A 57671-nucleotide genomic window follows, 5' to 3' on the forward strand; every position below is an offset into this window, starting at 1 on the left:
TTTCTTAGCAGTAACAAAATACAGAAAAACCCCGAAAATTGCCAGTATTGACACTTCTTCGGGGTTATTTTATTGGCAATGTGTTGATTATTAAATATTTACAAGATTAAAGGGAAGCCAATCTGATTAGTCATAAAAAAAGCAAATGGGAATTTTTCCATTCGCTTTTTTTATGACTTCAATCTTGGATTAATATTCCCAAAGATTATGCTCCATTTCCATCAATTTATACTCTAATTGTTGAGATTGAATCAAACCTTGCTTTTCTCCACCATAAAATTCATCTAAACTTTTATCTTCTGGGTTACCTTTCTTTGTAAGTCTGGCATGGAATAGTCTTAAATCGAATGCATCTGCCATATTTTTATGCTGAGCTTCGTTCTGTGAATTATACCAAATACAATTTGGGTTACTTCTGAATAACTTGTCTAAATCTTTATATTTGAATGAAGCAACAGTCTTATCAAAACCTGCGGCTGTTTTGTTAGCAGGTATAATGATTGTAATAGACTGAATATCATAATACAAACGAGAACGTTGTTTATCAAAAATAGCATCTTCTCTGATTTCAATGATAGAAAGCTCTTTTGCAAAGTATAAATCTCCTGTACCACTTGTATTTTTAGCAGTTGAAGAAGCTTGAGCCGCATTACCTGTAGCAGGTTTAGTATCACCCCAACCATCGTCAGTACCAGCCGCTGCAGCACCTTCTGCTCCAAAACCTGCTGCTTTTTCAGCATCAGAAAGGGCGTTGTCACCAATAGAGTTTTCTACAATAAGGTTTTTTAAAAAATCTTCTTTAGAGATTTTAGTCTTTAAAGAATCGTTTCTGTAAGGCTGTAAAACCCCACTTTGAACCCATTCCATTAAATATTTAGTAATCTCGTTTCCTTTAGAGAAAAAAGGTTGATTTTGTTTTTCATTCAAATCCATTCTTCTCCACAAACGCATCTTCCACATGATGTTGGAATCGTCTATCGGACGAACAGAATCTGGGTTTTTACCTCTATTGTCTCTTTCTTGTGCTGTTGCCAACGAACAAGATGCTAGACTAAAAACGATTGCTCCGGTAATTTTGATTAAATTTTTCATAATGTTATTATCATTATAAGTTTTACGCTAAGCTTGATTATCAAAATACTTGTAAACTTATAGTTGCCATTTATACAAAATCAAAGATTAGTTTAATGGAATATTTTTTACCATCTGAAAAGGAATAGTTTCTACTGCACCTTTAAAGTTTCTTCGTTGAACTCCTTTAATTTCAATGTAGTAACGGTCACCAGCTTGAGCACTTTGTGCCAAAGAACTAATATTTCCACCTCCTGGTAATGTAACGTCCGCAACTTTCTTTGAACCCCTTGCTAATGCGATGTAAATTTCGGAAACACGATACTGTGCATCTTCAGGGTTGGTTGCTTTGAATGATTCATCTGCGATTGCACGGGCTTCTATACTTCTTAAACCACTTGCACTAGCACCACGTTTTTCATCTAATTCTCCTCCACCTCCAAAAACTTTTACTTCTGGTCTTGGTACTCTTCTTACTCTAAATTTCTCAGTTCCTAATAAGATACCACCATTATTGATATTCAATTCAACTGAAGCGGCACTTGGTACAACTGTGACTTTTCCACCACCTGCTGCAATCACTTCTGCACCATTTGCACTAAAACTTGGTTGCCATAAAGCTCCTAAGCCTGGGCTAACAATACTTAATTTATTAGCACAACCTAAATACAATGGAGGCAAACTTCCTGCTTCAATATTATAAGTTGGTTTTAAAACGAAATATTCACCATTAATTGTTCTTGTCTCAGCTCCATTTGGTCCATTAAATGAAATACTTGCTGAATAAGTTTTCTTTGAAAGTCCACGGCTATCATATTGTCCACCTTGAGCTTTAAACTTAATTTGCCCTTTACCATCTCTAACTGGAACGCCAGCACCATTGAAGCTCATTCTTGGCGTAATTCCACTTGAATAAGCTGCAATAAACATTTCTGCTTCGTAATCCATCCCAGCAACAACTGTATTAGATTTTGCAGAAACCATTGCTAAAATTTTGTCAAACTTAACGTCTTTAATCCCTACTTTTTCTGCTAGTTGACCTAAAACTGTACTTTCGTAACGACGAATTTCAGATTGTTTTTGACTTAGCGTTGCTAAAGCAGCAGGTACTGGTGTTTCAGCAAAGTTCAATTCAGCAAAATCTTTGTTTTTATTATTGGCATCTTTGGCTACGGCTGGATCTTCTTTTCCAGAAAGAGCGAGCGGTTCAAATTTGGTGTTTTTGTCACCATAACTTGCAATTTTAGTAACAAAATTATCAAGCTTCGTTTTTAAGCCATAAGCTAAGCCATCTTTTTTACCACCAATCATTACTTCATATACTTTTTCGGTTTCTTTCATTCCGACATAAGTACCTGTTTCAGGATCTATACCACCACTTTTCTCAATAATCGTATTTTTTAAATCATCTAGCTCTCCAACCATCGCATCCGAAAGTTTACGAACTTCCTGGGCTTGCTTGATGATATCAGCATATTGAGCAGGATTAGGCGAATCGTTTACTTTTGCCTTAATGCCTTCAACAGTTTGATTATTTTTTTGAACAGCAGAGCTGTTTGCTACTTCTAAGCTATTATTTAATAGTACAAATTTTTGTAAAAGTGCATCGCTTACTTGTAAAGCAAGTAGAGCTGTTAGCACCAAATACATCATCCCAATCATCTTCTGACGGGGCGTTTCTTTCATTCCAGCCATTTTCTTATCTACTTATAGGATTTTTGTTTAAGTTTTTTCAATATGCTTGTTATAATTAATTTTAAACTAATCATAACCGATATGTCTTAAATTAGTTTCCTTTCATGGCTGATAACATACTTCCATAAACTGTGTTTAATGAAGATAGGTTAGTAGTCAATTTTGCTAATTCTTGCTTAAACTGCTGAGTATCTTTACTTGCGTCAGCCATGTTTTCCATTGCTACAGTTAAATTACCATAGAAGGCATTCATTGCTTTCAAATGCTTGTTGGTATCTTGTAATTCTAATTCATAAACGGCATTCAAAGCACCCATGTTTTGAGTTACTTTTTGGAATTGAAGGCGATATTCTTTCGCATCTTGTGAAGCGTTTGCCATTTCACCCATCGCAGTCATCGTTACTCCGTAAGCCTTGTTCATTTCTGTCATTGTTCCTGCTGCAATTTTCACATTTTTAGCATAGTCGTTTGTTGCAACAGTTGCTTCAGTAATCGTTCCAATTTTAGAAACTGTTTCGGTTAAAGACTTCATGCCTTTTCCTAAGTTTTCAAAAACATCAGGAGTAATCTTAGCATTCGCTAACATCTCGTCCATTTTAGCAGTTAAGCCAATTCCAGCGTTTGATGTTGTAACACTTCTTTTAGGTAATTCTCCTTGGAAATCTTTTGCTAATTCAGGATATACTTTTTCCCAATCGTAACTTTTTTCAGGTCTTACAGAAAGATATAAAACTCCAAATAATATAAATATAAATGCTTCGGTAAACATTCCTACCATTAGCATTTCATTGGCGTAATTCCAATGTAAGATTTTAAATAAAGCACCAACGATAACTACTGCAGCACCAAAACTGGCGATAACGTTAATAATTCTTTCCATTTGTTTTTGTAATGATTTTGAGTGTAACGATTAATGAGAATGATTTTGATGTTTGGATGGATTATTAAAACGAAGCGAGAGAACGTTGTCGTAGATTACGACTGGATTCCCTCGCTTACGATTCAAAATCGTTTTTTCTTTTACCTGAATTCTTTTCCTGATGAACGTCCTAAATGATTCATCGCACAGCGGAAGCCGATATAAGAACGTTTCTTGTTTTCATACTCATACGAACGAGTACCTGTTTCAAGGTAATAAGCAACGTCTTTCCATGAGCCTCCACGAATTACTTTACGTGGTTCATCTTTATCGTCATTCATTGTATTTAAGTCCCAAGTAATAGCTACTGCATTATCAGCATAAGCATCTAAACACCATTCAGCTACATTTCCAGCCATGTTATATAAACCATAATCGTTTGCATTGAATTGGTTTGCAGGCGCTGTGTAGGCATAACCGTCAGCATCATAATTACCTCTATGAGGTTTGAAGTTTGCTAATAAACATCCTTTTACGTTGGCAACATAAGGATTACCCCAAGGATATTTTGCAGAAGCTTTTCCGCCACGTGCAGCCCATTCCCATTCTGCTTCAGAAGGTAAGCGGAATCTTGGAGAAATGTACATTCCTTCAGATGTTCTGTAGTCATTGTAAGCTTTTGTTCTCCAGTCGCAGAAATATCTTGCTGCAACCCAACTAACACCAACTACTGGATACATATCAAAAGCTGGGCTTGAGAAATAATATTCAGTCATTGGGTCACCATTGTGATAAGTAAAATCTTTACTCCATACTGTAGTATCAGGATAATATTCAGAAAGTACTTTTTCTTCGCCAAGGACAGAGATTGAGTCTGTCAACATTACATCTGTGAATTGGCGATATTCGTTATTAGTGATTTCAGTATCGTCCATATAAAACTGAACAACTGTTACACGTTTGTTGAAGCCAACTGATGTTGCAGCAATATCCTCATCTGCTTGTCCCATCATATATGAGCCAGCAGGAATCAAGACCATACCTAGTGGGGTAGTTTGTTTCCAACCTTTACGACTGGTTGCTGCAATTTCCCCATTGACCATCTTGATATCTTCTTTTTTGCTACTTCTGCTTCGTTTGCTATTCTTGCCTTTAGCAACCTGTTCTCCTCGTTTGCTACTTCTACCTTTGCTACTAGCTGTTTTGCTAGTACCAGAGCTACAGCTATCCAAAAACAAAACAGGAGTAACTACTAAGAGTAGTAAGGATATTTTCCTGAAAATTCCACTGTAATTCATAGTGTCTTAACTTTTTTAATTGATACCCGTAAGTAAAATAAGGTAATGATCTCTAAAATTTTGATAATGGTTTTCTAAATAATCGTGTTTTATATTATTGTAATAAAATTCAATTTTTAATGTTAAATCTTCTTAAAAACGACCTTATTTACTTGGTTAGTATAGTAACCCAAAAACAAAGTTAATATTTTTTTCTGTTGTAAGTACACCAATCGTTTATTTGTGATTTTTGTAAATTACTTCTGTTGGGTTTTATACAAAAAAATTATTGATGTCTGAATCTTGGTGTACGAACTGGGGTCTTTTTCCCACCAAATAATTTTGGTGCAGGTAAGGCATAACTGATCAGTATTTCATGCGATGTAGGAGATTTTGCTGTTTGCCCAACGGTTGTTAAATCAAGTGAATAGCCAAGACGTAAAGAGTTGTCTTTCAGCATGGATAGTCCTGCAATAATGATACCAGCATCGTTTAAACGATAAGAACCTCCGAGCCAATATTTTTCAGTGTAAGTAAAAATGGCACCGCCTTCTAAAGCTGAAGTTACGAAATCGCTTCTCCAAAGTGCTGTTGGAGTAACCTTTACTTCATCATTAAGATAATAATCATAGCTTGCTGTAATATTTAATACTTGCTTGATTCGATAATCGCTATCTCTTGTTACGCCAAAACTATAATTGGGTGTATTGACATGATTAAGACTTACGCCTAATTGATAATCTTGGGCTTTGTATAGAATGCCTAGTGCTAAATCTGCTTTGGTTTCATTGATATTTTTTGAGGCTGCATCTACAATTGGGTCACCTGTTTCGCCTGGTCTAAAGCGTGAGTCAAATGTTTTGGTATGAAATCCACCTTTTACCCCAATTGATAATATTGAACCGTTTCTTAAGCCAATTTGATAAGCGTAAGATAATAACATATTCTGATAGCCACTTCCAGAAGGCGTTTTATCATTTACAAACTGTATTCCTAAGCCACTATGTAACCCGTTCAATGGCATTGAGGCTGTAAATACTTGTGTACCTAATGAGCCTGAACCATCATAAGTAGTTTGATAGGCAGTCCATTGATTGCGATAATGTAATTGAAACCTCATTACACCATCGGTACCTGCCGTTGCTGGATTAATATATAGTGGATTAAACATATATTGACTTAACTGTGCATCTTGTTGTGCAAAAACGGAGCAGTTTGCCAATAGCAGTAGAATTAGAGTAAAATATTGTAAATTCTTTCGCATAGTCTTTCAAAAAAGTACAGATAAGTCAAAATACAGGCTTTAATTCCAAATCTAATAAACATTTGTATAATTTACGCTAAAATTTGTATCTCTCAGATACTCCTAACGCTAATTTATTGATATTTGTTGTAAAAGTCTGATAAAAAAAGAGACCCATGAGTTTTATTACTCACAGGTCTTGAATGATTTATTTTCAATAACCTTTAAAGGCTATTGGCTTTTTTGATATAAAGTTCCAAAGCACCAGTCATTGACGGAGCATTTGGAAGTGGAGCTTGAATATCTAAAATTAAACCAGCTTCAGTTACTGCCTTTGCTGTTGTAGGGCCGAAGGCTGCAATTCTCGTTTTATTTTGTTTAAATTCAGGGAAATTATGATACAAAGATTTAATGCCTGAAGGGCTAAAAAATGCGATGACATCATAAAAAACACTTTCTAAATCAGATAAATCAGAAGAAACTGTTTCATACATTACTGCTTCAGTAAGATGTAAATCGTTTGTTCCCATAAATTCAGGAATATCGCTACGGCGTTTGTCTGAACAAGGGAATAAAAACTTTTCAGTTTTGTGTTTTTTGATTAACTCAAGTAATTCTGCAGCAGTTTTTGTTCCTGTAAATATTTTACGTTTACGTATTACGATATATTTCTGCAAATAATTTGAAGTTTGTTCTGTAATACAGAAATACTTCATATCGGCTGGTACTTCGATACGTGCTTCTTTACAAATACGAAAAAAATGATCTACGGCATTACGGCTAGTAAAAATAATGGCTGTATGCTCAAGAATGTTGATTTTTTGCTTCCGGAAGTCCTTAAAAGCAACGCCTTGAATTTCGATAAATGGGCGAAAATCAACCTTGATATTGTATCTTCTCTCCAACTCAAAATATGGTGATTTCTCGTCGGTTGGGCGTGCTTGCGTAACTAAAATACTGGTTACTTTGGTTAATCTGTCTGGATGTGCGGTTAATGTTATTTCGCTCATGCTCAATGCAGTTAAACTTGATTGGATTATTGTTTGGGCTAATGATGTTCTTTTTTAGAACATTTTTTTGTTGAATTATCACATTATTTAGAGTGCAAAACGGATGCCAACAATAAGTGGGATTAATTCAACGATGCAAAGGTACGAAAATAAATATAGATTTTTTAATGAGGTCATCTTATTTATCGTAAAGTATAAGAGTGCCAACCGTCCAATAAAGAATATTGAAACGGGCAAGAACAAATACTTTTCTGCATTTTTTGTGATTTCTGGGATAGATATTGTACTGTATGTCAGTACAATTAATACAATCAGGAAAAAAATACTTGAAGCCTGAATAATTTTAAAAAAGTGAATATTTATAATTTTATCAAGTCTGTAAAGATTGGAAAGAATCATCAACGAAACATATTTGAAAATATATGCTCCGAATATAATAGAGGTTATTACCAAGAAATTACTAAATAATACACCAAGTGTTTCACCTTCTTGAAGAATGGTACTTGTCGAGAACAAATCGTTTTTCTCAATAATGATTAACATAAAAATAAAACCAATCGTAAAGCTGAGGTTTATTACAAACAATAAATTCCCTAAATCAAAAGGCTTGTTTACGACAAATGTATCATCTCGAAGACTTATCGTTAATAAGTCTTTCGGGTTAAAAAAACGTTCAAAAGATTTTGGTTGATAGTTATACAGAAAAGCGTAAGCACATACTAATAAAAAAATACCAATCACAAAAAAATTCTGGAAAGAAGAAATTTCTCTAGGAATAATTGTCAATAAAGATTCTGATAATTCAATTACTGCTTGACTTGTTGATTTCGGGTTGCCTACATACAACATTAATTCATCGACATTGGTATTGGTACCATAAATCGTAATGAATAATTTCGTTTTTTTATAAACTTTTTGAAGACTATCAACATCTAATACAAGCCACTGATTTACTGGTAGTTTTTGTTGTAAAGAAGCATTGATAAATAGATAATTTTCTTTGGATGAGTAATAGAGTATTTTGTAAGTCTTGTAGTTTTCAATATCACAAAATAAGCTGAACGAATTATAATCTTTATGAAGTTCACGAACATAAGGTACATAAGCCTTGTAGGGTTCGTCAAATACTTGCCAGTCGTCATGATAGTCATGAACTAAATAAAAGCTATTACTTGGGCCAACGGTGCCTTTAGCATAGCTATTATTAGGGAATGACAGAAGACTAGCGATAATCAAAAAAACTAGCGACTGGAAAAAGGAGTACTGTTTGTCTAAACACAAAATCCTGCATGATTTAGTAAATCGTACAGGATTTTGCAATTGAATATATTTCTGGTAAAAGTTCAAGTCTTGATAGTTTTCTGCAAAATTAGAAAAAAACTATCAATATTCATTGAAACCATTTACTACAATCCTAATGCTTTCAACATTGTAGCACCAATATCAGCAGGAGAATGTACTACGTGAATTCCACAAGCTTCCATGATTGCCATTTTAGCAGCAGCAGTATCGTCTGCACCACCGATGATAGCACCAGCATGACCCATTCTACGACCTTTCGGTGCAGTTTGTCCAGCGATAAAACCTACAACAGGTTTTCTGTTACCATCAGCTTTGATCCACTGTGCAGCTTCTGCTTCCATACCACCACCAATTTCACCAATCATTACGATACCCTCAGTTTCAGGGTCGTTCATTAATAATTCTACAGCTTCTTTAGTAGTTGTACCGATGATTGGGTCACCACCAATACCAATTGCAGTTGTTTGTCCTAAACCTGCTTTTGTCAATTGGTCAACAGCTTCGTAAGTTAAAGTTCCTGATTTTGATACGATACCAATTTTACCTTTAGTGAAAATAAAACCAGGCATAATTCCTACTTTACATTCACCAGCTGTCATTACTCCTGGACAGTTTGGTCCGATTAAACGACAATCTTTATTCTGAATGTATTCCTTAGCATAAATCATGTCTTTAGTTGGAATACCTTCTGTAATACAAATAATTACTTTGATACCAGCATCAGCAGATTCCATGATAGCATCAGCAGCGAATGCAGGCGGTACAAAGATGATTGAAGTATCAGCACCTGCTTTTTCTACAGCTTCAGCAACTGTATTAAATACTGGACGGTCAAGATGGGTTGAACCACCTTTTCCTGGTGTTACACCACCAACTACGTTAGTACCATATTCGATCATTTGCTGAGCGTGGAATGAACCTTCAGACCCAGTAAAGCCTTGTACGATTATTTTTGAGTTTTTGTTAACAAGTACACTCATTTCAGATAAATATTTGGTTTGTAAAAATCAGTTTTTTTGTGAAATTACTGTATTTAACCTTAACAGAGATTATAATTATACAGTGCCTACGTAAATTTATTGTAAAGGTATAGTTTGCAAGGCAAAGGACAAAAAGGAATTTGGATATTGAGTGATATACTTATTTTGAATTGTATTTAATTGATTGATTAATAGCTGTTTAAGGGTATTTCTATTTCTGGAAATATAGTATAGCTTAACATTTTTCGATAATTTAATTGCCTAATTCTATGTTAAGATTAATTTGATAGAAATTTACTGATGAATTACTCAGAAGTTTGGAATATTATTTTTGAGAAAAGATAGGAGGGAAGGCGCTACTTCTCTAAGAATAAACAATTGAAGTGTTTTAAAATGATAGGCAAAAAAAAGCAAATTCAGGTTCATCGCTGGATTTGCTTTTTGTAATCTAATTTTAACAATATACTTAAAGTGTTCTTTTCTTTCCTTTTGAATCGATTACTTCCATTGATTTTACATCTGGACTAACCAGTATACTTCTTGAAGATTGTGATAAAAACGAACTTCCATAAGTTACCTCCACTCTTCTCGTTTTGCCGTTTTTAAGTGTTTCTACAACAACCATATCGGTATTTTTCAATGGTTTGCTTTGTAAAATACTGTTTCTTAATTTGAAGGTTTTCAGTGAGCCACGGTTTTGTGTTGCCATCATCAAAGCTTTTCCTTGTGGATTATTTACTCTTACCAAGCCTTTTGCATCGCCTAAAACAATAAAAGCACTTTCAGGTAAAGTTGTAGGTTTGAAGTCGCCTTTACCATTTCCTTTTAACAATAACCCGTTGAAAGCATCATATCTTCCTACTGAAACTTCTGCCCCAAAATCGTTTCCAACCATCAGTACATCAAGGTTTCCGTCGTTATCAAAGTCTTCGGTTAGCATACCCAAAACTGGAGCGGTTTGTGCTTCCATTGGTAATGCTTTTACTTTAAAAGTATCATTGCCAAGGTTTTCGATATAACTTGTTTTGAGATAATTGGCTTTTAAAATAATGGCATCTTTCAAATCTTCTTCTGAAAGTACATCTTTTATTCCTGCATTTGCTAGATTATTATAACGAACAAACTTTTTACGCATCGTAATCATTTGTTTATTTAAATCATCTTTTCCGTTGAATGGCACTTCTTTTTTGAGTATTTCACCTTCTTTTGGTTTATAGAAAACCGTAGGAATGGCATCAAAATTACCATCGGTGTTGAAATCTTTACCATAAATACTAACAGGTTCGGTATCACTTGCTCTGAAAAGTGAATTTTTCCCGAAGTTTCCAACGATGTAGTCGATGTCGCCATCATCATCAAAATCACCAGTGGTGATACTGTTCCAGAAACCTACTTGTTTGTCTAAATCTGTAGCCGTTGCTAATTTTTCTAATTTCCCATGATTATTTTTAAGAATCGTGATAGGCATCCACTCGCCAGCAAGCATTAAATCTACCCAACCATCGTTATTATAATCTGTCCAAATAGCATCGCAAACTAAACCAATATTTACTAAGTTGTTAGCTACTTGTGCTGTTACGTCAGTGAATTTAGGTTGTCCAGCTTTTGAGTCATTTCTAAGAATATAACTTGAAACAGGTTTTGGATAACTTGCTACTTCTACTCTTCCTCCGATGAATAAATCTAAGTCGCCATCTTTATCATAATCGGCAGCTTTTACGCATGAACCACTTTTTAAGAATGCTGGAATTGCTTGATTTTTTTGTGTGAAATGCCCTTTTCCATCATTTTCATAAAATCTGTCTTGATAAACGGGAGTACCATTTGGATACTCGTAACCTCCGCTGACGATGTACAAATCAAGGTCATTGTCTGAATCTGCATCAAAAAGTAAGACGCCCATGTCTTCAGACGGTTTCGTTAGATTCGTCTCATTGGCAATTAAATCAGCTTGTGTGAATTTTCCAGCTTGATTTTGAAGTAAAAAAGTGCCTTTTTGGTCACTTGGCCCACCAATGAAAATATCTTCAAGTCCGTCTCCATTTACATCTCCAACAGAAATGGCTGGTCCAAACTGAGAAAATTTATGAGGCATTAATTTTTGAATATTAAAATCGATAGCATCTTTTTCTGTATGCGTAAAATTGATATTCAATGAATCGCTAATGTCTTCGAAAAGAGTAGGATTACTTGATTTTTTCTCAAGATTTACAACCGCATCTTTTTCATAAATATTCAACACTTGATTTGATTTGACATTTTTGAGTACTTGTACTTTGCCACTTTGCCAAATGATTTTTACTTCATCAACAATATGATTTTTACCTAAACCAAAATGCACGATATTCTCAATTGTTGAAAGATAACCACGGTAAGGCGAATTTTCATAAACTTGCGTCTGTCCATTTTGGTACTTGATTTCAACAAAAGCACCTAAGCCACCGATGTTTTTATCTGCACCATTTAGTTTTAATCGAAGATAATTACTTTCATCTGGTTTGGTTTCAATCAAATTGTTACGATAAACCGAAGCAGAATCGTTGATATTATTTGTAACATAATCTAAATCGCCGTCGTTATCCAAATCTCCATAAGCTGCGCCATTCGAGAAGCTCGGTTTGTTCAATCCCCATGACATTGATACGTCTTCAAAATTGAAATTACCTTTATTTCGGAAAGCATAATCGGTAATTTTTACTGAAGGAATAGAATCAAGTAACATCAATTTCGTCATCATATTACCCATTTCAGCACGATAAATCATGAAATCTTGATCTGTAATATCTCTTGGAAATCCGTTGGTAATAATAATATCTCTCAGTCCGTCATTATCAAAATCAGTTGCCATAGGTGTCCAACTCCAGTCTGTTTCAGCGACACCAGCCAATAAACCAATTTCACTAAAAACAGGTTTGCCCGTTTTAGGATTTACTCCTTGGTTCATTTGTAAAGTATTTCGTGCATATTGGTAGTCGTAACCAAACTTTTCATTGTTTTGATAAGTCAAGTAATTGTTGGGAGGCAGCATCATTTTCTTACGATAATTATCTGCGGGCATCATATCCACAGCCAAAATATCTACCAGACCATCGTTATTAAGGTCGGCAACATCATTTCCCATTGCCGAATATGAGGTATGTTTGAAATAGTCGTGAGCTTGGTCGTTAAAAGCACCATTATGATTATTGATGTAGAGTAAATCATTTGTCAAATAATCATTCGTTACATAAACATCTTTCCAGCCATCACGATTAATGTCCGTAATGTTTAGTCCCAAACCGTATCCTTCAATCAAAATTCCAGCTTGTTTTGAAATATCTGTAAAAACGGCATGATGGAGTTTTTCATCCCAATCATTACGAAATAGTTTATCCGTTCTTTTTGATGAACCATCCACAATTTTTTCATGATATTTATTTGGGAAACGGATGTCTTCCATTTCATTAATCAACACATATAAATCTAAATCGCCATCATTATCATAATCAAAAAAAGCAGCGTTAGTGGTATGAGAGTTATCGTCAATACCATACTCTTTTGCCATTTCCTTGAAAGTAGGAACGCCATCTTTACCTACTCCTTGGTTTACATAAAGCATATTGGCTCTTTCTGAAGCAACATCTTTTACAGTTGCACACACATAAATATCTAATAATTTATCATTATTAATATCAACTAAGGCAACACCCGAACACCATTTGCCGTCACCGGCAACTTTTGATTTATCGGTTACGTCCTCAAACTTTAGTTTGTTGGCTTCATCTACTCCTTTATTGAGGTACAATTTATTGGCAACTTGGTTACCTGTGAAGTAAATGTCTGTAAGGTTATCATTGTTGAAATCGCCTAAAGCAACACCGCCACCATTATAAACGTATTCAAACTCAAGTACATTCATGGTGTCATTTTCTGTAATCCTGTTAGAAAATGTAATACCTGTGTCTTCTGCGGATAATTGAGTAAAGAGAGTACTCTCTTTTTTACAAGAGGAAAGAGAGAAGATTATAAAGAATAATAGCAGTAATTTTTGATTCATAAAATTGGGTCTTTTTTTGGAATATAAAATTAACAAGATTTTATATGAATACTATTCGTGAATGACCTAATTTGAAGAATATGAACGTATATTTTTAATAATTTATATTTGAATAGTAAAATTTGATTTGAAATAGAGTATTTACAGCATTAAATACAAAAAAGCTCGAAGAAATCTCCGAGCTTTTTTTATAAAAACATTATTAACGAATTATAAAGTACGTTTCAACTCCTTCATTTCGTAACATTCGATGATGTCACCCACTTCAAGGTCATTGAAGTTTTTGATAGAAAGTCCACATTCGTATCCGAATTTAACTTCAGCTACATCGTCTTTGAAACGTTTCAATGCAGAAATTTCGCCTTCATGAATCACGACGAAGTCACGAATTACACGGATTTTATGAGCACGTTTCACTGTACCGTCTAATACATAAGAACCTGCAACAGTACCTACTTTAGAGATTTTGAATACATCACGTACTTCAATATTAGCAGTAACTACTTCTTCAAATTTCGGTGCTAATAAACCTTCCATCGCATCTCTTACATCATCAATTGCTTGGTAGATGATAGAGTATGTACGAATTTCGATTTGTTCGTTTTCTGCCAAACGACGAGCGTTTACACTTGGACGAACTTGGAAGGCTACAATTACTGCATCTGAAGCAGAAGCCAACAATACGTCTGATTCTGAAACCTGACCAACACCTTTGTGAATGATACGAACTTGTACTTCTTCGGTTGAAAGTTTCAATAATGAATCTGACAATGCTTCTACTGAACCATCCACGTCACCTTTTACAATTACGTTCAATTCTTTAAATGTACCGATTGCTTTACGACGACCGATTTCATCTAAAGTAATATGTTTACGAGTACGTAATGATTGTTCACGAATGATTTGTTCACGTTTGTTAGCAATTTCACGTGCATCACGTTCATTTTCCATTACGCTTAATTTATCACCCGCAGCAGGCGCACCGCCCAATCCTAATACTTGTACAGGAATTGATGGACCAGCTTCTTTTAATTTATTTCCACGGTAATCGAACATGGCTTTTACACGACCATAGTGCGCACCAGCAAGCATCATATCTCCAACTTTCAACGTTCCTGCTTGAACCATGATATTGGCAACATAACCACGACCTTTATCTAACGAAGCTTCGATAACAGCACCTACAGCACGTTTATTAGCATTGGCTTTCAATTCTAATAATTCAGCTTCTAATAATACTTTCTCTAATAATTCATTGATACCCATCCCTGATTTAGAAGAAATTTCTTGAGTTTGGTATTTACCACCCCATTCTTCAACAAGCATGTTTTTAATTGATAATTGCTCACGGATTTTTTCTGTGTTAGCACCTGGCTTATCTACTTTCGAGAAAGCAAAAACGATAGGTACTCCAGCAACCATTGCGTGGTTGATAGCTTCCTCAGTTTGTGGCATCACGGCATCATCCGCTGCAATTACGATAATAGCAACGTCAGTTAACTTAGCACCACGAGCACGCATCGCTGTAAAGGCTTCGTGACCAGGAGTATCTAGGAATGTAATTCTACGACCATCGTCATGTTTTACTGAGTATGCACCAATGTGCTGAGTAATACCACCAGCTTCACCAGCAGCAACTTTTGCACGACGGATATAATCAAGTAAAGAGGTTTTACCGTGGTCAACGTGACCCATGATGGTTACGATTGGCGCTCTCGGTAATAAATCTTCTGGAGCATCTTCTTCTTCTACAATAGCAGATTCAATTTCTTCTTCTGCTGATACGAATTGTACTTCAAAGCCAAATTCTTCAGTAATTAAAGCGATAACATCTGCTTCAAGACGTTGGTTGATTGAAACGAACATTCCTAAACTCATACAAGTAGAAATGATTTCATTTACAGAAACATCCATTAAAGAAGCTAATTCACTTGCTGAGATAAACTCAGTTACTTTCAAGATTTTTGCTTCTTCGTCTTCTGCTAATTGACGTTGTTCGTTTCTTTCAGCACGGAACTTACGTTTAACACGACGTTCTTTTGCACCAAAGTTCGACTTGTTGGTTTGTCCTTGCAGACGAGCCATCGTAGCCTTGATTTGGTCTTGAATTTGTTTTTCAGAAACTTCACCTTTAGGTTGTGGTTTTACGCCACCGCCAGCATTATTGTTGTTATTGTTATTTCCTGCTGGTTTTTTCTTAAAGTTGTTATTACTGTTATTATTGTTTTGATTGTTGTTGTTACCTTGATTATTGTTCGAGGTATTATTATTGTTACCAGCATTACCACCAGTATTGGCAGGTTTTCTAGCGTTAGGATCATTCGTAGTAGGAGTGCCAGGTACGCCGTCTTTTTTCGGACGAGGAGCTCCTCTTTCATTGCGAATTTCAGCTTCAGTAACTTTAGCTCCGCCCGGTTTATCGATGCGTTTACGCTTTTTCTTATTGTTATTATTATTGTTATTTCTAGAACCACCACGGGCAGGTTCAACAGGTAAAGAAATTTTACCTAAAACCGTCAAACCTTTTAGTTGTTCACCTTTAGCTTCGATTAATTCCACATTTGAGGTATCTTCTGGAATTTCATCATTACGCCCAAGTTTTTGTGCTGGCGCAGGACGTTGTTGCTGTGGTTGTGGTGTAGGGTTTGGTGTTGGAGAACTACTTCCCTGTTGTATTGGACGAGCTTGGTTTTGGTTTGGATTATTATTATTTCCTCCGCCTTGCTGTTTGTTCTGTTGTGGGTTTTGATTCGGATTTCCGCTACCTTGTTGCTTATTATGCTGTGGATTTTGGTTCGGATTTCCGCCACCTTGCGGTCTGTTTTGTTGGTTTGGATTATTATTCCCGCCGCCTTGTTGTGGCTTATTTTGTTGATTTTGGTTATTGTTCACCCCACCTTGTGGTCTATTGTGTTGGTTCTGATTACTCGGCTGTATTGCTGCTTCAGCAATTTTGGTTTCTGCTATTGGTGTTGCTACTGCTTCTATCACTACTGGTTTTTCTAATACTACCACTGGTTCAGGCTTTGTTGCTTCCTCAACCTTTTCAACTTTTGGAATCTCTACTACTCTAACCTCTTCGGTTACCACAGGTATAATCACTGGCTTTACCTCTTCAACTTTAACTTGAATTTCAGGTTTTGGCTCAGGTTTAACAGCTTCAATCTTCACTTCAGGCTCTTCAACTTTTGGCTCTGGCTTAGGTTCAGCTATTACAGGCTTTTGAGGAACTGGATTTCCTTTTGCATCCAATTCTATTTTGCCAAGTACTTTAAATTGTACTTCGGCTCTTCCCAAAATTACTTCTGGTTCTTTCTCAGCTTTTGCTGCTTCGGTTACTTTTGTTTGTTCAGATGTTTCAGCATTCTCTTTTCCACGGAAATAAAGAGGCATGTCATCATCTTGCTTTTTCTTAGGAACAAACTCTTCCTCTGTGAGTTTTGGTGACGCTACAGGTGCTGGGCTAACATCCTTTAATAAGGATTCTGCACCATATTCTTTTGCAACGAGCTTTAACTGCTCAAAATTTAGTTTGGCGTTGGGGTTGTTCTCAACCTTGTGACCTTTGACAGAGAGATATTGAACAATGGTTGAGGTTCCCACGTTAATCTGCTTTGCCACAAGGCTCAAACGCATCATTTTATCTTCTGCCATAATTTCTGTTGATACTTTTCTATAGTAATTTTTAATTTTAAGTAATGAATGATAGAATAGTTTTGATGAGTAAGTGAGAAAAAAACAATGACTATTCTATCATTCTATCACTTACTCATTCTAAATTACTCAAACTCCGAACGTAGAATTGATAATACTTCGTTTACGGTTTCTTCCTCAAGTTCAGTACGACGAATTAATTCATCGCTGTTCAATTTGAGTACTTGTTTCGCCGTATCCAAACCGATTTTGTGTAATTCTGCAATTACCCAATCTTCGATTTCGTCAGAAAATTCAGTTAAGTCAACATCTTCGTCATCAACTTCACTTTCTTTAATATCACGATAAACATCTAATTCGTAGCCAACTAGCTTTCCTGCTAACTTAATGTTTTGTCCGCCTTTACCAATTGCCAAGGATACTTGGTCTGGTTGTAAATACACCGCAATTCTTTTTCTTTCTTTATCAATTTTCATTGAACTTACTTTGGCAGGGCTTAAAGCACGACCTACAAGTAATTCAAGGTTTTCTGTATAATTGATAACGTCAATGTTTTCGTTCTGTAATTCACGCACAATTCCATGAATACGAGAACCCTTCATCCCCACACAAGCACCTACTGGATCGATACGGTCATCATAAGATTCTACCGCTACTTTTGCACGCTCACCTGGTTCACGAACAACTTTACGAATCATGATTTGCCCGTCGTAAATCTCAGGAATTTCTTGTTCGAATAAACGTTCCAAGAAAACAGGAGAAGTACGAGAAAGGATAATTTTTGGCGTACCATTATTCATATCTACTTTATGAATAACTGCTTTTACCGATTCACCTTTTTTGAAACGATCTTTTTGAATCATCTCTGATTTTGGTAAAGTCAATTCATTGCCTTCGCCATCAGTGATAATAAATTCTTTTCCAATAATTTGGTAAACATCTCCCGACACCATTTCTCCAACTAAGTCTTTGTATTTTTCGAAGAGTCCCTCTTTTTCTAAATCTTTAACTTTTTGAATCAATGTTTGACGAGCCGTTTGAACAATTCTACGACCGAAATCTTCTAGTTTGATTAATTCCGCTACTTCTTCGCCAATTTCAAAATCAGGTTCAATTAATTTTGCTTCTGCCAAAGGAATTTTGTCATAATCCCAAATATCTTCTGAATTGTCATCAACAATTTCACGTGTACGCCACATTTCTAAGTCGCCACTTTCAGGGTTGATAATTACATCAAAATTTTCATCCGTACCGTATCTTTTACGAATCATTGTGCGGAATACGTCTTCCAGCACTTTAATCATCGTCGGACGGTCGATATTTTTTTCTTTTGCAAAATCCGCAAACGATGAAATTAACTCTGCACTATTCATCTTTTCATAATTTTATTAATGTGAAAAGAAGCCAGCAAGTAGAATGATGAGGAATAAGATTTACTCTAATTTCAACAATTCAACCGTTCGGCAACTCGACCACTATTTAAACGATATTTGTACTTTTGCTTGTTGTATGCTCGAAAAAGGAATGGTGATTGCCTCTATTGGCTCTACTTTCTTACTTTTTGTTTTTTTAGGTTCTTCTTTGAAAATAATGCTTTCGTCGCTTACTTCTTCTAAAGTTCCTATTTTTTCTATTTTGTCGTTCAATACTAATTTCAAGTTACGACCAATATTTTTGACAAACTGACGCTTAAATGTAAGTGGATGATCGATGCCCGGAGAAGATACTTCTAAATTATAGGCTCCAGCGATTAATTCATTGGTTTCTATAAAATGAGCTAACCTTCTACTAACAGATGCACATTCTTCTATTTTAATGCCTTCGTCGGTATCTAATAGAATCGTAATGTTCTGTCTAGTTTTACCTTCACTTACTTGAACATCTACAATGAATAACCTTCCTTCTTCAAGATAGGGTTCAAGCAGTTCGATTATTTTTTCTTTTGTCATTTCTTTTCTCACGGTTACATCAACCGTGCTACAATCTAGTAAACAAAAAAGAGGGACTATCGACCCCTCTTCCTTTAAATTCTCTGCAAAAGTAATAAAAATTGTCTTAGAAAACAAGTTTCATGATTGGTTTACAGTGTTTTTCGCCATTAATAATGAAATTTTTACTGCAAATCTGCTCTAAAGCTAAATCCGTGTTTTTCGAAAGCTAAACTTTCATAAAAAGCATGTGCTTCAGTCCGTTTTAAATTACTTGAAAGTACTAATTTATAACAGCCCACTTCTTTGCATTTTTCCATAGCGAATATCATCATAGTTTTACCTATTCCTTTTCCTTGATAATTATCAGCAACCACAACATCCTCAACAACCGCTGAAGGAGTGCCAACATGAGCCAGATTATCCATTATTAATAAAGCAAAAGTGCCGATTACCTTGTTTTCTGTTTCAGCTACATACACTTTGTAGTTTGGATAAGTAGCCATTTTTAAGAAAAGCGTATTGGCTTGTTCCAGCGAAAGTACTGCTCCTTTGTCGAGAACCTCGGCATATAGATTTAGGATCTGAGGTAAATCTTCTTTTATCGCTTGTCGAATTTGAATATTCATGGTTTTAAGAAAAAAAATAGTACTTTTGGACAAATTTTAACCTTGATTTTAGCATACAACTAAAATACTTAATTATTTTAAAATGAAGCTCATATTATCATTAAGAAGCTTCGTTCAGGAATAATTTATTTTAAACTAAAATCAACAATCAGAAATCAAAAAAATGTCATACGGTTTATTAAAAGGAAAAAGAGGAATTATTTCTGGAGCATTAGATTCCAATTCTATCGCTTGGAAAGTGGCTCAACGTGCTAAAGAAGAAGGCGCAATTATCACACTTACGAATGCTCCTTTGGCCATGAGAATGGGAGAAATCAACAAATTAGCCGAAGAATGTGAGGCAAAGATTATTCCAGCGGATGCTACTTCTGTAGAAGATTTGGAAAAACTTTACGAAGGTTCGATGGATGCTTTGGGTGGAAAAATTGATTTCGTATTGCATTCAATTGGAATGAGTACGAACATTCGTAAAAACCGTCCTTATGGTGATTTGAACTACGAATGGTTTATGAAATCGTTAGATGTTTCTGCTTTATCATTCCACAAAATGTTGCAAGTTGCGGATAAAATGGATGCTATTTCTGATAATGGTTCAGTTGTAGCCTTGTCTTACATCGCAGCACAACGTTCTTTTCCTGACTATACCGATATGGCACAAGCAAAAGCGATGTTAGAATCGATTGCTCGTTCTTATGGTTATCATTATGGCAAGAAAAACGGAACAAGAGTAAACACTGTTTCGCAATCGCCAACTAAAACTACGGCTGGTACAGGTATTTCTGGTTTTAATGCTTTCTATGAATATGCCAATGAAATGTCGGCATTAGGAAATGCAACTGCGGATGAATGTGCTGATTATGTAATTACTTTATTCTCTGATTTAACGAAGAAAGTAACGATGCAAAATCTTTTTCATGATGGCGGTTTCAGTGCAGTAGGTATTTCAGAAGAAATCGTAGCAAGAATGAGCTAATATTCTTGTAGCACAAAATATATGAAAAGGCATTTGTAGCAAATACAAGTGCCTTTTTTGATGCACGATTATCTCTAGCAATTAAGGCGATAAATAACAAAAGCCTCTTCGAAATGAATCCGAAGAGGCTTTTGAAAATATTTTAAAAGTACTATAAACTTAAAGTACCTCTACGAGCAGCATCTACTAAAGAAGCTTCTAAGCCTTTTTTGTTGATAGTACGGATAGCTTTTGCTGAAACTTTCAACTGTACCCATACACCTTCTGATTCTAAGAAAAATTTCTTAGTGTGTAAGTTTGGAAAAAATTTACGCTTAGTTTTATTGTTAGCGTGAGAAACGTTATTTCCAACTTGTGTTTTTCTTCCTGTTAATTGACAAACCTTCGCCATGATAAAATTCTTTTATTTGTTATGTAAAATCGCTTTTTGAGCGATGTAATAGACTTGATTACCAGTGTTTTCCGAAATGGAATGCAAAATTAGGAAATAATTATTAATCTAACAATTAATTACAGAAATAAAATTGACACTTTTCTGTTAATCTTATAAAAATCGTGCAAACTAAAATATTCATTAGGCTTTATTTACCCAAGAGATTCTTAATTTGTACTTTTGTCTAAAGCTAACCGCCAAGATTACATCATGCTGAAAAAAATTGCAATTTCTCTTTTGTGGCTAACGAGTCTTCCTCTGTGTATATATACTCTTTTTACTTATTTATTAGCTTACACTTTGGTGATTGACCATTGGTTTGTTGGTTTTATGATGATGAGCCTACCTGTCGTGATGATTCTCTGTGCCATTATCGCTATAATGTGGTTGTTTATTAGACCTTCCCGAATGCTTCTTCCTCTTGTAGTCTTACTGATTGGTTATCCATTTATTAGAAGAACTTTTAGTTTTCATACTGCTAAGGAAGCTGATAAAAGTCTGTCGGTATTAGACTTCAATGTTTTTGGTTTTCACCATAGTAGTTATCCATTTGATAAAGATAAAACAAAGGTATCTGTTACTTATGTGACAGAAACTGAAGCAGATATTAAATGTTTTCAGGAATTTAATAGCATGAGTAATGAAAAAGATTTTAGAGTTTTTGAAGCCATTACTAAAGAAAACCCTTATTATGTTATCAATAGCATTTATGGTACTAGTAGAATATTTTCATTAGCGATTTTCTCTAAATACCCTATCATTCATGAAGAAAAGAGTTTGTTTGGTCAAGAACCTGGAAAAGATAATGGCAATGGCTATTTATTAGCTGATATTGCTTTGAAAAGCGATACGATAAGAGTAATAAATCTACAATTACAGTCGATGGGCATTAGAGTAAAAAAAGTTGTAGAAGAAGTGAAAGAGAAGGCTTATTCTCAGGCTAAGCATGAAACTAAATCAATTTTATCAAGTTTAAAAACAGGCTTCATAAATCATGCTGAAGAAATAGAACAAATCGAAAGATTGATTGATGAAAGTCCATATCCAGTAATTGTTTGTGGAGATTTTAATGAAACGCCTTACGGAAACGCTTACGGACACATTCGTGATAGACTGAAAAATGCTTTTGAGGAGGCAGGAAATGGTTTTGGTTTTACTCTCAATCGTAGTCCAAGATTTGTTAGAATTGATAACCAATTTTGTAGTGAATCAATAGAAGTATTAGATTTCCAAACGCACGACCACATTAAGTCTTCAGACCATTATCCTGTATTTGCAAAATATAAAATTCGCTGATTTTAAATATTTGATTGATACTTCCCCATTTTGTTTTGTTTGAAATCTCTTCTGGCTTCAACGACATATTTCAGGATTTCCCATGAATTACTGCCATAGAAAAATCCTTTTTTTAGAAAAGACATAGCATTTCGATTGATTTTTCGCATCGTTTGTTTATCAAAATCTTTATGCTTAGACTGTACATAAAGATTGTTACGGTACATATAATAGTATCTTAACGGAGAATGTAATTCTTTTTCTTTTTTTACAAGATAAAGTGTTTTGATAGATGCTTTCTTTTCAGTTTGTCCTAATTCATGTTGAATAAAGATATTCGTCAATTGAATCATTTTAAAATTTGCTTGCTGAACTCTCAAGCAATATTCAATATCAACAGCATCAATAAAGAGTGCTTCATCAAACTTTCCTATTTGTTGATAAACATTGAGATTTAGAAGTGTTCCAGAAGTAATCATTCCATCAATTTCTTGATAGCTTGATTCTGCTAAAGATGTTTGATTATTACGAGAGTATTGGGGACCAAATAAGCCTACATTTATATTATTTGGGTATTTACGAATGCCTTCCAAGTAATATTGAATTGAATTTCCTTCAAATTTTGAATCTTGATCCATCATTAAAAGCCAATCAAAACCTTCATTAATTGCCATTTGCGCAGCTGTATTCAGCCTTTTGGCAATACCAGCATTGTGTTTATCATGCAGATAAATGATGTTGGGAATCTCCATCAATTTTTTTTTAAGAAATGTCCCCTCTTCAGTATTATCAAAAATATATACTTTATCAATGGCTTTAGCATAGGTTTTGATATTGTCTAAAGCCTTTTCATTTGGTTGATACAGTATTACAGTTGCAGCAATTTTCATAATTATAAGGGTTTTGCTACTAGCTTTTTGACCAAAAACTCAAACTGAGGTTGAAACGAAAACTCAAATCCATTGGCTCCTTCAGGAATTACATTAGGGCATTTATAGTAGCTTTCTAGCATTCTTGGTGTTTTTAAGGCTTCAGCAATAGCATAAGGAAATGATTGATTCCCGATAAATAATTTTGCTCCAGCAATGATGCTTGCCATCTCCAAAAAATTGTTTACTTCAGCATACTCAAGGTTGGGTATAATGGCTTTCATTAATCTAAACTCTTCTTGTAAACCTATAAATACTAGATTGTTATATTTTTTTAGGATAGAATAGTCTATCACAGGCGAATTGTAACGAGTACTTCTTGCAATAACGATTTTATCGCTCATTGAAGTATCTTTTGGTACAACTAACCAAGGTTTACTTAAATCGTAGCTTACGGCAAAACAGTTGAAATACCATCTACTGATGTGTCCTTTGGAATAATCAAATGGAAATTGTCTGAAAACGTCTAAATCATAATCAATTACTTGATTGTTATAGATGTTTATTGGTGAAAATTTATTTTGTAGTGCCAAAAGAGGGGCTAACATTTCAACCGATTTTTCATTCAAACCAATATCTTTCAAGGGATGATTACCATCAACCTTTATTTTTTGACCGATATTTAAGTGAAGGTTTACTTTTCCGCTTTCAGCCAAAGCATACATGGCTGGAATGGCATAAATAATATCACCGAGATGTCCACTATGTTTGAAATCAACAAGGGCTTTAGGCGTATCTAAAAAGTTAATCGAAGGCAAATCGTTTACTTTTAATTGGTATTTGTAATTTTGATAAGCTTCTTTGTTTGTGTTTTTTAGATAGATTTTTTCAAGAGGATTGAGTTTTTTAAAGAGCATAAATTAATTAAGCAATTGAGAAAATAAGCTTTAAAGAGGATTAATGTGTTTAAAATCAGGTAATTAAAAATATATGAGTTAGGCGTAAATAATCATTTTACATAAAACCCGTTTAGTTTCTTGCTAAACGGGTTTTCAATGCTTAAAACGATTTTGCGATGTTTGTAAATTCACGAGATTTCAAAGATGCTCCACCGATTAATCCGCCATCTACATCAGCACATGCGAATAATTCTTGTGCGTTTTTCTCATTACAACTTCCACCGTAAAGAATAGAAGTGTTATCTGCTGCTTCCTGACCGTATTTAGTTGCCAAATGTCCTCTTAAATAAGCGTGCATTTCTTGTGCTTGTTCAGAAGAAGCCGTTAAGCCAGTTCCGATTGCCCAGATTGGTTCGTAAGCGATTACCACTTTAGCGAAATCTTCTGGAGAAAGATGGAAAAGACTATCCGTTAATTGCGAAGCTACGTAAGCAAGAAAATCTCCGCCTTGACGCATTTCTAATGATTCACCACAACAGAAAATTGGCGTTAAACCATTTTCAAGAACGATGTTTACTTTTTCTGCCAATTGCTCGTTTGTTTCTTTGAAATACTCACGACGCTCTGAGTGTCCAAGAATTACATGAGTAACACCAATTGATTTCAACATTGAAGCTGAAATTTCACCAGTATAGGCACCAGAAGCTTTATTAGAACAATTTTGTGCAGCAATGCCAATATTTGGAGCTGTTTCTGTATATTTTTGGAGTGTCGATAAGTAAATCGCTGGTGGAGCAATAATTACTTGCACGTCAGTATTTACTTCGTCTTTCACCATATTTACAACTTCTGATGCCAAAATCAAGGCTTCTTCAGCTGTTTTATTCATTTTCCAGTTTCCTGCTACAATTTGCTTTCTCATTGTTTTTTGGTTAATTATAAATTAGATATTTTGACAAAAGTACTTCTTATCACAATTCTAAAAAACAAAAAGCCATAAGTATCTTCATCTTAGAGGCGAATATTTTGAAAATTCCAGAAGAAAGACACCATAAAAAACAGAAAGGTTGGATTTAGTTTTTACAAAATTTAAATCTGTGCTGTTTACACTTTCAACGAGAGAATATCTGGAAATAAAATTCCACAAATGTTTTCGGTATTATTCTTTGAATAAACATTGATTTTTTAATGTAACTCTTTGGAAATCTGTAATATTATTCCGATATTTAAGATAAGATAAACGACTCTTATCATGAAACTGGCTTGGCATAAAATATTATTGTTCAGTACTTTACCGCTGGCAGGGTATTGTCAAGACTCTACGAGTTATGCTGAACAAAATAATGGAGGTGTACGGGTAAGTACTTACCTTCGAAGTGAACGACCTAAAAAGTTTAAACTTAAACCTGCCATTGAAGAAAACTTTGGTTTTCAGTTAGTAAAAAAAAGAAAAATCTCTGTCATTCCTTTTGAACTTCATGCTAATTTGGTAATTGTACCTATCAGAATCAATAATTCTGATACGCTACGCTTTATTCTGGATACTGGTGTGAGTTCTATTATTGTGACAGATTCAAAGGTGGCTGAAAAACAAAGAATGCTATACAGCAGAAATGTGAAAATAGCGGGTGTTGGCGTTGGAAATGATTTAGAAGCGGGTATTGTGATTGATAATACAATAAAAATGGGCGAAGTAATTGGCTATCGTCAGAATATCGTCGTACTGAAAAATGATATTTTAAAACTCAGCGAATTTGTAGGAAAACCCATTCATGGGATTATTGGCTATGATCTTTTCAATCGTTTTGCCGTAACGATTGATTTTTCGGTCAATCAAATTGTTTTAGAAAACCCAGAGCATTATAAATACAAGCCCTCTAAAGGACAACGTTTCCCGATAACGATTGAGGAAAATAAACCTTATTTGGATGCTGTAGAATTAGTAAATGGTGACCAAACTGTACCAATAAAGGTATTATTGGATACTGGTGCTGGACATGCAATTTCGATTGAAGTAAATAAGAAATTTAATATTCAATTACCGCCTAAAGTAGTGAAGGCTCAATTAGGACGTGGCTTGAGTGGTATCATTAATGGAAATTTAGGACGATTACCTAAAATAAAATTTGGTAAATATGAGCTAAACAATGTAGTAGCTTCATTTCCTGATAGTTCTTCTTATCACTTAAAACCAACAAATTTCTCTGAACGCCAAGGAAATATTGGCTGTGAATTTCTTAGAAGATTTAAAGTTACTTTCAATTATCGGGATAAATATGTGGTACTGAAACCGATTAATAGAAAAATGAAAGAACCATTCGAACACAATATGAGTGGAATGGAATTATTGGCAAGTGGTAGCGATTATCATGAGTTTTTGATTGAAAGAATTATTGAAGATTCTCCAGCACATTTGGCAGGTTTACAGCAAGGAGACAGAGTGATTTTTATCAATAATAAGTCTTATAAAGATTTATCGATTACTGATATTTATAAAATCTTTCAAAAAGGGGAAGGTAAACCCATTAATGTAGTCGTAAAAAGAGGTCAAGAAGTAATTTTTACGACAGTCAATTTGAAAAGACTGATATAAAAAAGTCGCTCAGTGAATATCAATGAGCGACTAACACTTAAACCAAAACTAAATTTTTTATCTTTCGATGCGTCCATCCAATAACTCAATGATTCTACTGCCATAAGTAGCATTTTTTTCTGAGTGAGTTACTTGAATAATGGTTACGCCTTCTTCATTCAATGTTTTAAATAATTCCATTATTTCCTGTCCTTGTTTTGAGTTCAGATTCCCTGTAGGTTCATCTGCCAAAATCAAATTGGGTTTTGTAATAATGGCACGAGCAATACCTACCAATTGCTGTTGCCCGCCCGAAAGCTGATTAGGAAAAAGGTCTTTTTTCCCGACAATATTGAATCTGTCTAAAATATCAGCCACCATTGATTTTCTTTCAGAAGAACCAATCCCATGATATAATAACGGTGTTTCTATGTTTTCATAGACCGTGAGTTCATCAATCAGATGATACGCTTGAAATACGAAACCAATGTGTTTTTTGTATAATTCTGCACGTTGTTTTTCTTTGATTTTCAGTACATTTTCTCCCAAAAATGAGTACTCTCCTTCATTGGGTTCGTCCATCATTCCTAAGACATGTAAAAGCGTAGATTTTCCAGAACCCGAAGGTCCCATGATAGAAACAAATTCTCCCTGTTCAATAGTTAAACTTATATCACGCAAAACGAAAGCCCGATTTACGCCTGAATTATACCAACGGAAAATATTTTTGAGTTGTAGCATATTGTTGATTTTATAAAATGTCTTTTTCTATTAATAATTTCAAAAGCGATTTCTACTCTGTTTTAAGGCTTTTAATAGGGTTTTCTAACGCTGTTTTAAAGGTTTGTAAGAAAACAAAAATGGCTATGATTAAGCTGAATCCTAAAGCAACAGTTAAAAAAGTTTGCCAATCCAACTGAATTCTATAAGCATAAGTCGTTAACCAATGATTCATACTGATAATGCCAAGTGGAAAAGAAATAGCAATGGCAATGACAACCAAAATAATAAATTCTTTCAAAAACAGCATCACAATACTGATACTTGATGCACCCAAAACTTTACGAATTCCTAATTCTTTCGTTCTTCTGGCAATACTCATTGAAACCATTCCTAAAATACCTAAGAGTACAATAATAATGGATAAAATGGTCGCTACTTGTGAAGCTTTTTTTAGCTGAATTTCAGATTGATAAAGCTTCTGAAGTGTATCGTCAATAAAAGTATATTCAAAAGCTGAACCGGGCATTAATACTCTCCATTTTTGCTCGATACTTGATAAAGACTGAGCAAGATTGTTCGGCTGAATTTTGAAAGATAAGTACCTGAAAAAAGGAAAATCTCTTACATTCATAAATACCAAAGGCGAAATCGCTTTGTGCATTGAAGCGATGTGAAAGTCTTTCGTAACGCCCACAATCGTAAAAGGTTGTGGATAATAATGAATCCGAATCTCTTTACCAATGGCTTCTGTAGGGTTTTTAAAGCCCAAAGTTTTTATGCCTGTTTCATTCAATACAATTTTTCCAGCTTGAAAACTCTCTTGTTTTCGCTGAAAATATGCTCCTGCCACCATTGGAATTTGATAAGTATCAGCATATTTTTCATCCGTTGTAATGGTCTGAATATACACTGCTTGGGTGGAATCTTGGCCCATTTTATAAAAAGCATTGTTGTTTCCGCCATGTCCTGCTGGAATATCATACGACAAACTTACCTGACTTACTTCTTTGAGTTTCGCCAGTTCATCACGGATGCGTTCCATTTTATCAACACCGACAGGAGACCAATCTCTCGGAACACTTAGCGTAACAACGGCTTCTTTTTGATAACCTAAATCTTTATTGAAAAAGTAATTTACTTGTTTCGAAATAACAAATGCACCGACGAAAACAAATAAAGCAATGGTAAATTGAGAAACAATTAATAACCTTCTGAAAAAAATGTTTTCTTTGATAGATTTTAATTTACCTTTCAAAGAATCTATGGATGGTAAATTTGATAAAATAAATGCTGGATAAATACCCGATAATAAACCAATCAACACTGCAAATAGAACAGCAAAAAGATAAAAATAAGATGATACCGTTAATAAAGAAGGTATTTTCTTGTGAAGCATTTCTCCAAAAAATGGTTGAAAAACTTCGTAAAGAATTAAGGAAATCAATAAGCTAAAAAGTGAAATTAAGATTGATTCAGCTAAAAACTGACGAATTAACTGACCTTTTTCACTACCAAGCATTTTCCGAACACCGATTTCTTTCAACCTTGTTACTGAATTTCCGATAGACATATTGATGAAATTGACTATCGCCATTACCAGTATAAACAAGGCTACAAAGAGTAAAGTAAAAATTGTCTTTTTTACAATGCCATTATTTGCTTCAAGATAAACGTCCTTCATCGGAACGAGGTAAGCTTGAAGATTTGTACTGATATTTTCTGGTGCATTGGCTTTGATTAGTTTCGTCATTACTTGAGCAACCGTTGCTGGATTTACGCCATTTCTCAACTCAACATAGCCCACATTATATGGATTGTTCCAAGCAAAATACTTTTCTATTCCCCAGAATTTACTGCTCTCAAAAGACATTAAAATTGGAATTCGAGTATCAGAAAGTAAGTTCATTACTGAATTGGTATTTACTTTGCCCAGTACTCCAGTAATCATAAAACTCTTTTTCTGACCTGCATTAGATTCTATCGTCAAGCTTTTTCCCAAACAATCTAATTTTCCGAAATATTTAATGGCTTGTTCGGAAGAAATTACCATTGTGTAAGGCTGATTTAGAGCAGTTTTGCTATCTCCATACAGTAATTGAAAACCATACATATTCAGCAAAGTAGCATCTCCAATTTGAATATCCTCTCTGAAGACTCTATCTCCATTTGAAATAGTGGAGGTATAACCTTCAAAACCGTAGTAATTCTTTACCAAATTCGGATAGTTTTCCTTTAAGGTTTTTGCTAAAGGAGCAAGCGTCGTGATTTCTAAACCAATGTCAGGTTTCTTCCATTTGCTTTGAATCAAGTACTGATTTTCAACGTTTTTCAAATCAGCATTTACCTGTAATTCTCCCCAGATATAAGTGCCAATGAGTAAGGTAAAAGTAATACCTACCGATAAACCCAAGATGGAAACCAAAGCATAAAACTTTCGTTTCATCAGGTTCCTCCACGCTATTTTAAAGTAAATTTGTATCATGATTTCTAAAATTTGTTAGTTTAAAGTGAAGATAATCAGGTAAAAAGAGATTCTGAATTAGCTTAACTTTTTTTAACATTTCAATAGAAATTACTCCGTTCTTAAACTCTTCACTGGGTTTGCTAACGCTGCTTTAATGGCTTGAAAACTTACTGTTAATAAAGTAATAATTAATGCTCCTAAGCCAGAAAGTGCGAAAATCCACCAAGGAATTTCTGTTCTGTACTCATAGCTTTGTAACCAATTGTTCATATAATAATATGCGATTGGTACAGCTGTTAAGAGAGAAATTAGGACGAGTAATACAAACTCTTTTGAGAGCAATGTCCATAAGTTCAAAACCGTCGCTCCCAATACTTTTCTGATACCGATTTCTTTGGTTCTTTGTTCAACTACAAAAGAGGCTAATCCAAATAAACCTAAGCATGAAATAAAAATAGCAAGTACAGCAAAAAATGAAGTAAGTTTCCCTATGCGTACTTCGTTAAGAAATTTTAGGTTATAATCATCATCAACAAACCAATAATCGAATGGACTATCAGGAGCATATTTTTTGAAAACTGACTCAATTTTACTCAATGCTTCTGAAGAATTTACTTTCGGATTTATCTTGATATTAATGATATTTATCCATTTGTAATCTAATATAAAAACAGTTCGTAAAGCGGGTTGGTATGGAGAATTCATGACCATATCTTTTACTACGCCAATTATCTTGTAGGGTTTGCCATCAACTTTCATGGTTTCTCCTATTACTTGTTTCATTCCCATAAATTTCACCGCAGCTTCATTTAAAACAACACCAGTAGAATCAGTTGAAAATGCTCTTGAGAAATCTCTTCCTTCTTTAAATTGCCAGCCTACTGTTTTCCCAAAATCGTGGGTTACTGCTACCGTTCCAAAATTGCCTTGAACATTGGGGTCTTTGCCCTTCCAATCGTAACCATTATTAATAGCCCAAACGCCCGTGGTAGGACTTGAAGATTCAGACATTTCTGATACAGCTCCAGTTTTTATCAAATCATTTCTGATAGCATTGTAATGTTGTATTAGTTCTTGATTGTTGACAAACATGGCTAATAATCCATCTTTGTTATATCCTATTGGACGGTTTTTAGCAAATTGAATTTGGTTGAAGACGATAATTGTTCCAATGATTAAAGTAATTGAAACAGTAAACTGCATGACTACCAAAACTTTTCGTGGCATAGAAGCAAAATGCCCAATTCTGAAAGTACCTTTTAGTACTTTTACAGGCTGAAAAGAAGATAAATACAAAGCTGGATAACTTCCTGCTACAAAACCTGTGATTAAACTAAAGCCTAAACCCAAAAGCCAAAAAAGCGGATTTGTAAATAAAATGCTTATTTTTTTATCAGCAATTTCATTGAAAGTAGGTAAACTGAGTTCTACAAGTAGTAAGGATAAAATAAAAGCTATCATTACTACCAAAAATGATTCAGTAAGGAATTGTGTTATTAATTGTCCACGGATTGAACCAATGGCTTTTCTTACGCCTACTTCTTTCGCACGTTTTTCTGAACGAGCCGTACTTAGGTTCATAAAATTGATACACGCTAAAAGCAATACAGCAATGCCAATGATAGCAAATAACCAAACAAATTCAATTTGCCCACCTGTATTGACACCATTTTTAAATGCTGAATATAGATGCCATTTTTTCATTGGGTGCAGAAATACTTCGGGTTTAAAAGCAGCATTAGCTTTATCTACTTTATTAAGTTTTACATTTTTGATTTTTGCTGAAACTTTATCTACATCGGCATTATCAGCCAATTGTGCATAAGTTTGAAAGGCATTACTTCGCCAAGGATTAGAGAGTTTTTCATCCCAATTTTCATTTTTGATGTAAAGATCCCAAGGAGCGATAAATGCTAAATCATGAAAATCAGAATTATGGGGTATGTCTTCGTAAACGCCAGTTACCTTTAGATTAAATTTATTATCAATTTTAAAAGATTTGAACAAGGGATTGGCATCACCAAAAAAAGCTTTTGCTGTTGATTCATTGATTAAAATCGAGGATGGGTCTTTTAAACCATTATTTGTTCCTTTTAGCATTTTTAAGCTTAGCATTTCTGGAGCATCAGCTTCAATATATTCGCCTCGTATTGAAAGTTTTTTATCGCCAAACTTCAAGATATGTTTGCTTCTTCCAGAAGACATTAGTACAAATTTGAAATCACTTCCATACTTTTCACGAATTTCAGCTCCGAGTAAATAAGGATTAGATGTCTGAGTACCCACTTCCCCATTAAAGGTTTGGTGTTGCATTACTTGTGCAATCTTATCGTAGTTTTTGTGATATTTATTGAAAGATAATTCATCATGAATCCACAAACCAATCAACATTGCTACTGCCATGCCAACAGCCAATCCACCAATATTGATAAAAGAGTAAACCTTGTTTTTGACAAGATTACGAATAGCGATTTTTAGATAATTTCTGAACATGATTTTCAGGACTTTAAGATTTAGGACTAAAGGATTTTTGATTTAGGAGTTTGGGTTTTCGGTAAAAATTACTCCTCACTCCGAATTCCAAACTCAACACTCCATTTACTCTGTTCTCAAACTCTTCACAGGGTTTGCTAAAGCCGCTTTTATTGCTTGAAAACTCACTGTCAGTAAAGTAATGGTTAATGCACCCAAACCAGCTGTAATAAAAATCCACCAAGAAATTTCAGTTCTGTACTCATATTTTTGTAGCCAGTCGTGCATAAAATAATAAGCAAGTGGCGTAGCTGTGAGTAGCGAAATAATAACCAATATGAGAAAGTCTTTAGAAAGTAAAGACCATAAATTCAGCACTGTCGCTCCTAATACTTTTCTGATACCGATTTCTTTGGTTCTTTGTTCAGCTACAAAAGAGGCTAATCCGAATAAACCTAAACATGAAATAAAAATGGCAAGTATGGCAAAGAATAAGGCTAAAGTGCCAATACGTTCTTCTGTTTTGAATTTTCTGGCAAATTCATCATCAGCAAATTTGTAATCAAAAGGAGCGGAAGGAATATACTTTTAAAGACTGATTCAATTTGCGAAATAGACTCGCTCGTACTTTTATTAGGATTTAACTTAAGGTTTATCCAATTGACACTATGCGAACTCAAGAAATAAAAAGATTGCTTTACGGGTTTATAAGGCGACTGCATCAGCATATCTTTAATGACACCAATGATGGTAAAATTCCGTGCATCTTTACCAAATCCCCATGTAATGGTTTTTCCAACAGGATTTTTAATACCCATAAACTTTACGGCAGCTTCATTAATCACTAAGCCTGATGAATCAGTAGAAAAATTCCTTGAAAAATCTCTTCCTTCTTTAAATTGCCAGCCTACAGTTTTCCCAAATTCATGGGTAACTCTGATGTTCGCAAAATCAGTATCTAAATTGGGGTCTTTGCCTTCCCAAGAAAAACCACCTGAATTCGACCAAACATCTGTTAATGGACTTGACGATTCTGCTAATTCTACGATTGCACCAGAACTTTTGAGTTCGTTGCGGAGTAAATCAAATTTTCCATAAAAATCTGGTGTTTTCATCATTATCATCATTAATCCATTTTTATCGTAGCCAATTGGTCTGTTTTTAGAAAATTGTACTTGTCGATAAACGATAATTGTTCCAATAATTAAAGCCACAGAAACTGTGAACTGAAACACGACCAATACTTTGCGTGGAAGAGAAGAAAATCTACCTGCTTTAAAAGTACCTTTTAGTACTTTCACTGGTTGAAATGATGATAAATATAAAGCTGGATAACTTCCAGCAATCAAGCCAGTCAATAAACTAAAGCCCAAAGACAGTAACCAGAACAAAGGGCTTGTCCATAAAATCGTCATTTTTTTATCGGCTACTTCATTGAAAAAAGGCAAGGTGATTTCTACTAAAATAATTGAAAAGACAAAAGCAAAAGCCACAACTAATAAAGATTCACTTAGGAATTGAATAATTAATTGCCCACGGATAGAACCTATCGCTTTACGAACGCCTACTTCTTTTGCACGTTTTTCGGAGCGAGCAGTACTTAAATTCATGAAATTGATACAAGCCAGTAGCAATACAAAAATGCCTACAATGCCAAATAACCAAACGTACTCAATCAATCCTCCTGTGTTTACGCCATTTTTCCAATTAGATTTTAAATGCCAATCTGCCATTGGTTGCAAGAAAATTCGGGCATCAAATCGTCTTTCTTCTTTAGGTAAATTATTGTATTTTGAACGAAGTATTCTTTTATTAACTGTTGCAAAATCTACATTATCAGCAATCTGGGCGTAAAGTTGAAAGGAATTATTATCCCACTGACTGTTGGCTTTGGCTCGCTGTATCCACGCTTCAGAAGTGACATATAATTCCCAAGGAGCAATGAATTTTAAATCTTTGAAATCCGAATTATAGGAAATATCTTCATAAACACCCGTTACTTTTACGTTCAGTTTGTTATCAATTTTTAGTGTTTGGTTGATAGGGTCAGCATCTGCAAAAAAAGCTTTCGCCGTTGATTCTGAAAGTAAAATTGAATTCGGATTTTTTAAGCCTTCGTTTGTACCTTTCAACATTGTTAAAGACAACATTTTGGGTGCATCAACATCAAAATATATTCCGGGTGTTGATAACTTTTTATCACCGATAGATAATATATGATCTCCTTCCCACGAAGCCATTGCTAAGTATTTGAAGTTGTTTCCATATTTATTCTTTAGCTCAGCACCAATCGGAAAAGGCATTGCTTGTCCAGTAAAAACAGTCCCATTTTCTGTTTGGTGTTGCATCGCTAAGCCAATTTTATCATAGTTTTGATGATAAGTATTATAAGTTAGCTCGTCATGAATCCATAGTCCGATAAGCATCGCCACCGCCATTCCTACAGCTAATCCACCAATATTGATAAAAGAGTAAACCTTGTTTCTTACAAGGTTTCTGAAAGCTATTTTGAAGTAATTGCTGAGCATATTTTATGAGGTTAAACAGATTTTCGAATGATAATATACTTATTCCCAAAAACAAAACCAGAAAGTTAATTAGTTGAAATTAAATGAATTATGTTTTTTTAAATAAAAAAAGTGTCCGTTTTCGGACACTTTTTGTGCGATTTTGAACATGTAGAGACGTTGCATTGCAACGTCTCTACATGTTCAAAATTTATTCCGTCCTTAAACTCTTCACAGGATTTGCCAAAGCAGATTTTAAAGCTTGATAACTAATCGTTAGAATGGTTATTAAAACCAAGAGTACAAATACCGTAGCGAACATCCAAGTACTTATTTGAATACGATATGGATAATTTTCTAAGAATTTATTAGCAGCCCACCAAGCCAATGGAAAGGCAAAAACGACCGAAACCAACACTAATTTTAAGAAGTCTTTCGTCAGCATCGACACGATGGCTAAGGCACTTGCTCCTAATACTTTTCTGATACCGATTTCTTTGGTACGCTTTTCGGCTGAAAGTGTCGCCAAACCAAAAAGACCTATGCACGAAATAAATATGATAAGTATGGCAGAGAAACTGATAATTTGCTTCCATTTTGCCTCTTTTTCATATTGTTTTTGGTTACTTTGGTCTTTAAAATCATAGATATAAGGCTGTGTTGGGCGTAGTTTTTTGAATGTTTTTTCAATGAATTTTAAAGTACTTGGAATATCCGTGGGTTTAATTTTGATACTCAATTGAGCAAAAGAAGACCTTGTAGGGTCACAAGTAAATAGTTGAGGTTTGATACTTTCATGCAAAGTATTGAAATGATAATCTTTCACCACGCCAACTACCTGATACGTTTTATTACTTGAAAAGAAGTTTACTGTTTGTCCGATTGGATTTTTCCAACCTGCTTCTTTTACAAAAGTTTCGTTCACTAAAACGGATTGAGAAGTATCTGAAGGAAAATCTTGAGAGAAATTTCTACCTTGAACCATCGGGATTTTTAGCGTAGGAAGATAGTCTTCATCAACTACATCAATGGCAAAAGTAATTTCTTGTTTGCCATTCACTTTGGCAATAGTCCTCCAAGAACCGCTTTGTCTTGGGGCAACTTTTTCAATCGACGGATTTTGTAATAGCTCTTGTTTGAAAGTATGGGTTTCGCTCAAAGTCATTCTGCCTGTTGATACATCTACCATGTTTTTATCGTCATAACCCAAATCTTGTTTGACCATAAAATCAAATTGTGTATAAAGCACAAGCGTTGCCATCATCATAAAAGCCGCCAGTGAAAACTGGAAAACGACTAAACTTTTTTGTAAGAAACTTCCTTTTGAAAACTTAAATCGACCATAAAGTGTATCAACAGGACTAAAACTTGAAAGTACCAATGATGGATAAATTCCAGCCAAAAATCCTGTGAATAGGAAGAGTAAGAAGTAAGAGGCAATCAATTGAAAATCAAAAAGATATTTCAATGAAAGTGCTTTGTTGGCTAAAGTATTAAAAATCGGTAAAGTGAGTTCTACCAGAAAAATCGCTAATAAAAAAGCAACAAGACTCAACACAAAAGACTCACCCATAAACTGAAAAATCAACTGTTTTCGGTCGCCGCCAACTACTTTTCGGATACCAATTTCTTTCCCTCTTTTCACAGAACGAGCTACCGTGAGATTAACAAAATTGATACAAGCAATTACCAATAAAAATACAGCAAGCCCCATCAAAACATAAGAGTACATCGGGTCACTATCATCTTTTAAGCCATTGGCCGCTCTAAAGTCAGTTGAAAGATGAACGTCCACAAAAGGCTGTAAACCGTATTGAATAGTACTTTGAAAATTCCATTTTTCTTTGGCTTCAATTAACTGTCCTTTGGCTTCATTGGCGTAAATACTGGCAAATTTAGCTTCTAAAGCTTTAGGGTTTGCGAATGGTTTTAGTGTTACAATCGTGTTTAAATAAAAGTTAATCCATTGGTCATCATGGTTTTTTTCACGATGAAAAGGCATTAATAAATCTATTTTGATGGATGAATTTTGTGGTGACTTTTTGGTTACTCCTGCCACGGTAAAAGGCTGAAAAGTATCATCATAATTGATAGACAATGTTTTGCCCAAAGCTGACACTTTCCCAAAGTATTTTTCGGCTACTTCTTCCGAAATCACGACTGATTGCGGGTCTTTCAAAGCCGTTTTGGGTGAACCTTCTACAAAATCAAAAGTAAAAATTGAAAAGAACGAACTATCCACTTTCAAGGCATCTTGTACTAATACTTCGTTGCCTTTTTTGATGTTGTAAGATTCTCCTTGCAGACGAACGAAGTTTTCAATTTCGGGCAAACGTTCTTTAAAAGCTGGCCCAGGCATCATTCCCGTAATGCCGTATTTATCTACTTTTCCATCTGGAGATATTTCGGTAGAAGTAATTCTATAAATCTGGTTGACGTTTTTATGGAAACGGTCGTAACTGATTTCGTCTTTAGTATAAAGTACAATCAACATACAGCAAGCCAAACCAATACTCAGCCCAGCAATGTTGATAAACGAAAACACCTTGTTATGCAAGAGGTTTCGGATGGCGATTTTGAAGTAGTTTTGAAACATGACTTTATGATTTATTCGTTACGAAGGCTTTTGATTGGGTTTGCCACTGCCGATTTAACAGCTTGATAACTCACTGTAACAAAAGCTAAAACAATACTTGTAATACTTGCCAACAAGAAGATTTCCCAAGTAAGCGAGATTCTGAAAACGAAATCTTGTAACCATTTTTGCATCGCCCACCAAGCCAATGGAATAGCAATAAAATTGGCTAAAAGTACCAAGCCTAAAAAGTCTTTTGAAAGTAAGAAAACGATGTTATTTACACTTGCTCCTAATACCTTACGAATGCCGATTTCTTTGTCTTTTTGTTCTGCCAAGAAAGTAATTAAGCCAAATAAACCCAAACAAGCGATGAGAATGGCGATACTTGTAAAGCTGAAAAACATTTTAGACATTCTGATTTCGTCGCTGAAAGTTTTCTGAAAAGCTTCGTCTAAAAAGTAGCATTCAAAAGGCTTTTCAGTCGGATATTTTTCATACAATTGTTGTACTTGTGCTACTTTGACTTGTACATCTACTTTTGAATCTAAACGTAAATAAATACTACCATACAAAGTTTCAGTAGCTTTTGGCGCAGAGATGGAAATCATCAAAGGTTCAATTTTCGACTTTACGCCTGTAAAATGAAAATCTTTCATAATACCACCCACAATACTAGGTCTGCTTCCTAAAAATATCGATTTCCCTACGGGATTTTTGTCTAATTCCAGTTGTTCAGCAGCTATTTCGTTGAGATATATTTTTGAATCAAGATTTTTGTTGTCAATAGGCGGATTTTTCCATTTTAAATCAACTGTTTTGAAGAAATTTTCGTCTGAATCAATTGAAAACAAGGTTACTTCCTTTTTAGAAATCAGCGATTTGGTAAACCATGAATTCACACCTTTGTAAAGTGGCGTAGATACGTGAGATACATTTTTAACACCTGCAATTTGTTTAAAATCATTTTTTAGTGTAACGATTTTTGAAGCAGGACTTTCTTCAATGGGAATGACCAACACTTGGTCTTTGGTTAAGCCCAAATCCATATTTCGCATAAAATCCAATTGTTTCTGTACGACGATTGTACAGATTATCAACACGACAGAAACAGAAAATTGGAAAATCAAAAAGCCTTTGCGGATAACTGCACCATTTTGTTGGCTTGAAAACTTACCTTTTAATACTTCTATCGGACTAAATTTTGATAGAAAAAGAGAAGTATAACTGCCTGATAATAAAACGCTCAAGGTGAAAATTGTAGCAATAATGCCCATGAAGAGCGGGCTTTTCATAAAAACAGTATCGACTTGCAAGCCCAAAATGTCATAAAAAGGCTGACGGAGTAATTCTAACAGCAAGAAAGCCAGCACAAAAGAGAAGAAGCAATACACAAAAGCTTCGATGTAAAATTGCTTTACCAAACCAAGTCTTTCAGCACCAACTACTTTTCTTACACCTACCTCTTTGGCTCTAATCGTAGCTCGTGCCGTTGTCAAACTCATATAATTGAAAAGTGCCAAAAGAAGTATCAAGCTAGCTACACCTGAAAAAATGTAAGCAAACTTTGTATTTTGATGGTCTGAAAATTTACTGCCATTATGGATTTTATCAAATTGTTCTAAGGAATAGGTTGAAGTTTCATCAAAAAAACCCGTGAGTTTTCCAACTTGGGCAATAGACTTTTCTACTTTTGCCATAGAAGCTTGTTGATTGAGCAACACAAAAGTTTCAAAGGCTCCTGCTTTTTCCCAAAGGTATTGGCGTTCTTCATCCAATTTTGGAAAAGTAGCCATCGAAGTAATTACTTCAAACTGAAAAGTTGAATTGGAAGGCATTTGTGCAAAAACACCAGTCACGATAAATGGCTTTTTGCCTTCTAAAAGTAAAGTTTTGCCAATAGGACTTTCGTTGCCAAAGTATTTTTTGGCTACCTTCTCAGAAATCACCAAACTAAAAGGGTTTTTCAGGGCAGTCTTGAAATTTCCTTCTAAGGTTTTGAATGAAAAAACGTTGAAAAAAGCAGGGTCAGCAAAAGCGAGTTTTTCTTCTTTAAATTTAATTTCTGGACGACTACTGTTCTTAAAAGTAGGATTATCCATTTTACTAATCCGTACAAAATCTTCAATCTCAGGATTATTCTGTTTTAGCATTTCACCCAATTTGGCATTCATAGCGGTTGACTGAACAGTTTGCTCGCCATACTTTGTTACGGATAAAACTCTATAAATTCTATCTGCTTTTTGATGGAATTGGTCATAGCTAAATTCGTGAGAAACAAACAAAAAAATGAGCATCGCAGCTGCAAGTCCAGTGGCCAATCCGCCAATATTTAAAGTAGAATAGAGCTTGTTCCTCCACAAGTTTCTCAGGGCAATTTTTAGATAGTTTTGTAGCATGTTTTTATGATTTAAAGATTTAAGGACTATAGGATTAATGACTAAAAGACTCTGGGGTTTTAGATTTGGGATTTCAGATTTTCGTAAAAATTACTCCTCACTCCGAATTCAAAACTCCTCACTCAAATCATTCCGTTCGTAAGCTCGTCACAGGATTGGCTAAAGCCGCTTTAATGGCTTGATAACTTATCGTCAGTAAAGCAATAAAAAGTGCTAAAATGCCAGCCAATACAAAAATCCAAGCACTGATTTCGATGCGATAGGCAAAATCTTGTAGCCATTTGTTCATTAGCCAATAACCAATCGGAAATGCAAAACCGCAGGCAATAAGTACTAATTTTAAAAATTCCTTGGAAAGTAAAGTAACGATTTGACTCACTGAAGCTCCCAATACTTTGCGAACACCAATTTCTTTCGTGCGTTGTTCGGCAGTGAAAGTTGCCAAACCAAACAAACCCAAACAAGCGACAAAAATGGTAAGTCCAGAAAAAATGCTCAGAATCACACTGATTTTTTGTTCGCTTTGATACGTTTTTTCAAATAATTCATCCATAAAAGCGTAAGAAAAAGGCTCATCAACATTAAACTTTTGCCATTGATTTTTAAGCGAAGCCAACAAACCTTCCACATCTTTGCCTTTTACTTTGATGGTTAAACCATACGTTTTTTCAGAAACCATCAACAAGGGCGTGATACTTTCATGAAGTGATTTAAAATGGAAATCCTTCACAACGCCAATGATTCTGTAAGTAACCTTCAAGCCGTCGTTATTTTTGAGGCGAGTAATGGTATGTCCAACGGCATTTTTACCCCAACCGAAAGCTCGTGCAGCAGTTTCGTTGATAATCATAGCGGTAGAATCTGTGGCAAAATCTTTAGAGAAATTTCTTCCTGAAACCATTTTCATGCCCATTGTTGGAATATATTGGTCGTCGATTTTGTACTCCAGCGTTCGCATAATTTGAGAATCGTCGCCGTCGGGATAGCCCAAAGAATTATTTGAATCGCTCGGCCCAGCAGGCAAATAACCCGCACTGCTTACACTTAATACTCTTGGATCTTGTAAAATTTGCTGACGAAATACTTCTTCATTTTTTCCCAGCGACCAAGTATTTCGCATGATAAGTAATTGGTCTTTGGCATAGCCCAAATCTTTGCTTTGAATAAACTTGATTTGCTGATACACCACTGTTGTACCGATGATTAAAGCAATAGAAATAAAGAATTGAAAAACCACTAAACCACTTCTGAGGCTGATACTTTTTCCTGCTAATTTGAATTTGCCTTTTAGTACTTCCACAGGATTGAAAGAAGAAAGGAAAAAGGCTGGATAACTGCCTGCCAAAACGCCAACCAACAAACCAAAAACTAAGAAAGCAATCAGTAAAAGCGGATTTTTGAGAAAATTTAATTGTAAATCTTTTTCGGCTAAATCATTAAAAACAGGTAAAGCTAATTGCACCAACATCAATGAAAGTACAAGGGCAACGATGCTTAAAAGGATGGATTCAAACAAAAACTGAGTAATTAAATCTTGTTTTACAGAACCCAATACTTTACGAACGCCTACTTCTTTGGCACGTTTGGAAGCACCAGCTGTAGAAAGATTCATAAAATTGATACAAGCGATAAGTAACATAAACACCGCAATTGCCCCGAAAATATATACATACTGAATATTTCCACTGGGTTCAAGTGTGCCAGTAAAACCTTCGTCGAAGTGAATGCTGGTAAGTGGTTGTAAGAAAAGCCCAAGTTGGTTGCCTTTTTGTAAAAACTGCGGAAGGCTCATGCCCATTGCCGCTTGTATTTGCGGCCCCATGTACTTTTTAATGACTTGTGGCAATTTGGCTTCTAATACTTTGTAGTCGAAACCTTCTGGCAAAACCAAATAAGTAAAATAGCCCGACGACATCCAAGAGGCTGCTTGGGCATCTTTTACGCCAGCCATTGAGCCAAAAATATCAAAATGAAAATGAGAATTATGCGGTACTTTGTCGATAAGTCCTGTTACTTTATAGCTTTCATTCCAACTTTTGATAAATAACACTTTCCCGATTGGGTCTTCGTCGCCAAAGTATTTTTTGGCAAAATCTTGTGTAATAACGGCAGTGTTGGGTTCACGCAAAGCCGTTTTAGCATTGCCTTTCAACAAGGGTAAAGTAAAAACATCAAAGAAATTGGCATCGACAGAAGCAAAATCATGTTCTTTGAATTTCTTGTTTTGATACACAATTTCAGGCGAACCACTGGTACGCAAACGAGTAGCTGCTAATACTTCTGGATAATCGTTTTTCAAAACCTGAGCTGTTGGTGGCATCACGTTGGCTTCGTTTATTTTTCCGTCGTTGATAGAAGCTTTAAAGACAACTCTGAAAATTCTATCTGCTTTTTCGTTGAATCTATCATAGCTTAATTCATCATATACAAAAAGCATAATGACAAGGCAAGTGGCGATTCCCAAAGCCAAACCAACAATATTAATTGCCGAAAACACCTTGTTTCTGAGCAAATTACGAATGGCGATTTTTAAATAATTTTGTATCATTTTTTTGGACTTTAGGATTGATGACTAAAGGAAAAAGGACTATATGACTAAAAGACCGAGGACTATAAGAGTCAAGTAAAAAGGATTTGAGATTTCAGGAAAATTTACTCCTCACTCCGCATTCAAAATTCCTAACTCACATCATTCTGTTCTCAAACTCTTCACAGGATTTGCTGAGGCTGCTTTGATGGCTTGATAACTCACGGTCATTAATGTAATCAATAATGCTCCCAAACCTGACGCTACAAAAATCCACCAAGAAATGTCTGAACGATATTCGTATTTTTTCAACCAATTATTCATAAAAAAGTAAGCGATTGGCGTAGAGAGTAAAAAGGAAATCATCACTAAAAAGACAAAATCTTTAGAAAGTAATTGCCATAAATTCAAGACTGTTGCTCCAAGTACTTTTCTTACACCAATTTCTTTGGTGCGTTGTTCTGCTGTGAAAGATGCCAAACCGAATATTCCCAAACAACTAATGAAAATGGCAAGTATCGCAAAGAAGGTCGCCAGTTTTCCAATTCGTTCTTCGTTTCCGAATTTCTTTGCATATTCCTCATCTACGAAATTGTATTCAAATGGAGCTGCTGGATTATACTTTTTGAAAACCGTCTCCATTTTACTCAAGGCTTCTCTTGAGCTTATCGTAGGATTTATTTTAATGATAAGAATATTTTCTTGGTCTTTAGAAATATGGAAAAGTGATGGTCTGACAGGTTGATATGGCGATTGAACGACCATATCTTTAATTACTCCCACAATTTTGAATGGTTTACCATTCCATTTAAGAGTCTTTCCAACTGGATTTTTTAAGCCTATGAATTTTACCGCAGTTTGGTTCACGACAAAGGCTAAAGAATCAGTAGCGTAGTCTTTAGAAAAATCACGACCATCCACAAACTGCCAACCTACTGTTTTTCCGTATTCATAAGTAACTCCGTTGTTAGGAAAATCAATGGCTAAATTGGGGTCTTTCCCTTCCCAATCGAAACCGCCATTTGTATTCCAAACTTCGGTAGTTGGGCTTCCAGATTCGGTCATTTCTGAAATTGCTCCAATACTTTTTAATTCACTGCGGATGGTCTCAAAATGATTATGAATATCGGGCGTTGCCATACTCATCGTAATTAATCCATCACGATTATAACCAATCGGACGGCTTTTGGCGTGTTGAATTTGGCGGAAGACTACAATCGTTCCGATGATTAAAGTCACAGAAACCGTAAACTGTATAACAACTAATACTTTACGAGGAATAGCCGCATAGCGACCTACTTTGAAAGTGCCTTTTAATACTTTTATGGGCTGAAAAGAAGAAAGATAGAGTGCTGGATAACTTCCGGCGATGAGTCCTGTTACTAATGTGAAACCAATACTCAAAAGCCAAAATATAGGATTAGTCCACAAAATATTCATTTTTTTGTCGGCAACTTCATTGAAAAATGGCAAAATGAGCTGTACTAACAATATTGAAAAGGCAAAGGCAAAAACCACTACCAAAAGTGATTCACTGAGAAATTGAGCAATCAATTGTCCACGAGCTGAACCAATAGCTTTACGAACGCCAACTTCTTTCGCTCGTTTTTCAGAACGAGCAGTACTTAAATTCATGAAATTGATACAAGCCAATAGTAAAACGAAAATACCAATAATGCCAAAAAGCCAAACAAATTCAATTCTTCCACCTACATCGATACCATTTTTAAATTCACCATATAAATGCCATTTATTCATAGGTTGTAAGAATACTTCGGGTTTATAGCTTTTGTATTCTTTCGCAACTTTATTAAATTTTACATTGATGATTTTTTTTGAAACTTTCTCTAAATCTGCATTTTCTGCCAATTGGGCAAAGGTTTGTGTAAAATTACTTCCCCAAGGGTCATCCATTTTTTTAATCCAAGGATTAGTAATCAGGTACAATTCCCAAGGCAAAATGTACTCCATTTCTCTAAAACTTGAATTATAGGGTAAATCCTCATAAACTCCCGTTACTTTTACAACCTCCTTATTATCAATTTTGATAAGTTTATTCATTGGGTCTGTGTCCCCAAAATAGGCTTTTGCTACTGATTCAGATAGTAGAATCGAATTGGGTTCTTTCAATCCACCTCTTGTTCCTTTTAGCATATTTAAACTCAACATCTCTGTTACTTGTGGTTCAAAGTAATTTCCAGATTTAGTAAATTTCTTTTCTCCGAAAGTCAAGATATGGTCTGATGTCCAAGAAGATTGTAATACATATTTAAAATCGCTGGCATAATGACTTCTAATTTCTTCTCCCATGACAGCAGGATTAGATGGCTGAGTAGTTTTTTCTCCGTTATAAAGATTGTGCTGTAATACTTGCACGATGCGGTCGTAATGTTCGTGGGATTTATCGTAAGAAAGTTCATCATAAATCCAAAGACCAATTAACATTGCCACTGCCATACCAGTAGCCAATCCTGCTATATTGATGAAGGAATAGACCTTGTTTCTGAGTAAGGTTCTTAGAGCGATTTTTAAATAATTTTGTATCATTTTTGGGGGACTTTAGGATTTATGACTAAAGGACTTAGGACTTAGGATTTGGGATTTGGGATTTCAGATTTCGGAAAAATTTACTCCTCACTCCTCACTCAAAATTCCCAAGTCAAATCATTCTGTTTTTAAGCTTTTTACAGGATTCATTAACGCTGCTTTGATAGCCTGAATACTAACCGTTAACATAGCAACTAATAAAGCCAACATACCAGCTACTGCAAAAATCCACCAAGAGATTTCAGTTCTATAAGCAAAATCTTGTAACCAATTGTTAGCTACATACCAAGCAAGTGGTGCTGAGATTACAAAAGCTAATAGTACTAGTTTTAAGAAATCTTTTGAAAGAAGATTAACAAGATTTATTACAGAAGCACCTAATACTTTTCTGATACCGATTTCTTTGGTACGCTGTTCGGCCATAAAAGCCGCTAAACCAAATAAGCCAAGGCTGGAAATGAAAATAGCCAAGAAAGCAAATAAGCTAGATAATGTACTTACCACTTGCTCGCTTCTATATTGTTTGGCGTACTCTTCGTCCGTGAAATAATAGGTAAATGGATATTCTGGATTTATTTTTTTACATAATACCTCTAATTGCGCAATAGCTTCAGTTGTTTTGCCTGCTTCAACCCGAACAATGATGTTGCCTTGTTTGTACCTATCACTCAAATAAGTAATCATCGGTCTGATTGGCGTATGAAGTGATTGAAAATGGAAGTCTTTCACAACACCAATAATTCTACCTTTTGCTCTGCCCCAAGTAACAGATTGACCAACAGCATTTTTAAAGCCCATTGCCTTTTGTGCCGTTTCGTTGATGATAAAGCCTAATGAATCTGAAGCAAAATCTTTTGAGTACTCTCTACCCGCCACTAGTTCAAGCCTCATTGTTTTGGCAAAGTCGTAGCCAACACCCACTGGCGTAAACCTTATTTTATCATTAGGGTTACTACCTGGCCAGCTAATAGCCTCTGTACCATCGCCAATGCCAGCGGGAGTGGCAGTCATGTGTGACATATATTTGATGCTCGATAGATGGGATATTTCTTCTTTTAGAATATTATATTTCTTATTCAGATTGCCCTCCACAGGAAAATAGAGCAGGTTTTCACGGTTAAAGCCTAAGTTTTTATGTTGGATATAATCTATCTGGCGATAAATAACAATCATGCCTATCACCAAGATGATAGAAAGGGAGAATTGGAAAACAACCAAACCTTGTCTTAACCAAGTAGATGCCGAGTCGAATTTCAACGTACCTTTTAGTACTTTAATAGGATTGAGTGACGACAGGAAGAATGCTGGATAACTACCAGCGATGATACCCGTGATGAAAGTCAAGCCTATTAATAAACCCCAAAATGAAATTTCATTGATAGGTAAAACGATTCCTTTGCCAGTAAGGCTATTGAATGAAGGCAACAATAAGGTAACTAATAGAACTGAAATAATAATCGCAAAGATGGTAAGTAACATGGCTTCTCCCACAAATTGCTTGATTAACGCAGAGCGAACAGCACCAACTACTTTACGTACACCAACTTCTTTAGCTCTTTTGGCCGAACGTGCTGTTGCTAAGTTCATGAAATTGATACAAGCAATTAACAAGATAAAAACTGCAACAATACTAAATAGACGGACGTACTCTATTCGTCCACCTTCCATTTCAGCATTTTTGAAATTACTATTCAAATAATATTCATGAAAGGGCTGCATGGCTAACTCTGTCTTATCCAAGCCCTTTCTATATTTATCCAGTACGTGCTTAATCTTGTTGGCTACAAGCTCTGGGTTCGCATCGGGACGAATCATAAAAAAGGTTAGAGGGTCGGTACTTCCCCAATCTTTAGCCCATGAATTATCCACAAGGTAAGCATCCCAGCTGCGGAGGCAATCAAATTTCAAGGTGCTATTTTGCGGTAGGTTTTCAAAAACAGCAGTAACGATTAAATCATTGCGATTATCGAAACGAATTGTTTTGCCTATGGCTACTTCTGGACTACCAAAAAATATTTCGGCCATTTTTCTAGAAATAGCAAGGCTATTAAGGTCTTTTAAAGCAGATTCGGGGTTTCCTTGTAATAGCTTGAAGCTAAACATTTTAAAAAAGTCAGCTCCGGCTACGTTGGTTTCTTGTTTATTTACTTTATCGCCAACCATAAAAGTTTGGCTGCTAGGCCAAGAAAAAGCAGTTGACATTTGTATTTCAGGAATTACTCTTTTTAGCTCTTCAGCTAATGGGCCTGGTGTCCAGATTACTCCTTGTGTTTTTCCGCTAAAAAACTCCTTCATATAAATTCTATACAATTGGTTTTTATTGGTGTGAAAAGCGTCAACACTTCGCTCGTCTTGAACCCAAAGCATAATCATCAGACTACAAGTCATGCCAAGAGCCAATCCAAGAATGTTAATCACAGAAAAAACCTTGTTTCTCAACAGGTTACGAAAAGCGATTTTTAGATAATTTTGTATCATGATTAGATGACTTTAGGATTTATGACTAAAAGATTTGGGGATATTGGATTTGTGGATATTGGATTTGGGATTTCAGATTTCGGAAAAATTTACTCCTCACTCCACACTCAAAATTCCCAACTCACATCATTCTGTTCTTAAACTCTTCACTGGATTCATCAAGGCTGATTTTGTTGCTTGAAAGCCAACGGTGAGTAGGGCAATTGCCAAAGCCAACACGCCTGCAAGCACAAAGTACCACCATTCAATATTGATTCTGCTGGCAAAATCTTGTAACCATTGGTGCATAAAATAATAGGCAATCGGGCAAGCGATGAGAATGGAAATACTTACCAAAATCAAAAAGTCTTTTGATAATAATTGTACAATACTGAAAACGGATGCTCCCAGAATTTTACGAATGCCAATTTCTTTGGTGCGAGATTCTACCGTGAAAGTAGCCAAACCGAAAAGTCCCATACAAGCGATAAAAATTGCCCAAACAGAAGCCGTAGTGAACAAAGTACTGTACTGACTTTCGGTTTCGTATTGTTTGTTGAAGTTTTCGCTCATAAAGAAAAACTCAAATGGATTGCCTGAAAAATGCTTTTTGAATACATTTTCCAAAGTCGCCACTTTGCTATTCATATTTTCGCCTGCAAGCTTTATCGTTAAGTACGAAGAACTATTGAAAGGATAAAAAATCATCGGGTCAATGGCGGTTTGTAAACCTTTGTGATGATAATCTTTCACAACGCCAATCACATCCAAATAACGTTCGTCCCATTTTATTTTAGCATTTACTGCTTCGTTGGCTGATTTAAAACCCATTTGCTCAAGGGCTTTTTCGTTCAAGAGTACTTTGCTGTTGTTGTTCCATTCCACATCACATTCTTGTTCGGTAAAGCTTCTTCCTGCCTTTAATGGAATATCGTAGGTTTTTAGAAATTTATGTCCAATCGTGACGAAAGAATAAGGTTTTAGTTCGTCGCCAGTTTTTGATTTGGCAGAAGTAAAACCAACCGTCGTGAAATTATACCAATTGCTTGGTACACTTCCACTGGTACAATAATCATTCACGAAATTGAGGTTGGCAATATCGTTTTCAAAAGCATTTACTCGGTTTTTGAACGTACTGTCTTTGCCAATTTCTGGACCTTTTATCACCAATAATTGCTTGATATTCATGCCCAAATCTTGGTTTTGCATGTGTTTCAATTGACTGAAAATAATCAGCGTAACGATAATCAATACGATTGAAATACTGAATTGCGTAACTACCAGCGATTTACGCAAGAAAATCCCTTTGGCTGATTTGTGTAATTTACCTTTGAGGGTTTCTATTAATTTAAAATTCGCCAAGCCCCAAGCCGTATAAATGCCCGAAGCGATAGAACCAACAATCAACAATCCCAAACCAATTATCCATAAAGAAGAAGAAAGTAAAGTACTCAGCGAAAGATTTTTCTGAATGATTTCATTGAACAATGGTTGTAAAACCGTCACCAGAAAAATTGCTCCAACAAAGGCAAAAAGGTTTACCAAAATAGATTCTCCTAAAAATTGCATCACCAAATTGTTGCGTGTTGCACCAATTACTTTTCTAACGCCTACTTCATTGGCTCTTTTTAGGGCGTTGGCTGTACTTAGGTTGATATAATTGAACCATGCAATCAGCAAAATCAAGAAAGCGATTCCACTTAAAATAAACACATATTTGATATTGCCATTGTGTTGATAAGTATCCGATAAACTACTTGCCAAATGTATTTCTGAAAAGTGCTGTAAACGGAAAGTAATATCATCATTTTCTTTGCTGAGTTCCTTGCGGAGTACATTAAGTTTACTTTCAAGAGCCAGATAATCAGCATTTTGATTTAGCTGAAAATAGGTGTCAATGTACTGAGAATCCAGATTAGTAAGAGTTGCCCAAGAGTTATCATTGAGGTTGGCTGGGTTTTTTAAGGTTTCTAATGAAAAAACAAAATCAAGCTGTATGTCGGAATTGTCGCCAATGTTGGCAAAAATGCCTTCAATTAAATAATCTTTTTTACCAAATTGGTTATATAAAGTAAGTGTTTTGCCGATAGGGTTTTCTTGGTTGAAGTACTTTTTCGCCACAGATGCTGCTACAAAAACTACATCTGGTTTTTGTAATGCAGAAGCCGTACCTTGAAGTAAGGGAAAACTAAAAAATGTGAAGAAATTACCTTCTGCATAGGCTACTTTTTTCTCACGAAAAGAAAGATTTTTAACATCATATTTGACTACGCCTTGCCCAACGCTCTCGGCTACACGACAGTAACTTTTGATTTCTGGAAAGCGTTCTTGTGCTTTCACTGACCAACCAGGTTCTACTTGAGCCCACGTTTCACCTTTAGGGTTTTGGTTCAAAAGTCGGTACATCGTAGGCAAGTTTGCATGAAATTGGTTCACGCTTTTTTCTAAACTTACATATTCCAAAATCAACAAAAAGGCAGCAATTCCCAAAGCCAAGCCCGCAATGTTGATAAATGAGTAAACCTTGTTTCTGAGCAAGATTCTCAAAGCGATTTTCAAATGATTTTTGAACATTTTCTTGACTTTAGGATTGATGACTAAAGGACTAAAGGACTAAAGGACTAAAGGACTAAAGGACTAAAGGAGTTTTGACTTTCGGTGAAAAATTTATTCCTCACTCCGCACTCAAAACTCCCAACTCAAAATTATTCTGTTCGTAAACTCTTCACTGGGTTCATCAAAGCGGCTTTTACAGATTGATAACTCACAGAAATCAAAGCAATGATGATAGAGGCAATGCCACCCAAAGCGAAAATCCACCAACTAATATTAATCCGATAAGCGAAATCTTGTAACCATTGATTCATCGCCCAATACGCAATTGGCGTAGCAATCAAGATTCCTAAAATGACTAATTTCAAAAAGTCTTTCGACAGCAATTGCATGATTTGCACAACCGACGCTCCTAATACTTTGCGAATGCCAATTTCTTTGGTGCGTTGTTGGGTAGTAAAAGCCACCAAGCCAAATAAACCCATGCAAGAAATCAAGATAGCAACGCCAGTAGCGGTATTGAGAATTTTGGCAAAGCGTTCTTCTTTTTCATAGAATTTGGCAATACTTTCATCAAAAAAAGTAGGGCTAAATTCTTCATAACTATTAGGATAAATTTCTTTGTAAGCTTTTTCTATTTTGGCTAAAACACCTTTGAAATCAGCCGAAGATTGTCCTTTACTATGAATTTTCACACTTATCGCTGTCTCATATTTGGTTTCCGACATCATATACAAAGGCTGAATGGCTTTGTGTAATGATTGTAAATGAAAGTCGGCAACTACGCCAACGATGGGTAATTTATAATCTCCTTTTCCGCCAGAATAAATTAAATAATGCCCAACAGCTTGTTCTGGTTTTTTGAAGCCTAATGCTTTTGCGTAAGTTTCGTTAATGATAAATTCTTTGGCGGTGTCGCTATTGGTGATATTTCTGCCTGCTAAAATTTTTATACCAAACATCGGTATGTAATTTTCATCAATCGTTCTTCTATGAACGTCTATTTTGATTTCTTTTCCACCTTCGTTATAAGTAACTCTGTTGGTAGAATAACCATTTCTTGCTGGGGTTTCGCCAAGACTAATGCTTTCTATTTCAGGTATTTGCTTGATTTTCTGAATGAATACATTTTTCTTGTTAGTATTTACTTCATTCCAATCTGTGTAAAAATGCACGATGGCATCTTTCTTAAAGCCGAGGTCTTTACTAAGCATATACTTCGACTGCGTAGCCACGATGATTGTACCCAAAATAAATACTTGAGAGGCTGTAAATTGGAAAGTAATCAAAGCTTTGCGAAGTAGAGCAGTGCGAGTTTGCCCACCAGATGATACTTGGTTTTTTAAAGACGAAACGGGTTGATAAGCCGAAATGATCCAAGCAGGATACAAGCCAGACAACACACAAGTACCAAGCGTGATGATGCTTAAAAAGCCTAAAATATTTGGACTTAAAACATTGAAAGATAATTCTTTCGGAATAAAATCTTGGAAAATCCAAAGGATAGGTTCTACTAAAATAACAGAGAAAAGTACAGCGAAAGTGGTGATAATAAATGTTTCACATAAAAACTGAATCACTAAAGTTTTTCTATTACTTCCCAACACTTTACGCACACCAATTTCTTTCACACGAGTGATAGATTGGGCGGTTGATAAATTAACATAATTGATGGCGGCAATCAAGAGTAAAAATCCAGCGATTCCCAATAAGGTGTAAAGCGTTGGTAAATGTACTTGTCTTGAGAAATTGTCTTGCAATGTATCACTAAAATGAATATCTGATAAAGCTTGTAAACTAAGTGTACGACCAATATTCCACTCGTCTTTTTGGTCGAGATGTTTTTTTAGAAAAGTAGGGAATTGTACATTTACAGTACTTTCTTTCGTATTTTGACTAAGTTTTACAAAAGCCATTGAACTTGAATTGGTGTTTGTCCATTGGTCTAATTGAAATTCTTCACGCCAATTTTTAGATTCAATACTTTTGAAAGAAATAAAGTTTTTAAACTTAAAATCAGAATTAACAGGGAAATCTTTTACAACGCCAGTTACAGTTGTCGCCAAAGAATCATTGAAGTATAATTGTTTGCCCAATACTTGTTCTAAAGGAATTTTGCCAAAATATTTTTCTGCTTCGCTTTGGCTTAAAACTACTTCGTTTGGCGTAGTGAGGGCTGTTTTTGGGCTGCCTGCCAACCATTCGTAATTGAAAATTTTAAAATATTCTGGCTGACAAACCAATACTTCTGAATCATCATTTTTCCAGATTTTAGGGGGATTTTTACCGTCTTTTTTGTCGTTTGGCAAGGATGTTATTGCACTCCAAACAAGACAAGCTGCCAAGTACTCTATGCCCGAAATTTCTTGTGCAAGAGAAGCAGGCATTGGTGACGATAGTCCTGCGTTATAAAAATGTTTTCCTTCTTGGTTTTTGAAACCAGAAGTTACTCTATAAATCCGTTCACGGTCGGGTTGAAAATCTTCAAAACTCAGTTCAAAACTGACAAGTAAGTAAATTACTAAGCAGGCACTTACGCCAATGGCTAAACCAAGTATATTAACGAAAGAGTAAACCTTGTTTCTCAACAAGATTCTCAAAGCTATTTTTAAATGATTTTTGAACATTTTTTTGATTTTAGGATTGATGACTAAAGGACTAAAGGACTAAAGGACTAAAGGACTAAAGGACTAAAGGACTAAAGGACTAAAGGACTAAAGGACTAAAAGACTAAAGGACTAAAAGACTAAAGGATTTTGGATTTGAGATTTCGGGTTTCGGTGAATTTTTCAAAATCCCAAATCCGACATCCCAAATCCAAAATCAACTCATTCTGTTCGTAAACTCTTTACAGGATTCATCAAAGCTGATTTAATTGATTGAAAACTAACTGTTATCAAAGTAATTAACAAAGCTCCGATACCAGTTAAGGCAAAAATCCACCAAGTAATATCGGTATGATAAGTATAGTTTTGAATCCAATTATTCATAAAATAATAGGAGATAGGAGTAGCAATCAAAAAGGCAAGTAATACTAAAACCACAAAATCTTTTGATAACAATTGCCATAAATTAAAGACGGTAGCACCCAATATTTTTCTGATACCAATTTCTTTGGTACGTTGTTCAGCTACAAAAGAAGCCAAACCAAAAAGCCCTAAGCATGAAATGAATATAGCAAGGATGGCAAAGAAGGTTGCTAATTTGCTGATTCGCTCTTCATTATCGAATTTTTTTGCATATTCTTCATCCACAAAATTATAGTCGAAAGGTTGTGAAGGATTATACTTTTTAAAAACACTTTCTATTCTGCTTAAAGCAGTTGTAGCACTTATTTGTGGGTTTATTTTAGCGAGAATATAAGCCACATCATCCTTCGAAAAAGTATATACAGTAGGTTTTACTTGTTCATAAGGCGATTGCATAATTACATCTTTCACTACGCCAATTACAGTAAAAGGTTGCTGAAACCAAGAGATAGTTTTACCAATTGGTTGTTTTAATCCCATCAATTTTACAGCCGTTTCATTCAAGATTACTTTTGCAGAATCTGAAGGAAATGCCTTAGAAAAGTCTCGTCCTTCTTTCATTTGCCAGCCTATGGTTTTACCATAATCATACGAAATGCCAATAATAGGTACTTCTGCTAATAAATTAGGGTCTTTGCCAGGCCAGCTGAACTCGGTACTTGATGACCAGTTTTCGGTAGTAGGAGCAGACGTTTCACAAAGACTAACCACTGCTCCTGTTTTTAGTAGTTCGTCTTTTACCACATCAAAATGTTTATGAATTTCATTAATGGCTTGTGGTAAAGACACCAGTCCGTTTGTTTCATAACCAATGGGTCTGTTTTTAGCATACTGTATTTGACGAAAAACTACAATTGTACCAATAATTAAAGTGATTGATACCGTAAACTGCATAACAACCAAAACCTTGCGTGGCATTGAAGCAAACCTACCAACCCTGAAAGAGCCTTTTAGTACTTTAACAGGCTGAAATGAAGAAAGATAAAAGGCAGGATATGTAGCCGCAATTAACCCAGTAAATAAGCTGAAACTTATACCTACTAACCAAAACAAAGGGTTTGTCCATAGGATATTAATGTTTTTATCCGCCAATTCGTTGAAGAACGGTAAGCATAATTGTACTAAGAACAACGATAATATAAATGCCAAAGTAACCACTAAAAATGATTCACTAAAGAACTGAGCAATCAATTGGCTACGAGCCGACCCAATAGCTTTACGGACACCTACTTCTTTGGCTCTTTTTTCGCTTCGGGCAGTACTTAAATTCATGAAATTGATACAAGCCAATAACAGCACAAATATGCCAATGATACCGAAAAGCCAAACATACTGAATGCGTCCACCAATGTTAAAACCATCTTTAAATTCAGAATACAAATGCCATTTACTCATCGGTTGTAGAAATAGCGTTGGTTTTAATTTAGCTAGTTCAGCATTTACCTTTTTTAGTTTTGCGTCTTTTATTCTAAAAGATACTTTATCAAAATCAGCATTGTCAGCAATTTGAACATAAATTTGAAAGGCATTTGCTCGCCAAGGGTCATACATTGTTTTAACCCATGTATAGCGATTATAAAATAATTTATACGGAGCAATAAATGTAACCGAATGAAAACTAGAATTGCTAGGGAAGTCTTCGTAAACACCAGTAACTTTTACAGCATACTGGTTATCCATTTTAATAATCTTATTGATTGGGTCAGTATTACCAAAAAGAGCTTTAGCTACCGATGCCGATAACATAATAGAATAAGGGTCTTTTAAACTCTCACGAGACCCTTTCAGTATATTCACCCCAAGCATTTCTATACCCTCAGGTTCAAAATAATTACCTATTTTCAGAAACTTATTATTACCATAGCTTAATACATTCCAGACATCACTCATACAAAGCACTACATGCTTAAAATCGCTTCCATAGTTTTTTCTAAGGTCTTCTGCTAAGGGATATGGCACACTTTCCCTTGTTTGTATTTCACCATTATTGCTAATGTGTTGCATTACTTTAGCAATGCGGTCATGGTTTTTATGGTATTTATTAAAGCTCAGTTCATCCCATATCCAAAGCCCAATCAGCATAGCTACAGCCATACCAACTGCCAATCCACCAATGTTGATGAACGAATAAACCTTATTGCGAGTAAGGTTTCGGAAGGCTATTTTTAGATAGTTTCTGAACATGATTTTTGAGACTTTAAGATTTTAGAAACAAGACAAAAGACTATAGGGCTAAAGGAATTTGGAGTTTTGACTTTCGGTGAAAAATTTACTCCTCACTCTGCACTCAAAACTCCCAACTCAAAAATCATTCTGTTCTTAAACTCTTCACAGGATTAGCTGAAGCGGCTTTTACGGCTTGATAACTTACGGTTAGTAAAGTAATAACCAGTGCACCTAAGCCCGATATTCCGAAAATCCACCATGAAATTTCTGAGCGATACTCATAGTTTTTCAACCAGCCATTCATAAAGTAATAAGCAATTGGCGTGGCGATTAAGAATGAAATCATGACTAACATCACAAAGTCTTTAGAAAGTAATTGCCATAAATTGAATATTGAAGCACCTAATACTTTTCTGACACCAATTTCTTTAGTACGTTGTTCAGCCGTGAAAGATGCCAAACCAAAAATGCCCAAACAAGAAATGAAAATTGCCAAGCAAGCAAAGAAAGTAGCCAATTTGCCAATGCGTTCTTCTCCGCTGAATTTTAAAGCATATTGGTCGTCGGCAAATTTGTAATCGAACGGACTTCCCGGATTATATTTTCTGAATACATCTCCTACTTTTTCCAAAGAAGCGGAGGCACTCATAGCAGGATTTAACTTGATGTTAATAATATTTGCCCAGCCATAATTGATAAAAAATATCGTTGGTTTAATAGGCTCATAAGGCGATTCCATCACCATATTTTTAATTACGCCTACAATACGATAATTTTTATCGTTCCAATTAATATTTTGTCCTGCTGTTTTTTTGAAACCAATAAATTTTGCGGCAGCCTCGTTCAAAATCATTGCAGAAGTATCGGTAGCAAAACTTCTTGAAAAATCTCTACCTTCTACAAATTGCCAACCTACCGATTTTGCATAATCATGGGAAACAGCAATTACTCCGAAAAGTGCTTGTAGATTTGGATCTTTTCCTTCCCAATTAAAACCAATTTGATTGGAATAAACTGCCGTTGTTGGGCTTGATGACTGCGACATTTCATATACTGCTCCCGTTTTTAATAAATCACTTCTAAGGGCATCGTAATGACCTACTAATTCGGGAGTATTAATGGTGATAGCAATCAATCCATCACGACTATAACCAATGGGTCTGTTTTTGGCATGTTGAATTTGGCGGTAAACGATAATCGTTCCGATGATTAAAGTAACCGAAACCGTAAACTGAATTACTACCAATACTTTACGTGGAACGGCGGCAAATCTTCCCACACGAAACGTTCCTTTGAGTACACGGATTGGGTCGAAAGAGGATAAATAAAATGCTGGATAACTTCCAGAAACCAAGCCTGTAATCAATGAGAATGAAATACTGATAATCCAGAAGTATGGATTTGCCCAAAGAATAGACATTTTTTTATCTGATAATTCATTGAACCAAGGCAAAGTAAGCGTTACCAATACGAGCGTAAGGATAAAGGCAAAAACGACAATCAGTAAAGATTCACTTAAAAATTGTGTAATTAATTGTGAACGAACCGAACCAATTGCTTTACGAACGCCAACTTCTTTCGCACGTTTTTCTGAACGAGCGGTACTTAAATTCATGAAATTGATACAAGCCAACAAAAGCACAAACACGCCAATAATGCCAAATAACCACACAAACTGAATACGTCCGCCAGCGATTTTGCCATCTTTGAATTCAGAATATAAATGCCATTTGCTCATCGGATGCAAGAAAACCATTGGTTTTGCTGCATCTTGCTTGTCGTGGTTGAATTTTACTAATCTGATTTTTGCAGATACTTTATCAAAATCAGCATTTGGATTCAATTCGGCAAAAGTTTGGAATGAATTATTATTCCATTGATCTTGTGAGTTTTTTACCCAATTTTCGGTAGCCAAGTACATATCCCAAGGCAAAACAAAAGTCACTTCGTTCAAGCTGGTATTATGTGGTAAATCTTCATAAACACCTGTTACTTTAACATCGGTTTTGTTATCTACTTTCACTACTTTATTCATTGGGTCAGCGTTCCCAAACAAAGCGGTAGCAACAGACTCAGAAATAAGAATAGAGTAGGGGTCTTTCAAGCCTTTTTCAGAACCCTTCAACATTTTGAAAGTAAACATTTCTGGAAACTTCGGTTCTACAAAATTTCCTGTTTTAGTGAATTTTCTATCGCCGACTGATAAAACGTGTTCAAAAGTCCAAGATGACAAAACTACATTTTTGAAATCTCCAGAGTATTTAGCTCTTAGTTCAGGTGCTAAAGGTAAAGGCATTGCCGTTTGCGAACCAGTAACACCATTCCAAGTTTGGTTTTGCATTACTTGTGCCAGACGGTCGTATTTTTGATGATATTTATCGAAAGAAATTTCATCGAAAATCCAAAGCCCAATAAGCATTGCAACAGCCATTCCTACCGAAAGACCAATAATATTGATAGCCGAGAAAGCTTTGTTTCTCAACAAGGTTCTTAGTGCAATTTTGAAATAATTCTTTAACATGTTTTTTAGGTTTTAGGGTTGGAGAC

At 35.2% G+C, this 57671-nt stretch carries 34 protein-coding genes; 3 read left to right on the forward strand and 31 right to left on the reverse strand.

All coding sequences use genetic code 11. From position 1 onward, the window contains the following. Nucleotides 1-189 precede the first annotated feature (189 nt). The 13 genes from porN to VB776_RS05240 form a co-directional block, all read right to left on the reverse strand. Nucleotides 190-1092 carry a type IX secretion system ring subunit PorN/GldN gene (gene porN, locus VB776_RS05180; RefSeq protein WP_323326698.1) on the reverse strand — a complete coding sequence of 301 codons (903 nt, stop codon included), beginning with the start codon at nt 1090-1092 and terminating at the stop codon, nt 190-192. A gap of 87 nt (nt 1093-1179) precedes the next feature. Continuing rightward, the gene (gene porM / locus VB776_RS05185; RefSeq protein WP_323326701.1) at nt 1180-2757 is read right to left on the reverse strand and encodes a type IX secretion system motor protein PorM/GldM; all 1578 of its coding nucleotides are present in this window, start codon (nt 2755-2757) and stop codon (nt 1180-1182) included. Nucleotides 2758-2857: 100 nt separating this feature from the next. Further along, a complete protein-coding gene (gene porL, locus VB776_RS05190) occupies nt 2858-3646 on the reverse strand; it encodes a type IX secretion system motor protein PorL/GldL (protein ID WP_323326703.1) in 789 nt (262 codons plus the stop codon). Nucleotides 3647-3786: 140 nt separating this feature from the next. After that, entirely contained in the window at nt 3787-4923 is a 1137-nt protein-coding gene (porK, locus tag VB776_RS05195; protein WP_323326705.1) for a T9SS ring complex lipoprotein PorK/GldK, read from the reverse strand. A 265-nt stretch (nt 4924-5188) separates the two neighbouring features. After that, nucleotides 5189-6166: a PorP/SprF family type IX secretion system membrane protein gene (locus tag VB776_RS05200; RefSeq protein WP_323326708.1), complete on the reverse strand. Its 978-nt coding sequence runs from the start codon at nt 6164-6166 to the stop codon at nt 5189-5191. Nucleotides 6167-6369: 203 nt separating this feature from the next. Beyond that, nucleotides 6370-7155: a uroporphyrinogen-III synthase gene (locus tag VB776_RS05205; RefSeq protein WP_323258616.1), complete on the reverse strand. Its 786-nt coding sequence runs from the start codon at nt 7153-7155 to the stop codon at nt 6370-6372. Nucleotides 7156-7242: 87 nt separating this feature from the next. Next, entirely contained in the window at nt 7243-8475 is a 1233-nt protein-coding gene (locus tag VB776_RS05210; RefSeq protein WP_323326710.1) for a DUF4271 domain-containing protein, read from the reverse strand. Nucleotides 8476-8561: 86 nt separating this feature from the next. Next, on the reverse strand, nt 8562-9437 hold the full coding sequence (gene sucD, locus VB776_RS05215; protein WP_323258614.1) for a succinate--CoA ligase subunit alpha: 876 nt from the start codon (nt 9435-9437) through the stop codon (nt 8562-8564). A 466-nt stretch (nt 9438-9903) separates the two neighbouring features. Next, the gene (locus VB776_RS05220) at nt 9904-13473 is read right to left on the reverse strand and encodes a VCBS repeat-containing protein (protein WP_323326712.1); all 3570 of its coding nucleotides are present in this window, start codon (nt 13471-13473) and stop codon (nt 9904-9906) included. Nucleotides 13474-13683: 210 nt separating this feature from the next. Beyond that, nucleotides 13684-17127 (reverse strand): translation initiation factor IF-2, encoded by a 3444-nt coding sequence (gene infB, locus VB776_RS05225; protein WP_323326713.1) that lies wholly within the window; start codon nt 17125-17127, stop codon nt 13684-13686. A gap of 125 nt (nt 17128-17252) precedes the next feature. After that, complete coding sequence (gene nusA / locus VB776_RS05230; protein ID WP_184137602.1) at nt 17253-18500, reverse strand: transcription termination factor NusA; 1248 nt, start codon at nt 18498-18500, stop codon at nt 17253-17255. Between the two features lie 102 nt (nt 18501-18602). Continuing rightward, entirely contained in the window at nt 18603-19076 is a 474-nt protein-coding gene (locus VB776_RS05235) for a ribosome maturation factor RimP (RefSeq protein ID WP_323326715.1), read from the reverse strand. Nucleotides 19077-19240: 164 nt separating this feature from the next. Next, nucleotides 19241-19684 (reverse strand): GNAT family N-acetyltransferase, encoded by a 444-nt coding sequence (locus VB776_RS05240; RefSeq protein WP_323326717.1) that lies wholly within the window; start codon nt 19682-19684, stop codon nt 19241-19243. Between the two features lie 163 nt (nt 19685-19847). Between VB776_RS05240 and VB776_RS05245 the strand changes: the two genes are divergently transcribed. Continuing rightward, a complete protein-coding gene (locus tag VB776_RS05245; RefSeq protein WP_323326719.1) occupies nt 19848-20657 on the forward strand; it encodes an SDR family oxidoreductase in 810 nt (269 codons plus the stop codon). Nucleotides 20658-20808: 151 nt separating this feature from the next. Here VB776_RS05245 and rpmB read toward each other — a convergent pair whose 3' ends face one another. Then, nucleotides 20809-21048: a 50S ribosomal protein L28 gene (gene rpmB, locus VB776_RS05250; protein ID WP_184137596.1), complete on the reverse strand. Its 240-nt coding sequence runs from the start codon at nt 21046-21048 to the stop codon at nt 20809-20811. Between the two features lie 252 nt (nt 21049-21300). On the opposite strand from rpmB, the gene VB776_RS05255 reads away from it, so the two are divergent. Further along, complete coding sequence (locus VB776_RS05255) at nt 21301-22386, forward strand: endonuclease/exonuclease/phosphatase family protein (protein WP_323326721.1); 1086 nt, start codon at nt 21301-21303, stop codon at nt 22384-22386. Nucleotides 22387-22388: 2 nt separating this feature from the next. Here the strand turns inward: VB776_RS05255 and VB776_RS05260 are convergent, their stop codons facing one another. From VB776_RS05260 to tpiA, 3 genes are all read right to left on the reverse strand, one after another. Next, complete coding sequence (locus tag VB776_RS05260; protein ID WP_323326723.1) at nt 22389-23255, reverse strand: glycosyltransferase family 2 protein; 867 nt, start codon at nt 23253-23255, stop codon at nt 22389-22391. Between the two features lie 2 nt (nt 23256-23257). After that, nucleotides 23258-24151 carry a hypothetical protein gene (locus tag VB776_RS05265; protein WP_323326725.1) on the reverse strand — a complete coding sequence of 298 codons (894 nt, stop codon included), beginning with the start codon at nt 24149-24151 and terminating at the stop codon, nt 23258-23260. Nucleotides 24152-24293: 142 nt separating this feature from the next. Then, nucleotides 24294-25055 (reverse strand): triose-phosphate isomerase, encoded by a 762-nt coding sequence (gene tpiA, locus VB776_RS05270; protein ID WP_323326727.1) that lies wholly within the window; start codon nt 25053-25055, stop codon nt 24294-24296. A gap of 330 nt (nt 25056-25385) precedes the next feature. On the opposite strand from tpiA, the gene VB776_RS05275 reads away from it, so the two are divergent. Further along, complete coding sequence (locus tag VB776_RS05275; RefSeq protein ID WP_323326729.1) at nt 25386-26726, forward strand: aspartyl protease family protein; 1341 nt, start codon at nt 25386-25388, stop codon at nt 26724-26726. 57 nt (nt 26727-26783) lie between these two features. On the opposite strand, the gene VB776_RS05280 is transcribed toward VB776_RS05275, so the two are convergent. The 14 genes from VB776_RS05280 to VB776_RS05345 all read right to left on the reverse strand — a co-directional run bounded on the left by VB776_RS05280 (nt 26784) and on the right by VB776_RS05345 (nt 57645). Next, entirely contained in the window at nt 26784-27446 is a 663-nt protein-coding gene (locus tag VB776_RS05280; protein ID WP_323326732.1) for an ABC transporter ATP-binding protein, read from the reverse strand. A 52-nt stretch (nt 27447-27498) separates the two neighbouring features. Then, entirely contained in the window at nt 27499-29910 is a 2412-nt protein-coding gene (locus VB776_RS05285; protein WP_323326734.1) for an ABC transporter permease, read from the reverse strand. Nucleotides 29911-30000: 90 nt separating this feature from the next. Further along, nucleotides 30001-32385, reverse strand: a complete 2385-nt coding sequence (locus VB776_RS05290) for an ABC transporter permease (RefSeq protein ID WP_323326736.1) — start codon at nt 32383-32385, stop codon at nt 30001-30003. A 105-nt stretch (nt 32386-32490) separates the two neighbouring features. Continuing rightward, on the reverse strand, nt 32491-32946 hold the full coding sequence (locus VB776_RS05295) for an ABC transporter permease (RefSeq protein WP_323327082.1): 456 nt from the start codon (nt 32944-32946) through the stop codon (nt 32491-32493). Further along, a complete protein-coding gene (locus VB776_RS05300) occupies nt 32862-34892 on the reverse strand; it encodes an ABC transporter permease (RefSeq protein ID WP_323326738.1) in 2031 nt (676 codons plus the stop codon). The genes VB776_RS05295 and VB776_RS05300 overlap by 85 nt, the downstream gene beginning before the upstream one ends. Before the next feature lie 190 nt (nt 34893-35082). After that, nucleotides 35083-37467, reverse strand: coding sequence for an ABC transporter permease (locus VB776_RS05305; RefSeq protein ID WP_323326740.1), 2385 nt, complete (start codon nt 37465-37467; stop codon nt 35083-35085). A gap of 11 nt (nt 37468-37478) precedes the next feature. Beyond that, the gene (locus VB776_RS05310; RefSeq protein ID WP_323326742.1) at nt 37479-39845 is read right to left on the reverse strand and encodes an ABC transporter permease; all 2367 of its coding nucleotides are present in this window, start codon (nt 39843-39845) and stop codon (nt 37479-37481) included. A 127-nt stretch (nt 39846-39972) separates the two neighbouring features. Continuing rightward, nucleotides 39973-42393: an ABC transporter permease gene (locus VB776_RS05315; protein WP_323326744.1), complete on the reverse strand. Its 2421-nt coding sequence runs from the start codon at nt 42391-42393 to the stop codon at nt 39973-39975. Nucleotides 42394-42534: 141 nt separating this feature from the next. Then, nucleotides 42535-44919 (reverse strand): ABC transporter permease, encoded by a 2385-nt coding sequence (locus VB776_RS05320; RefSeq protein ID WP_323326746.1) that lies wholly within the window; start codon nt 44917-44919, stop codon nt 42535-42537. 117 nt (nt 44920-45036) lie between these two features. Then, on the reverse strand, nt 45037-47397 hold the full coding sequence (locus VB776_RS05325; protein ID WP_323326748.1) for an ABC transporter permease: 2361 nt from the start codon (nt 47395-47397) through the stop codon (nt 45037-45039). A 126-nt stretch (nt 47398-47523) separates the two neighbouring features. Beyond that, on the reverse strand, nt 47524-49950 hold the full coding sequence (locus tag VB776_RS05330; protein WP_323326750.1) for an ABC transporter permease: 2427 nt from the start codon (nt 49948-49950) through the stop codon (nt 47524-47526). Nucleotides 49951-50081: 131 nt separating this feature from the next. After that, a complete protein-coding gene (locus VB776_RS05335) occupies nt 50082-52556 on the reverse strand; it encodes an ABC transporter permease (protein WP_323326752.1) in 2475 nt (824 codons plus the stop codon). Nucleotides 52557-52757: 201 nt separating this feature from the next. Then, the gene (locus tag VB776_RS05340; RefSeq protein WP_323326753.1) at nt 52758-55142 is read right to left on the reverse strand and encodes an ABC transporter permease; all 2385 of its coding nucleotides are present in this window, start codon (nt 55140-55142) and stop codon (nt 52758-52760) included. Between the two features lie 124 nt (nt 55143-55266). Further along, nucleotides 55267-57645: an ABC transporter permease gene (locus VB776_RS05345; protein WP_323326756.1), complete on the reverse strand. Its 2379-nt coding sequence runs from the start codon at nt 57643-57645 to the stop codon at nt 55267-55269. Between the last annotated feature and the right edge of the window lie 26 nt (nt 57646-57671).

It is taken from the genome of Arcicella gelida (assembly GCF_034931025.1).
Classification (GTDB): Bacteria; Bacteroidota; Bacteroidia; order Cytophagales; family Spirosomataceae; genus Arcicella; species Arcicella gelida.

Bases quoted from the DNA above. Each gene is read 5' to 3' on its own strand.
- porN (WP_323326698.1), bottom strand. From the start codon at position 1,092: ATGAAAAATTTAATCAAAATTACCGGAGCAATCGTTTTTAGTCTAGCA.
- porM (WP_323326701.1), bottom strand. From the start codon at position 2,757: ATGAAAGAAACGCCCCGTCAGAAGATGATTGGGATGATGTATTTGGTG.
- porL (WP_323326703.1), bottom strand. From the start codon at position 3,646: ATGGAAAGAATTATTAACGTTATCGCCAGTTTTGGTGCTGCAGTAGTT.
- porK (WP_323326705.1), bottom strand. From the start codon at position 4,923: ATGAATTACAGTGGAATTTTCAGGAAAATATCCTTACTACTCTTAGTA.
- VB776_RS05200 (WP_323326708.1), bottom strand. From the start codon at position 6,166: ATGCGAAAGAATTTACAATATTTTACTCTAATTCTACTGCTATTGGCA.
- VB776_RS05205 (WP_323258616.1), bottom strand. From the start codon at position 7,155: ATGAGCGAAATAACATTAACCGCACATCCAGACAGATTAACCAAAGTA.
- sucD (WP_323258614.1), bottom strand. From the start codon at position 9,437: ATGAGTGTACTTGTTAACAAAAACTCAAAAATAATCGTACAAGGCTTT.
- VB776_RS05220 (WP_323326712.1), bottom strand. From the start codon at position 13,473: ATGAATCAAAAATTACTGCTATTATTCTTTATAATCTTCTCTCTTTCC.
- infB (WP_323326713.1), bottom strand. From the start codon at position 17,127: ATGGCAGAAGATAAAATGATGCGTTTGAGCCTTGTGGCAAAGCAGATT.
- nusA (WP_184137602.1), bottom strand. From the start codon at position 18,500: ATGAATAGTGCAGAGTTAATTTCATCGTTTGCGGATTTTGCAAAAGAA.
- VB776_RS05235 (WP_323326715.1), bottom strand. From the start codon at position 19,076: ATGACAAAAGAAAAAATAATCGAACTGCTTGAACCCTATCTTGAAGAA.
- VB776_RS05240 (WP_323326717.1), bottom strand. From the start codon at position 19,684: ATGAATATTCAAATTCGACAAGCGATAAAAGAAGATTTACCTCAGATC.
- VB776_RS05245 (WP_323326719.1), top strand. From the start codon at position 19,848: ATGTCATACGGTTTATTAAAAGGAAAAAGAGGAATTATTTCTGGAGCA.
- rpmB (WP_184137596.1), bottom strand. From the start codon at position 21,048: ATGGCGAAGGTTTGTCAATTAACAGGAAGAAAAACACAAGTTGGAAAT.
- VB776_RS05255 (WP_323326721.1), top strand. From the start codon at position 21,301: ATGCTGAAAAAAATTGCAATTTCTCTTTTGTGGCTAACGAGTCTTCCT.
- VB776_RS05260 (WP_323326723.1), bottom strand. From the start codon at position 23,255: ATGAAAATTGCTGCAACTGTAATACTGTATCAACCAAATGAAAAGGCT.
- VB776_RS05265 (WP_323326725.1), bottom strand. From the start codon at position 24,151: ATGCTCTTTAAAAAACTCAATCCTCTTGAAAAAATCTATCTAAAAAAC.
- tpiA (WP_323326727.1), bottom strand. From the start codon at position 25,055: ATGAGAAAGCAAATTGTAGCAGGAAACTGGAAAATGAATAAAACAGCT.
- VB776_RS05275 (WP_323326729.1), top strand. From the start codon at position 25,386: ATGAAACTGGCTTGGCATAAAATATTATTGTTCAGTACTTTACCGCTG.
- VB776_RS05280 (WP_323326732.1), bottom strand. From the start codon at position 27,446: ATGCTACAACTCAAAAATATTTTCCGTTGGTATAATTCAGGCGTAAAT.
- VB776_RS05285 (WP_323326734.1), bottom strand. From the start codon at position 29,910: ATGATACAAATTTACTTTAAAATAGCGTGGAGGAACCTGATGAAACGA.
- VB776_RS05290 (WP_323326736.1), bottom strand. From the start codon at position 32,385: ATGTTCAGAAATTATCTAAAAATCGCTATTCGTAATCTTGTCAAAAAC.
- VB776_RS05300 (WP_323326738.1), bottom strand. From the start codon at position 34,892: ATGCTCAGCAATTACTTCAAAATAGCTTTCAGAAACCTTGTAAGAAAC.
- VB776_RS05305 (WP_323326740.1), bottom strand. From the start codon at position 37,467: ATGTTTCAAAACTACTTCAAAATCGCCATCCGAAACCTCTTGCATAAC.
- VB776_RS05310 (WP_323326742.1), bottom strand. From the start codon at position 39,845: ATGCTACAAAACTATCTAAAAATTGCCCTGAGAAACTTGTGGAGGAAC.
- VB776_RS05315 (WP_323326744.1), bottom strand. From the start codon at position 42,393: ATGATACAAAATTATTTAAAAATCGCCATTCGTAATTTGCTCAGAAAC.
- VB776_RS05320 (WP_323326746.1), bottom strand. From the start codon at position 44,919: ATGATACAAAATTATTTAAAAATCGCTCTAAGAACCTTACTCAGAAAC.
- VB776_RS05325 (WP_323326748.1), bottom strand. From the start codon at position 47,397: ATGATACAAAATTATCTAAAAATCGCTTTTCGTAACCTGTTGAGAAAC.
- VB776_RS05330 (WP_323326750.1), bottom strand. From the start codon at position 49,950: ATGTTCAAAAATCATTTGAAAATCGCTTTGAGAATCTTGCTCAGAAAC.
- VB776_RS05335 (WP_323326752.1), bottom strand. From the start codon at position 52,556: ATGTTCAAAAATCATTTAAAAATAGCTTTGAGAATCTTGTTGAGAAAC.
- VB776_RS05340 (WP_323326753.1), bottom strand. From the start codon at position 55,142: ATGTTCAGAAACTATCTAAAAATAGCCTTCCGAAACCTTACTCGCAAT.
- VB776_RS05345 (WP_323326756.1), bottom strand. From the start codon at position 57,645: ATGTTAAAGAATTATTTCAAAATTGCACTAAGAACCTTGTTGAGAAAC.